We start from the raw sequence: 57,671 nt of genomic DNA on the forward strand, positions 1-57,671 counted from the left end.
ATGATAATAATGCCCATCAATGTACATTTGATTAATAATGAAGTCAGGCAGGTAAAGACCCTCTAGAAACGAGCGCGTGACTTCCCCGCCATGCGCTTCCTGATTCATAAAATTTCCCCATCGGCCAATCGCCTGCCCAAGAATGATACTTGGCGCCGCAATATCTGCCAGCTTCCAGAAGGAAATGTCCTTTACTCTCGCAAAAATCACGGCCGTCACCACTGAACCGATGAGCGCACCATGAATGGCGATGCCGCCCTGCCAGACCTTCACAATATCTCCCGGATGTTGTGAATAATAATCCCACTGAAAAATCACATAGTAAATACGCGCACAAATAATAGCAGCCGGAAGCGCCCACAGCAATAGATCCGCAAACGTCTCCTTCTCTAAGCCGAGCCGCTCCCCTTCTTTCGTTGCTATGTAGAACCCCAGTACGATGCCTGTCATAATAATCAGGCCGTACCAGTGAATTTGGAATGGACCGAAAGAGATAGCAATCGGATCCAATGGATAGCCTTCCATGTACTTCCTCCTTGATCACAATAATCCTTTACAAATAATCCGTGTTGCTGTCCGGTTCGCTTTTAATCACGTTCTCGAGCTTGTTAGTAAATTGCTGAGCTGTATTAATGCCGAACCGCTTTAAACGGTGATTCATCGCCGCTACTTCAATAATAACGGCTAAGTTCCGGCCTGGACGCACTGGCACGGTGACTTTGGTGACTTCTGTATCAATGATTTTAATCTTTTCATCTTCAATCCCTAAACGGTCATATTGCTTTTTCGAATTCCATAGCTCTAAATGAACATTTAACGTAATTTGTTTCGACCCGCGAATGGCTCCGGCTCCAAACAGTGTCATGACATTAATGATACCGAGACCGCGGATTTCAAGCAAATGCTCAATCAGCTCGGGTGCTGTTCCCACAAGCGTATCGTTTTCCTCCTGCCGGATTTCCACACAGTCGTCCGCGATCAAGCGGTGTCCCCTCTTTACAAGGTCAAGGGCCGCCTCACTTTTACCGACGCCGCTTTTGCCTGTAAGAAGAACTCCCACTCCATATACCTCTAACAACACCCCATGCACGGCGGTTGTCGGTGCCAGCATTTTTTCTAAATAGGCTGTTAATTTACTGAATAATCTTGTTGTAGTGAGATTGGAGCGCATGACCGGCACAGCATGACGCTCTGACGATTCGATTAGCTCCTCTGGTATATCTAAATCACGAGAGATCACAATGGCTGGTGTCTCATCATCACAGAGACGCTCCATTCTCTCTATCCTTTCCGCCTGCGGAAGCTTTTCAAAAAAACGCAGCTCTGTGCGGCCAAGCAGCTGGACGCGCTCTTTCGGATAGTAATCTAAAAACCCGGCAAGCTCCAATCCAGGACGATGCAGGTCACTTGTAGTAATGGGGCGATGGAGGCCGTCTTCCCCGCTGACCAGCTCTAAATCTAAATTTTTCAACACATCCGTTGTACGTACTTTCGCCATCTTTCGTTCCCCCTCTAAAGGCTGTATTTACTTATTGTATCACGTTTATCCTAGACCATTAAATGAAAGATGAAACATTTACAGAGGATCGATTCATCCCAGCAATAAACAAGGCATACTATGAAAAAAGAGCATCCTTAATAGCACCTTGACAATAGGTATTGTCTTCGTGCAGGCAAGGAGGCTCTTTTCATTGTGATTTTATTTGTTAATTCCCAGCTATATTGAAAAAAATCAAATCAGGAGATCCTCACATGGTAAAATATAGTTAAAAATATCGATATAAGCTCTTCAGCGAACTGGCAGGGTACTAAAGAATCAATATGAAATAAGGAGAGGTTGCTATGGCCACAGATACCGATACATTTCCCTTGCTTGAGACTAAAAGATTAGTATTAAGAAAAGTGACAAAAGAAGATGCGAACAGCCTGTTGAATTACCTGTCAGATGAAGAGGTAGTGAAATATTATGGGGTAGAACCTTTTAAGTCATTAAGCGATGCCTTGGATGAGATTTCATGGTACCAATCCATTCAAGACAACAAAACGGGGATTAGATGGGGAATTACTTTAAAAGAGCAAGGAACTGTTATTGGCAGCTGCGGTTTCCATAACATTGTTTCTCAGCATTTCCGTACTGAAATTGGCTTTGAATTGAGTAAAGAGCAGTGGGGAAAAGGTATAGCTGCTGAAGCAGTGGAAGCTATAATAGGTTACGGATTTGAACATATGAATTTCCAACGCATAGAGGCATTAATAGAGCCCCCTAATCTCTCTTCACAAAAGTTAGTGGAAAAGTTAGGCTTTATCAGGGAAGGGTTATTGAAAAATTACGAGTTTACATGTGGCAAGTTTGATGATTTATATATGTATTCTTTGTTGAAGCAAGACTTTGATGAAAGCAAAAATAGTTAAACGCAAACTTATAGGCAGCGTGGTATTATAAAGGTCAAAAAGCTTGAGGTTTAAAAAATCCCCTCAAGCTTTTTTGTGTGCTATTTAACCTGTGATTTTGAATTTTCTCCACAATATCCGAACGGCTTACTCTCAAACAGGGCACCCTTCTATGTTCGTCTTTTATCAAGAATAGTCAGCTGTAAAACAAGATTAAAAAGAGACATAATGACCGATATCAGCAAGGCCATGCCAAATCCGGAAATTTCAAAGGCTGATCCCATAATGCCGTCTGTAATCATCAATGTGAACGCGTTAATCACGAACAGGAAAAGCCCCAGTGTAATAAACGTAATTGGCAAGGTTAGCAATACAAGAATGGGGCGGACAATCGCATTTAAAATCGACAGGATCAGGCTGGCGATAAGAGCGGAGCCAAAGCTGTCCACCTCTAAGCCCGCGAAATAACCAGAAATGGCAATGAATAAAATGGCGTTAATAACAACACTTACAAGCCAAAACATGACTGGCCTATTCACCGTCCGCGGTTGAGGAAGGCGAATCGGTGCCATTTGGCTCTTTATCGTCGGTCGCTGGCAGCGTGATTTCTTGAACGGACACGGAGCCCGTTTTCGTTTCTGCCTCAATTACAATGTTATCAAGCGCCTGAACCTCGCTTTCGAAGCGGACCATCTTCTGCACCATTTCTTCCTTCTCTTCAACCTTTCTCATGCCCTCTTCCGGGAGCTGGAAATATCCAAGGTTCGTACGTAAGACGCCTTTCATAGACGTATCTTTCGGCACGTAAATCTCAATATTCCCTGTCACCGCCTGGGCTTTAACTGTGTGAGCTCCTCCTGCCTTTACGTCACACAGCACGTTGCCATTAAACGACTTAATGTCTGTGTAGCCAATAGCCCCTACGACATGTACGGCACCATTAAAGGAGCTTGCTTCTGCTTTTTGGCCCTCACAGTCGATGATATGGATCTGTCCGTTTCCTGTCTCTCCTTCAAATTCGGTGACCTTCGAACGCTTGATTTCAATTTTGCCATTCGCTGTTTTGACTTCTAGAGAATAGACGTCCATATCATGCATAGAGAAGGAGCCGTTAAACAGCTTGATTGCTGCTTCATGAAGAGCTTCTTCGGGTACATAAAGGACCGTATCTACTTTCATCAGCTTCAAGCCGACGGAGAAGGACAGCTTTTCATCCCGCGCATAGAAGACGCTATTCTTAATGAATGCTTCCCTCGCTTCATCTTCATCATCAGCCCCGTATAGCTTAACATGACATTCGGCTCGGACTCCTTTTTCCTTCCAGGGCTTAATGGTAAAGTTTCCGTTCGCCTCTTCTACTTTAATGCGTCGAGGCACAAAATCCTTTTCCTCAAACACATGGGAGATTTCAACCGTTTTTCCGAGTGGAAACTCAATATCCCTCACCCTCTGCATAGCCGATTGAACAAACTGAAACACTTTATCTCTTGATTGATAGGCATTGCTTTTAAATTCCCGGCTTTGCTTCTGTCCCGATGAGCTGAAGCGCTGGGCTAAGCCAATGAGCTCGTCCAGAAGGTTCTCTCTTCTTTCTTTTCGCGCGTTCTGTCCCGGTTCCTTCTCCAGTGCTTCGAGCAGTGTCAATGCCTCGTTTGCTGAAATCAACCCGGATTCTACCATTTCTAAAATTCGTTTCTTCTCTTCGTTCAAGGTTAGCACTCCATTCATTCAAGAATTGGCTTTCTGTCTATACTTACGAAGATTAATGGGAAAAGTTTCACGTTTTTCACTATTCACGCTGGCGATCACGTTCTAATATTCTCTTCAAATACCGTCCTGTATAGGATTCTTCCGTTTCTGCAATCACTTCCGGCGTACCAGAGGCCACGATCGTACCGCCTCTGTCCCCGCCTTCAGGACCAAGGTCCACAATGTAGTCGGCAGTTTTAATGACATCAAGGTTATGCTCGATCACTAGAACGGTGTCCCCGTTTTCCACCAGGCGCTGTAAAACGCTGAGCAGCCGGGAGATATCATCGGCATGCAGGCCAGTCGTCGGTTCATCCAAGATATAGAAGGAGCGGCCTGTAGAACGGCGATGAAGCTCAGAAGCAAGCTTTACGCGCTGGGCTTCCCCGCCGGACAGAGTGGTCGCCGGCTGGCCGAGCTTAATATAGCCAAGCCCCACGTCAGCAATCGTCTGCAGCTTGCGTTTAATTTTAGGAATATTTTCAAAGAACACAAGCGCATCCTCTACGGTCATATTCAGTACATCGGAAATGTTTTTGCCTTTATATTTTATCTCAAGTGTCTCCCGGTTATAGCGCTTGCCGTGACAAACTTCACACGGAACATATACATCCGGCAAAAAGTGCATCTCAATTCTAATAATGCCGTCACCTCTGCAGGCTTCGCAACGGCCGCCCTTGACGTTAAAGCTGAAGCGGCCTTTCTTATAGCCGCGCACCTTCGCCTCATTTGTTGCAGAAAACACTTCACGAATATCGTCAAATACTCCTGTGTACGTAGCTGGGTTGGAGCGAGGGGTACGACCAATTGGTGATTGGTCAATATCAATGACTTTATCTAAATACTCAATCCCCTTTACCTCTCTGTGCTTGCCCGGCTTCTGCTTCGCACGGTTCAGCTTTTGGGCGAGCGCTTTATGAAGGATATCGTTCACAAGCGTGCTTTTGCCTGAACCGGATACGCCCGTTACAGCAGTAAACGTACCAAGCGGAAATCTCGCTTTCACGTTTTTTAAGTTATTTTCCTTGGCTCCTATCACTTCTACCCAACGGTCGGTCGGCTCGCGGCGCTCCCTCGGCAGCGGAATAAATTTCTTCCCTGATAAATACTGGCCGGTCAGAGACTTCTCATCCTTCATGACTTCTTCAGGAGTGCCGGCAGAGATGACCTCGCCGCCATGAACCCCAGCACCTGGTCCAATATCAATTAAGTAGTCGGCTGCCATCATTGTATCTTCATCATGCTCGACAACAATAAGGGTATTCCCAATATCCCGCATGTTCTGCAGTGTTTTAATCAAACGGTCATTGTCTCGCTGATGAAGGCCAATAGACGGCTCGTCCAGAATATAGAGCACACCTGTAAGCCTTGAACCAATCTGTGTCGCCAGCCGAATCCGCTGAGCTTCTCCGCCTGAAAGCGTGCCGGCTGAGCGGCTGAGCGTCAGATAATCCAGTCCAACATCATTCAAAAAGCCAAGACGCTCCTGGATTTCTCTTAAAATAAGCGCAGCGATCTTTCTTTCTTTTTCAGTCAATTCCAGTTCAGCAAAGAATGTCTTCGCTTCTACAATGGAGAAGTCCGCCGTTTCGCTAATGTGAAGACCGTTTACCTTTACAGCGAGAGCTTCCTTCTTCAGACGGTGACCTCGGCACGTCGTACACTTCTGCTCTCCCATATATTTTTCCATCTGCTCACGTATGAAGTCAGAACTAGTCTCTTTATAGCGGCGCTCAACGTTGTTCAAGATGCCCTCAAAATAAATGTGGTTTTCACGGATTTGCCCAAAATCATTTTCATAGCGGAAATGAATCCGTTCTTTTCCTGAACCGTGCAGGATCTTGTCTAGCTGCTCCTTAGGCAAATCCTTTACCGGTACATCCATATCAATACCGTAATGGCGGCAGACCGATTCCAGCAGCTGCGGATAATATTGCGAGCTTGTCGGCTGCCAAGGGGCGATCGCGCCTTCTTTCAAGGTTAAATCAGGGTCCGGGATGACAAGCTCGACATCCACCTTTTGCTTATAGCCGATGCCATCACAGGTCGGGCAAGCGCCAAATGGGCTGTTAAAGGAGAACATGCGCGGTTCCAGCTCACCGATAGAAAAGCCGCAATGCGGGCAGGCATGATGCTCAGAAAATAGCAGCTCTTCCTTGCCGATGACATCAATGATGACATTCCCTTCACCAAGCTTTAGAGCGGCCTCGAGGGAATCAGCGAGTCTCGATTCCACGCCGTCCTTCACTACAATGCGGTCGATGACGACTTCGATCGAGTGCTTTTTGTTCTTCTCCAGCTCAATCTCTTCCTCGACTTCTCTCATTTCACCGTCTACGCGAACTCTTACGTATCCTTCGCGCTTAATATCCTCAAGCACCTTGACGTGTGCGCCTTTTTTTCCTGAAACCACAGGCGCCAGCACTTGAAGCTTCGTCCGCTCCTCGTACTCCATGATGCGGTCCACCATTTGCTCGATCGTCTGCGAAGTAATCTCAATGCCGTGAACCGGGCACGTCGGCCGGCCGATACGGGCAAATAACAAGCGGAGATAATCGTAAATTTCCGTGACGGTTCCAACGGTCGAGCGCGGGTTGCGGCTTGTTGTTTTCTGATCAATCGAAATGGCCGGTGACAGCCCCTCGATCGCGTCCACATCCGGTTTATCCATCTGACCGAGAAACTGGCGGGCATACGCCGACAGCGACTCTACATACCGGCGCTGGCCCTCTGCATAGATCGTGTCAAAAGCCAGTGAGGATTTCCCCGAGCCTGATAAGCCGGTAACCACCACCAGCTGATCACGCGGGATCGTTACATCTATATTCTTTAAATTATGTGCTCTTGCTCCTTTAATAACAATCTGATCTATTCCCATGTAACAGTCATCCTTCCGATTTCAACTCTAAAAGCGCATCGCGAAGCTCAGCAGCCCGTTCAAAATCAAGCGCTTTGGCCGCTTCCTTCATTTCGCTCTCCAGCTGTCCTATTAAGCGGGCTCTTTCTTCTGCTGTTATTTTCTTGCCTGCAGCAGCTGTACCATAGCCTTCTGCCTCCTCAGCCGTATACGTCGCCCGAATGACATTATGGATGTCTTTCTGGATGGTTTGAGGAGTGATGCCATGCTCTTCGTTATATGCCTGCTGCTTCTCCCGGCGCCGCTTCGTTTCCTCGATCGCATTCTTCATAGAATCCGTCATCCGGTCAGCATACATAATGACATAGCCGTTCGCATTTCGGGCTGCCCGTCCAATTGTCTGAATGAGCGAGCGCTCTGAACGCAGGAAGCCTTCCTTATCTGCATCTAAAATGGTGACAAGGGATACCTCTGGAATGTCCAGTCCTTCTCTTAATAAGTTAATTCCGACCAGCACATCATACTTGCCGAGACGGAGATCACGGATAATTTCAATGCGCTCGAGCGTTTTGATTTCTGAATGAAGATACTGTACTTTAATCCCCATTTCCTTCAAGTAATTCGTTAAATCCTCAGACATTTTCTTCGTCAGCGTCGTCACAAGCACACGCTCATTTCGGGCGGTGCGCTCATTGATTTCGTGAAGAAGATCATCAATCTGCCCCTCAATTGGACGCACATCAACAACCGGATCAAGCAGGCCGGTCGGCCGGATAATCTGCTCGGTCATATGCGGAGTATGATCGATTTCGTACGGACCAGGTGTGGCGGATACGTAGACAATCTGATTGATATGCTTCTCGAACTCCTCAAATTTTAAAGGCCGGTTATCTTTTGCGGATGGCAGGCGGAAGCCATGATCCACCAGCACCTGCTTACGCGCCTGGTCGCCGTTGTACATGCCTCGGATTTGCGGAATGGTCACATGCGACTCATCAATAACCATTAAAAAGTCATCGGGGAAATAATCAAGCAGAGTGTACGGCGTTGATCCTGGCGGACGCAAGGTTAAATGGCGCGAGTAGTTCTCAATGCCTGAACAAAAGCCCATTTCCCTCATCATTTCCAGGTCATAGCGTGTCCGCTGTTCAAGACGCTGGGCTTCGAGCAGCTTATCTTCTGCACGCAGTTCCTTCAGCCGCTCTTCCAGCTCCTGTTCGATATTCCCAATGGCGACGCGCATCTTCTCCTCGCGCGTAACGAAGTGGGAGGCCGGGAAGATGGCTACATGGTCACGGTCTCCGATGATTTCTCCCGTCAAGGCATCCACTTCCCGGATCCGGTCAATCTCATCCCCGAAAAACTCTACACGGAGACAATGCTCATCGCGGGACGCTGGAAAGATCTCCACTACATCTCCGCGTACACGGAAGGTTCCACGCTGGAACTCAATATCGTTCCGCTCATACTGTACATCAACGAGACGGCGAAGAAGATCATTCCGCTCAATCTCCATTCCGGTGCGCAGCGAAATTACAAGGTCGCGATATTCCTCCGGCGAACCTAAGCCGTAAATACAGGAAACACTCGCAATGATAATGACATCCTCTCTCTCAAACAATGCGGATGTAGCTGAGTGGCGAAGCTTATCAATCTCATCGTTAATGCTTGCGTCCTTCTCAATGAATGTATCTGTTTGAGGCACATACGCCTCCGGCTGGTAATAATCGTAGTAGCTGACGAAGTATTCAACCGCATTGTTTGGAAAGAATTCCTTAAACTCGCTGTACAGCTGGCCCGCCAGCGTCTTATTGTGGGCAATCACAAGCGTCGGCTTATTGACTTCCTTAATCACATTGGAAATGGTAAAGGTCTTGCCTGTACCTGTGGCTCCAAGGAGTGTCTGGTGCTTTTTGCCTTCTCGAATGCCGTTTACAAGCTCCTTAATTGCTTTCGGCTGGTCACCTTGCGGACTGTACTTAGATACAAGATTAAATTCATTGGTCATCTCTCAACCCCCCATCCTTCCGTTTCATATATTTCATCTATTTCTTCCATGCCGGTCAAAGGCCGATCATATGGTTCTTGTGCTTCAACAAGGTCGATAGTAATCATAATCCCCATTTTAGCATAATCAAAACCTTGCTTACCACTAATATGCGTACGTATGTTCTACAGCGCTTTCACCATAAAAAAGCCAGGCATACACCTGGCTTCAGCTGAGTGTTTACGCAAGCAGCACTCACTCCATATTTACTTCTTGATTAGCTCCATCACCGCATCGGGATCAAAGCCAAAAATCCAATCGCCATTGATGTTCGTTTGCGGCACGCCCATTTGGCCTGTCGTTTCGACTAGCCGCTGAGCCGCTTTGCGGTCCTGTTGTACGTTCACTTCTTTAAAAGGAATATCCTGTGCCTGCAAAAAAGCTTTCATCATTTCGCAATAAGGACATGTATTTGTTGAATAGACGGTTACTTCATTCATTTCTTTTCCTCCTTGTCACCTTGTTCAACGGGTCCACCTGCTTTCTCCCAGCCGTCAAAGCCGGTGAGCAGGTTCTCCACATTTTTAAACCCTTTGGCCTGCAGCAGGCTCGTTCCGATAGCTGAGCGGGCCCCTGTTTGGCAGTGGACAATAAGTTTCTTGTCCTTTGGAAGCTGACCTGCTTCCTCTTCTAAGTCTCCAAGCATGTGGTGATGAGCGGTCGGAATGTGTCCTTCGTCCCACTCCCTCTGCTGCCGGACATCAATCACGTATACGTCTTCCTTTGAATATTGCTCTTTTAACCGCTCAGCGTCAATGTTTCTGTACTTCTCCAGGGCATCTGCCTCTTTTAGCACAGACGGACTGACAAAGGCAGCGATCCGGTCCAAGCCGATGGACTGAAGGGAACGGCGAATGCTTTCTGTCTGCTCTTCGGCTGCTATAACAGCCAGTGTATGCTCATAATCGAGAAGCCAGCCAGCCCAGTTCGTAAAGATTCTTGTATACGGCAGATTGATGGTTCCCTTCAAATGCCCCGCCGCGAATTCCCGGCTGTCTCTCGTATCGATCACCGTTACGTCCGAACGGTTCATATATGCCCTCAAGTCCGTTAAGTGCTCCACATAAGGAATGGTTTCATTCGCCAGCACGTTCGGCCCTCCCTTGTTCACCTTTTTCATTACCGAGAAATAGGCCGGCGGTTCAGGCTGGTCCTTTAACAGCTCTTCATGAAAGCCTTCTTTACTCATTTCCTTTAGAGCCCAATTGTTTGCTTTTTCGTAGCCTACAGTAGAAATGGGTACAGCTCCGAGTGACTTGCCGCAAGCACTGCCGGCTCCATGTCCCGGCCAAACAATCAAATGATCTGGCAGCTGCTTAAATACCTGAATCGAATCATACATTTGCCCGGCACCGGTCTCTGCTGTCCCCTGCAGCTGAACCGCTTTTTCCAGCAAGTCCGGCCGGCCAACGTCCCCCACGAAAACAAAATCTCCTGTGAATATACCCATTGGTACCGCTGACCCGCTCCCACGATCGGTTAAAATGAAAGAAATGCTTTCCGGTGTGTGTCCCGGTGTATGCATGACTTTAAACTCCACTTTTCCGACCATGAACACATCGCCATCTTTAAGAAGGTTCACAGACAGCCCGTCCGTGAACTCATACTTCCACTCTTTGCCCCCCTCATCGGATAAGTATAACGCTGCTCCGTAATCGCTGGCCATCTGCCTGGCTCCTGAAACAAAATCCGCATGAATATGTGTTTCAGCCGCTGCCGTTAGACGAAACCCTTCTTTCCTTGCCGTTTCAATGTAAGGGGTCAAATCACGTGCAGGGTCGATCACAATCGCTTCCCCTGTTTTCTGGCAAGCAATCATATAAGAGTATTGAGATAACTGTTCATCCGCATACGAACGAAAAAACATATAACAGCCTCCATTTCTTGAAAAAATCCATTTATCCATCATTACCCTCTACCCTATTTAGAAGCCCATAAAAATCCCTTCCTCAATAGAACCCCAAAAAAAATGCCAGCTGCCTGTAATGGCGGCAGCCAGCATCTTACACGAAACCTTCCCTAGTACAGCCTTGCAGCAGCCAGGTGAGGCATTGCTTTATTTTTCTTTATATGCTTCTTTTCTCATCATGCGCCCAGCCAGCCAAAAGCCGAATGTTAAGGATGCCGCGTCGATGATAATAAGCGGCCACGTATGCGTATAGCCTTTATAAGCGGAAGCCGCAATGAGCGCTACTGCCAGCAAAAGGCCCATAAAATGATTCAGCGTCACTCTAGTAAAAAACACAACGAGAAAACCCGGCATGAAGATAGCTAATAAAATTTTGTCTACCATGATCTCACTCTCCGCAAGATTCTGTTTGTGCCTTTATCATACTGGAACCTTTTAGGATTAGAAAGACTTTTTTAAAAGAATTATTCATTCCCATATTTCTGGACGATCTTCTCAGTCATATAGTGAAGCTCGGTATACGGGATGAACTCTTCCGCAAGCATATCTGGCAGAATGTTTTCAATGAAATACTGAACACAATGCATATCCCGGAACTTAATAATCGTAGACAGTGCCTCCTGGTACACCTCTAAAAACAACGGCTCCGGGTTCCGTTTCAGAATCTCTCCAAATGATTCATACAGTAAATCCACTTTGTCCGCTACAGACAAAATCCGGCCCTCGAGCGTATCGTCTTTCCCTTCCTTAAAACGTTCCGTATAGATCTCCTGCAGCTCAGGCGGAAATTCCTGTTCCACAAACTTCTTCGCCATCTGCTCTTCTACTTGCGAGAACAAATCCTTCAGCTCTTCTGAAGCATATTTCACCGGCGTCTTAATGTCGCCCGTAAACAGCTCGGCATAGTCGTGGTTCAAGGCCTTTTCATACAGAGAGCGCCAATTCACCTCATTGCCAGCCATTTCTTCTATTGTCCCTAAGAATTGGGCAATCTTTGTCACTTTAAAGGAATGAGCCGCTACCGTATGCGGCTGGTATGTAAACTTACCCGGCATGCGAAACAAATGCTCTAAATCTGACAAACTTTTAAAGTAATTATGCACTCCCATGTACCCACTCTCCTTCAAATAATCATTTAAGCAGACAACACAGCTAATGAAAAACCAAGCATGTCTCTTTCAATATGGACATACCTTTATTGTAACTATACAAACGTGAAGTCGCTATTTATTTTCTCTAGAGGTGAACAAATGAATTGGTGGGAGCTGTTTGTTGCTTTAATTCTTGGTCTAGTGGAAGGGGCTACCGAGTTTGCGCCCGTTTCCTCTACCGGTCACATGATTATAGTGGATGATATCTTGTTGAAGTCAAAGGAATTATTCTCTGAGCCCGTGGCTAACACTTTCAAGGTTGTTATTCAGCTCGGTTCCATTCTCGCCGTTGTGGTCGTGTTTAAAGAGCGAATCCTTCAGCTGCTCGGCTTGAAAAAAGAAAACAGCGCTTCAGGTTCTTCTGGAACCCGACTGTCACTGCTTCATGTGTTGGTTGGGTTGATTCCGGCGATCATACTAGGCTTTTTATTCGAGGATTATATTGATGAACATCTATTCAGCGTGCATACTGTACTGATTGGATTAGTTACCGGTGCCTTTCTTATGCTGGCAGCTGACTGGCTGGCGCCTTCACATGTCAGAACAGAAACAGTCGATGATATTACTTTTTCTCAGGCCTTCCTTGTCGGCTTGTTTCAATGTATTGCCCTTTGGCCCGGCTTTTCACGCTCCGGTTCTACGATCTCCGGCGGGGTGCTACTCGGCATGAGCCACCGGGCAGCGGCTGACTTTACCTTTATTATGGCCATGCCGATTATGGCAGGGGCAAGTGCTTTATCACTTTTTAAAAACTGGGAGTACTTTACGATGGAGGCACTTCCCTTTTTCACCGTCGGTTTCATTAGCGCCTTTATCTTCGCGCTGCTGTCGATCCGCTTTTTCCTCGCCTTGATCAACCGAATTCAGTTAACACCATTTGCGATTTACCGGATCGTGCTGGCAGCTGTTATTTACTTTTTCTTTCTATAGCAAACGAAAGCCAGGCGTCCCAAGAAAGAGAACGCCTAGCTTCAGTTTGTAAACAAAAGGCGAAGAGAGAACGATTATTTGAAAGCATCTGCTTCTTTATATACGTGAAAAGCATAGGGCTATCCAAACTTTGTAAACTGATGTTGATTGGAATGGAAGGCGCGAAGACTCCTGCGGGATCAGCGGGACAGGTGAGACCCCGCACAAGCGAAGCTTGAGGAGGCTCACCGCCCGCCCCGCGGAAAGCGAAGCGCCTGGAGTGCAATCAACGGCCCTATTTTAAGATAAACAGGTGGCAGAGAAGTGTCTGCAGCCTAAAGCCAGGCGTTCTGTTAGCTAGGTGTCGTTTGTTCAGCAACTGTTAAGGAAAAGCCTTCGTAGCCTTTTTCGGCTACCTCATCACAAATTTGACGGTAAGGAGCATAGCCTCCTACGTATATTTGGAAACCGCGTGCCTTTCCTGGAATATTGGCTCCTGTGTACCAGGAATCTGTTTTCACATAAAGAGTCGCATCAGCGAGCTCTCTGCAGTGGCGGCTCCACTCATCCTCCGCTTTCCCCTCTGGTTCAATAACAGCTACGTTATTTTCACGTAAATGCTCCAGGCAGTCGGACACCCACTCTACATGCTGTTCAATAGCAGCAGGCATGTTCCCTAAAACAGAAGGACTTTCCGGCCCTGTCAGCATGAACATATTCGGGAATCCAGCTGTTGTTAATCCTAAATATGTTCTCGTCTGGGCTCCATTTTCCCACTTCTCTTTTAAAGACACACCGTCTCTTCCTTTGATGTCAATCTTAAACAAGGAACCTGTCATTCCATCAAAGCCTGTAGCGAACACAATCACATCCAATTCATATTCACCGTCCGCTGTACGGATACCGTTTTCAGTAATTTCCTGAATCGGCGCTTTTTTGACATCCACTAGGCTGACATTATCACGGTTATACGTCTCGAAATAATCGGTATCGATAATCGCACGCTTTGTTCCATAATAATGATCAGGCGTCAGCTTAGCAGCTGTCTCAGGATCCTTGACGATTTCCTGGATTTTTGAGCGGACAAAGTCAGCTACTAATTTGTTCCCTTCTTCATTTGTGATAAGGTCATTGTAAGCAAATAAAATGTGCCAGCCGCCTTTATCCCATGCCTCCTGCAAGACCTTCTGACGTTCCTCAGGCGTATCATCAAGGATAGAACGGTCTCTGTATTGTGCTCCTACGCCGATAGGAGTCTCTCTCATTTGCCGTCTGATCTCCTGATAGTTTTCTTTTGTTTGCCGGATGAACTCTGGATCATAAGGGCGGTTTTTCGCCGGCACGCTGAATTGCGGAGTCCGCTGAAAAACCGTCAAGTGGGCAGCCTCTTTAGCAATTACAGGAATCGATTGAATGCCGCTCGAACCAGTGCCGATGACGCCGACTCGCTTGCCGGTGAAATCTACCTTCTCATGCGGCCAGTGTCCGGTATGATACCAATCGCCTTTAAACTGATCGACCCCTTTGATATTTGGCAAGTTAGCAGTGGAAATGCAGCCCACGCCTGTAATAAAGTACTTGGCCGATACCAGCTCACCGCTATCTAGCTGTACCTGCCATCTATTCTGCTCTTCATCATAAGCAGCAGAATTTACACGGGTGTTAAACTGAATGTCCTTTCGCAAATCAAACTTATCAGCCACAAAATTGAGGTAGCGCAGGATTTCCGGCTGCTCAGGGTAACGGGAGGACCACGTCCATTCCTTATAAAGCTCTTCAGAGAAGGAGTAATTATAATAAATGCTCTCCGAATCACAACGTGCTCCTGGATAACGGTTCCAATACCATACGCCGCCGACACCGCCAGCTGCTTCCACTACTTTTGTTGAAAAGCCTGCCTCGCGCAGACGATACAGCATATAAAGTCCTGAAAACCCTGCTCCGATTACCACCGCATCTACCTCAGTGATTGGGTTGTTCTGTTGCTTAAGTGTCATTTAGTCAACTCCCTTTGTATTATTCTCTCTTTTTGGCTTAAGGATTTTTTACTTTGCTGTTTACTTTATCAAGGAACTTGGCAAAGCTTGAGATCGTGCCCTTAATTCGTTCAGGGAAGACAGCCATATTCGTAAAGTATCCATGAATCAAGCCTTTCTCGCATACCTCTTCCACTTCTACACCCGCTTCTCTTAAGCGTTTAGCATAAGCCATTCCTTCATCGCGAAGCACGTCATTCTCCGCCGTGATCACGAAGGCAGGAGGCAAATTGCTTAAGTCAGCAGCTAATAAAGGAGCAGCAAGCACATTCTTCTTATCTTCTTCATTATTAATATAGTAATCTCCAAACCAGATCATCAGGTCTTTATCTAAACCGTAGCCCTCCTTAAACTCCTCATACGATTTCGTGTTGAAATCGAGACTTGTTACTGGATAAATCAGCACTTGAGCCGAAATTTCAGGACCGTTCTGCTCTCTCGCTAATAACGACATAACAGCTGATAAGTTTCCGCCGGCACTGTCGCCGCCGACTACGATATTGGAAGCGTTTCCATTAATGGAGTCGGCATTCTCGCTTACCCATTGCAATGCCGCGTACGAATCCTTCACTGGTGTAGGAAACTTGTATTCAGGCGCCAATCGGTAATCCACTGAAACGACCACGCTATTTGTCTGGTTGGCGATCTCTCTGCAGCTCGCGTCGACTGTTTCTAAGTCACCAATTACCCAGCCGCCGCCATGATAGTAAACGAATATAGGAAAAGGACCTTGTCCTTCCGGAGTGTATACTCGAATACCGATCTCTTCATTCTCTCCAACAGGAATCTGCCGGTCTTCCACTTTAGCGAGCGGTGCCAGCTCTATCTCTACCGGAGGCATCTGTGCGAAAAGATCTCTGACTGCCTGCGGTTCCATGGATTGAAGCAAGGGTCCTTGGTAAAATGCCTCCAAATACGCTTTTGCTTGCGGATCTAAATTAGCCAACGAAACATCTTCCTTTCTTCAGTGGATAGTGTACACTTCAAGAACAGCAAATTCTTAAAATGCTTATTTAAAATATAAAATATTTAGTATAATTTGAATATTCCTAATTTTGGTGATATTATATCCCCTAAAAGGAGATGATATTGTGCCCTCTGCACACACTATCCGTGAGCATGTCCAAAAACTAACTGCTGCCCCAAGCCACGAAGACTTGTTATGCCAATCGCTTGAGGTATATATAAACCTCTTCCCTGTACTGGATGCGTACTTGCTGCGGTATTCTCCGATCGGCTATCTCGGCGAAGGGGTGATCTCTCTAAACCCAGCAGGCTTCGTACATATTCGAGAGCTGAGAGACGATATCCGTTCACTGCCGATTATTTATTCTGCTATCCGTGAGAAGAAAGCAAAGTACTGCGCAGGTGTGGAGTACTTGAAGCAAATCACCAGCAAGTATATACTTGCCCCTTCTGTCAATGCAATGGCTGTCGTTCCTATTGTTTTCGGTTCTTCAGTCATCGGCTATATTTGCAGCACCCAGTTTCCAGCAGACCCTGCTATCGATGAAGAGATGCTGCTTTCCCTTACCTTATTTGGCGAGCTGCTCGGAAAGCTGATTCACGACTCTAACAGCACAGCAGAGGCCCCCCTATTAAGTAAAAGAGAGCTCGAGGTGATGAAGAGAATCGCTTGGGGGGAAAGTACGAAAGAGATGGCCGCTTCGATGGAAATCAGCGAGCTTACTGTCAAGCAATATGTAAAGTCAGCTATAAAAAAGCTTGATGCCCAAAATCGGCCGCATGCTGTGGCCGAGCTGTTCCGTAAAGGAACGATCTCTTAATGAAAAGATACCTAAACAGGAAAAACCTGATTTGCAGATGCAAATCAGGCTTCTTTAACTGGTTCTAGACCTTCCGCTTCCAGACTTTCGAATATCGGAGCAGGCGCTGCCTGCTGCTTTGTCACTTCTACAGACTTAATATGGTAACCGTCCAATTCAACTACTTTGAAGATACAATCCCCATATTCTACTGCGGCTCCTTCCTGGACTTCCAGCTTCTCTGTCAAAATCCAGCCGCCGATCGTGTCAACATCCTCTTCATCGATATCTAAACCGAATAAATCGTTGACTTCGCTAAGCAATACTTTGCCGTCCAGCACCATCTGCTGATCGTTAATACGCTTAATCATCGGCACTTCGTCCTGGTCAAATTCATCACGGATTTCCCCGACGATTTCTTCAAGAATATCTTCCGTTGTCACAAGTCCGGCAGTACCTCCGTATTCATCAATTAAGATGGCCATTTGCGTACGCTCCTTCTGCATTTTCACCAGCAGGTCGTCAATGGCAACAGACTCAATAACTTGAATAACGGGACGGACGTAGTGATCAATCGTTAAATTCTTCTTCGTCTCATCCATGATATAGTCTGTCAATACTTCCTTCATATTTACAAGACCAATAATACGGTCCTTGTCGCCATCCGCAATAGGATAACGCGTATAATTCTCTTCTCTAACGATTTCGAGACATTCCTCTACCGTCTGAGATTTGTCAAACGCCACAATTTCCGTACGTGGCACCATGATCTCCTTAGCTAGACGGTCATCAAATTCAAAGATATTGTTCACATATTTATATTCTGACTGATTGATTTCTCCACTCTTTAAGCTTTCAGACAAGATCATTCGCAATTCTTCTTCAGTATGACCTACTTCACTTTCAGAAACTTGTTTAAACCCAAGTAAGCGAATAAGCAGTCTCGCTGATCCATTTAAGACTTTAATAAATGGATACATTAAGCGGTGAAAGATAATCAATGGTTTAGCAAACAACAAGGTGACCTGCTCTGCTTTTTGAATAGCAATTGTCTTCGGTGCCAATTCACCTACGACAACGTGCAAAAATGTAACAGCAAAGAAGGCAACTAAGAAGGATACAACACTAACAATCGGTCCAGTCATCCCAAGCTCCACAAATAACGGATGAAGCAGACGTTCTACCGTCGGCTCACCAAGCCAACCAAGCGCAAGAGCTGTAATCGTAATACCTAACTGACACGCGGACAAATACTCATCAAGATTTGTCACTACTTGCTTAGCTGCTTTTGTATTAGGGCGTCCCTCTGCTGCCAGCTGGTCAATCCTTGTAACGCGCACTTTCACGATTGCAAACTCAGCCGCTACGAAAAACGCTGTTAATGCAATCAGAATAGCAACCATGATTAAATTAAATATGTCGTCCAAATAAGATCCTTGTAGTGACCATTTGTACTACAAGGAATTACACCTCCGTTAATTAAGAATAGTTACTACTATTCAACCGACCTTTTTTCGCGCGCTGAGGCTTGATCCGGCCTGTTTGCGTACAAAAATCAGCTCGATTGTAGTCGTCCATAAGCCGAGTAACACTGCCTGCAAACATTACTATGTCTCTTTCTATTGCCTTCCCAACATCCTCACCTCACTTCTATATATACTTCTACTTTACGTGATTGCGTTTTTTCCGTCAATCCTTAGATCATGAAATTAGAACCATATAATGGAAGAAAACGAGCAAAACGGCGAAAATCGGCCTTTTTTAGAGGTGATAAAGCCGCACTTTTTTTAGTTTTTCACGGGGTGACTATTTCCCTTCTGCGGCAAACCGTTTGATTCTTTCTCCAATTTCATTGCGGACACGCTGAAATACTGCCCACTTTTCTTCCTCTGTTCCCTGTGCCTTCGCCGGGTCATCAAATCCCCAATGCTCCCGCTTCACCTGCGGTGGTGTCACTGGGCACTTATCCGCCGCATCACCACAAAGGGTGACAACTAGATCTGCATGATTTAAGATATGCGGATCAATCACATCTGATGTCTGTCTTGAAATATCAATACCCACTTCATTCATTGCTTTAACCGCTTTCGGGTTCAACCCATGCGCTTCAATGCCTGCGCTGCGCACTTCCCAATCGTCGCCTAAATGCTTCTTTGCCCAGCCCTCCGCCATCTGGCTGCGGCAAGAGTTGCCTGTACATAAGAAATAGATCGTTTTTTTCGCCATGTGCTGCATCTCCTTTGCTTCGTTAATGTTTTATTAATGAATGATAAGCAACCATACATACAGCCCAACGAGTGTAATAAACAAGGTTGGGATGGTTAAGATGATCCCCGTTTTAAAATACGTTCCCCATGAAATCTTCACGCCTTTTTGTGAAAGGACATGCAGCCACAATAAAGTAGCAAGAGAACCGATCGGTGTAATTTTCGGGCCTAAATCTGAACCGATAACGTTCGCGTAAATAAGGGCTTCTCTGATTACGCCGCTCGTATTCGTGTCCGCAATAGCCAGAGCGTCAATCATAACGGTCGGCATGTTGTTCATGACTGAAGAAAGAACCGCTGCGATAAAGCCCATGCCGACTGTTGCGGCAAACAGTCCTTGATCGGCGACAACTTGAATCGCACCCGATAGTACATCCGTTAAGCCCGCATTTCGCAAGCCGTACACAACGACGTACATACCGATGGAGAAAAAGACAATATTCCACGGTGCGCCTTTCAGCACGCTTTTCGTGTTAACCGCAGGGCTTCTTCTCGCCATCATCAAGAAGAAGATCGCCACGATACCGGCGATAATCGAAACCGGAATCCCTACAAATTCACTGGCAAAATACCCGACAAGCAGAACCGCGAGCACTGCCCAGGATAAGCGGAACATGCCTATATCCCGCACCGCTTCCACAGGCTTCTTCAGCTGTGCCGTATCATAATTCTTCGGAATGCTTTTGCGGAAAAAAAGATATAGCACCAGGATGCTGGCCGCTAAAGAGAAGAAGTTTGGCACGATCATGCGCGTTGCATATTCAACAAACCCGATACCGAAAAAGTCGGCTGATACGATATTCACAAGGTTGCTGACGACAAGCGGCAAGGACGTTGTATCCGCGATAAAACCGCTGGCCATAATAAACGGAAAAACCATCGCTTCCTTGAGATTCAATGCCCGCACCATCGCTAAAACAATCGGCGTTAAAATTAATGCAGCTCCATCATTGGCGAATAAAGCCGCCACGACCGCTCCTAAAATGGTCACGTAAACAAACATTAACACGCCGTTTCCTTTAGCGGCTCTGGCCATATGTAAAGCAGACCATTCAAAAAAGCCAATTTCATCAAGAATTAAAGAAATAATAATAATGGCAATAAACGCTAACGTGGCGTTCCAAACAATTTGTGTTACATCGATGACGTCTTGAAAGTCAACGACACCGGCTAATAAAGCAAGCACCGCTCCGCCACAGGCAGACCACCCAATATTTAATCCCTTCGGCTGCCAAATAACTAAAATGAGCGTTGCTAGAAAGATAACTACAGCTAATGCAGTTGCTGTCACAATAAAACCTCCGTTTACTTACAAATAATGCGCAAGCCTTTTGACTGAAGCTCCTCCAAATGCTTCTCCTGGCCCGGCAAATAATGAAGAAGCTGCTGAACAAGCTCATAATGCTGACTCTCTTCATTGATAGAATAATGAATCCACTGCCCTCTCCGTGTTTCCTTTACAAGACCTCCATCTCTCAGCTTGCGAACATGCTGGCTGACGGCTGGCTGGCTGATTTCGAAAATCTCTACAAACTCACACACACAGCACTCATTCGCCTGCAGCAGCTTCATCATCGTCAATCGAGTCTTATCTCCAAGCAGCTTCAATACGTGAGCCGCTGATTCGATCTCAACAGTTGATTGTTTATTCACCTCATACGCACCTCCTGTCCCGTCCATTATCATATAACAATTTACTTATATAAGCAATTCATTATTTAAATAAAAAGAGCACTGACTTCGCTCGTCAGTACTCTTTGCGTGATTATGACATTATTGATTTTGATCTTCATCATTCTGATTCTCATCAGTCGGAAGCTCATTCTCTAATACTTCATTATCGTCGATGATATCTCCGTTTTCTTCGCCTTCACCAGGAGTCATCTCTTCCTCTTCATTCAAGGCGTCGTCTTCTCCAGGAATCATGTCCTCTTCCTCATTATTCATATCGCCTTCGCCATCAGGAAGAACCCCGCCGTCGTCTCCCATTCCGTCCTCACCTTCAGGAAGAACATCCGTGTCCTCATTTGTGTCATCTATATTGCCGTCATCATCCACATTGCCATTATCCGGCGTTTGCTCCATATTCTCATCCTCTACTTCTGGCTCATCATTATTACAAGCCATCAGTACCGCACTGGACAGGAAGAGAGCCGGCAAAATACGCAGCCATTTGTTCATCATTGACTTTTCCTCCTTTCCCAATATTCTCTTCTTTATCGCCTTATCAGCTTGTACCACTTATTTATTTTTTATGCATTGCTTTCGCACTCTGTAAACAATATGTCATGTGAGGCCTTATCATCATCCATCGCGCTCCCATCCTTCTGAAAAGGGATTCGCCGTATTGATTATGTACGAAAGAAAGCCCGCCAGCAGACAAAAGCTTGTCCTTGCTGACGGGCTTCTTCGTTTAAAAAAACAGGATTAGTTTTCTCCTAAAATATACTCGCTTTCCTCTTCGACGAACAATAGGCCAAGCTCATGATGCTCTCCGGCATACAGCGACCCTTGAACAAAACGGTTCTGTCCATTTACATCGACTACTTCAAGCTTGCAGTAGGCCGCATTCTTTTGAAGCGCCTCATAGAACTGGTTTTCACTTCTGACGGCAATGCCGTTTACCTTATGGACAATCTCCCCGATTTTCAAATCCAGCTTTCTTGCCGGCGTGTTCGGCAAAATACCAATAATCATGAGACCCATCGGCTGCTTTGTAAAGAAATACGGATGGTTGCTCTCATAGGAATAATGGCGCCAAGAGATCCAGATTCGGCCCAAAATGACAAGCACAGCACTCGCCACCGCAAGAAGGGGCAGCCAGTAAGCTGCCACCGCCAGCACGAGCGAAGCAATACCTAACGTGATGACGCTCTTACCAGTCGCTTTCACAGCGAGCTCCGGCAGCGTGCTCTTAATAAGCTGAGCAAAGCCCACTAAAAAAGGAAACCAAATAAGCGCATATGCTTCCGCTCCGATGGAAACCACCGGCCACCACGAAGCAAAAGAAGGCAGGTCTCCTGCTGGCAGAACCATAAAGACGGGCACAAGCCAGAGACGCTGTGCAAGCTGCATACCTACCTTTAAGCCGCGCGGGCTCTTTGTCAGGCGAGGAGAAGTCCCTTGCCACCCCTGCTTAATCATCAGCAGTCCCTCTGTTATCACGAGAAGAGCCATTAATAAGACAACAGTCACCAGCATGCCTTCAAAGGAAAGAGCCTGATCTGGAATAAAGGAATAGCCAAGCGTCTCCGCTGCGTAAAACAGTAAAACCGCCGCACCGACTGTCCAGGCTGGTGACAGCAGACGGAAGCCAACCAGGCTGAAGATGACCGTGACTGCCGCAATCATATTCAGCAGCTCAATCGGCAGCGTGAGGCCGAGAACAAGCGTGACGACAGACAGAAGCAAACCGATTAATAAACTCGAAGGCAAAATGTAGCGGATTTCTTGGTAAATATCATATACGCGTGTTTGAAAATCTTTCCGCTCTCTCGAAACCCGGAACATTCCAGCTATAAAAGCGAGCAAAAAAGAAAAATAAAAAAGCGGATGAATAAATAATTTCCCTAACCCTGCTAAAAATTCTACTAACCATTCTTGTAACACGGCGTTCCCCACCTTACTATTGCTTACCTTTCAGTCAACATTGTACCAAAAAAAGAGGAAACGCGTGAGTATGTATTGCAAAAGAAGCCGAACATTTACGAAAAGGATGTCGAAAATGGGGCGTTTTCGACATCCTTTCTTCTGTCATTGCTCTTTTATGACATATTTAACGCTCCAGGCTCTTCATGTAAGCGATCGCTGCCTGCAGCTGCAGATCATTCTTTTCCTTCCCCATTTCCTCCATCCACCGTTCCTCCAGACGGCTGGCTGTTTCTTTATCGAGAAGACCTGTTTCCTTTAGTCCCTCTTTGATTTGCAGAGCGCGGACGGCCTTTTCAGTTTCTTCGCTAAAGTATCCGTCCGTGCGTCCCGGTGCATAGCCGAGGCCTTCGAGCATCATTTGCGCGCTCTTCACCCGGTCGTCGTTCATCTCTCTTTTAAGCGGCTCATCTACCTGCAGCGGGTGGGCATAGAAGTAATCCGGCTGCTTAACTTCAATGTCCGGCATAATGCCTTTTCCGTGAATCCAATTGCCTTCTGGTGTTAGCCACTTATGAGTAGTCAGCTTCAGGTTGCTGCCGTCCCCGAGCGGCACTGGCTGCTGGACGGTTCCCTTTCCGAAGCTTCTTTGTCCGATCACCTTGTAGCCTTCTGCTTCCTTCAATGCTCCCGCTAAGATCTCTGAAGCCGAAGCGCTTCCTTCATCGACCAGGACGGAAATCGGATAAGGCTTCACCTTTTCTTTCTCAGAGAAGTACGGCACCTTCCGTCCATCCTTTTCTTCAATTTGCAAATACGGCTTATTTTCTGTGACCAGCTCTTTTAAAATGTTCTCCACACTCGTCAGGAAGCCTCCAGGATTGCCGCGCACATCAATAATTAGTCCGTCTATGTCCTTTTTCTCCAGCTTCTTCAGCTCTTCTTTGAAATCTTTCGCGGTGTCCTCTGAGAAGGAAGTGATTTCAAGCACGCCAATCTGTCGATTCCCCGCTTCCTCGACTTCAGCGAATACTGTTTCAATCGGAATGGTGTCGCGCTTTACTTTAACATCCAGCGGCTTCGTCAGCCCTGAACGCATCACACTGAGCGTGACCGTCGTTCCTTTTTTGCCCCGGATTTTCTGCGTCGCTTCGTAGATCGTCAGCCCATCAACCGATTCACCATCTATGCTGACGATTTGGTCTTTCGGCTTAAGGCCTGCCTTCTCTGCCGGTGAATCCTTAAATGGCGCAACAATCGTCAGCTTGCCATCTGCCACTGTAATCTCTGTTCCAATTCCTTCAAATGAAGAATCAAGTGAGTCATCAAATTGCTTGGCTGTTTCAGCATCCATATAAGCGGAATAAGGATCCTCAAGCGAGCCTACCATGCCGTCAATCGCACCTTCCACCAGCTCTGCTTGGTCCACCTTTTCAACATAGCGTTCTGTAATCACCTGGTAAGCCGTCTGCACTTTATGAAGCTCATCCGGCAGCACAGCTTGTCCATGCGACTGGCCGCCTCTCTGAAGCTCAGCGGATTCTCCATCGTCCCCTAATATGGACATTCCTCCGTACATGCCTCCCGCTCCCATAGCGAAGCAAGAAGCTGCCAATACAGCTGCCCATCTTCTCTTCACCATTCTCCTCCTCCTATCTGAAGACCAAAAAAGCTGCCGGCAGGCCTTCACTCCGACAGCCCTCCTCCTCTACCCTATGAGGAAAACGGACAAGTTATGAACAAAAAAAGCCAGCGCCCCGGCGTATTCAAACATCCGGGGGCTGGCTTTGCTGTACTCTTCAATTAGCTTCAACGGCAGATTCGGAAAGCGCCGCATGAATCTGCCGGATAATATCCGCAGACTCCTCAATTCCTACCGAAATACGAACGAGCCGCTCATTAATATTCAGTTTCGCTTTCTCTTCATCCGTTAGGGAGCGATGAGAAGTGCCCAGCGGATAAGATACCGTTGTTTCGACACCGGCCAAAGACGGAACAATTTTAATCCAGCCGAGAGAGGAGAAGAAACGGCTCATGTTTGTCCCTTCCTCCAGTTCAACGGTAACCATGGCGCCGCGTCCTTGCTCAGAGACATACTCAGGGTAGTAGACACGTTTCACCTGACTGTGCTCTTCTAGAAAGCCGGCCAGCTCCTCTGCATTGTCTATTTGTCTTTCCATGCGAACAGCTAATGTTTTCAACCCCCGGCAGGCCAGCCATGATTCAAACGGACTTAAGTTCAGCCCCAGGTTGCTCACCTTGCTGCGCGCTTTTTGAATCAGCTCCGTACGACCTGTGACGACACCGGCAGAAACATCGCTGTGGCCGCCAATATATTTTGTCGCGCTATGAACGACTAAATCTACCCCCTGCGTGTAAGGCTTCAGCAAATAAGGCGTCGCAAACGTATTATCCACCATTGTAGACAGCCCATGCTTCTTCGCTATTTCAGTCACAGTGTCGATATCTTCTACACGAAGAAAAGGGTTCGTAACTGATTCCGTGTAAATCAATTTCGTGTTTGGCTGAATCGCTTTCTCAACAGCTGTGTGATTGCGGAAATTTACAAAGGTCGTTTCAATGCCAAACGTCTTTAGCTCTTCCTTGATAAGGTGATAGGTGCCGCCATACAAGTCGCTCGCAGCCACTAAGTGATCGCCGCTCTCTGCTACCGATAAAATGCCGGCTAAAATCGCACCAAGTCCTGAGGAAGCAGCTACGCCATCTGGTGCTTCTTCTAAAGTAGCCACGCTCTGCGCCAGCTCATCTGAATTAGGATGGCCGTTTCTTGTATACAAATAAGGGGTCTTTCCTTCAAAGTATCCTTCCATTTCTTCCAAGCTATCAAATGAAAAGACAGATGTTTGATAGATGGGTGTCGATTTGCTCTTAAACGGACGGGATTCCTGTAAATGATTATGTACAGCTTTCGTTCTAAATGATGGTCCTCTCATGTTCTCCACTCCTTCTTTCCTTTCATCTTACCATACACGAACGCCAAAAGGCCGAGCTCCTTTTAAAGAGATCGGCCTTCGCTTCATTTCATCTCGTTCACAAGATCCTTCATCATCTGCTCGTCCATTGGGCCGATAATCTTTTGATGGATCGTTCCATCTGTATTCACAATATAAGAGGTAGGGATCGTTACAATGTCATACCGTTCTCCAGCTGTTCCGCTCTCATCCAGAGGGATGGGGAACGTGAGCCCGTACTGCTTCACAAAATCAGCAACGGCTTTCTTTCCATTGTCCTGGCTCATTAAATTCACGGCTAAAATTTCTACATTGCTTTCTTCTGCCTGTTCTTCATAGAAGGACTGCATATGCGGCATTTCCGCCTTGCACGGGGGGCACCATGTCGCCCAGAAATTCAAAATCACTTTCTTTCCCCTGTAATCAGAGAGCAAGACCTCTTTTCCATCCAACGTCTGAAGCTTAAAATCTGGTGCCTTCTCACCTACCCCAAGCCCGACAGCCGCTCCTGAAGCAATCTGCTCGTCCGTTACCTTTAGGCCTGGATTCTCAATCTCCGTAATTTCCTGTCTATCCTTCATGATATTAATAATGGCAATGCCGGCAAGCAAAACAAGGACCAGCACGCCGAACCATTTCTTAGCCAACGTGTTTCCTCCTTCCGATGAAAGTAAAAAAGCAAGCCACACTCACATATAGCAGGCTGCTAGGCGAGAACAGCTCATCCGCTAATGACATAAATAAAAGCTGCCAGAGTGTCAGCAGCCAAACCGTCCGGCCGGCTTCCCTTCTCGGAATAGCCAGCAGTGCCACTCCTCCCGCAAACTGAAGAAATGCCAGAACACCGGCTTGTCCGGTTAGCAAAGAATCAGCCATACCGAACACGATCAGGACGAGCATCCACACCCAAGCTGCCAGCATATACTTTTCGCGGGGACAGCGCCAGGCAAGATACATAAGCGCCAGTGCCGCACCCAGCCAAACGCCTTTCCAGCCGCCATTGAAGTACAGCAGAGAGAGCGGCGTCTGTTTGACAATGGAAAAATTAAATAGAAGAATGCTCAGCTTCCATGTAAAAATAAACACAAACACAGCATTCCCATACACATCCAGCATCAGCCTCTCCTTTTTCAGCCAAAGGATGAGGGCCGCTAACAAAAACGCAATCACCATGGCAATTTGGGAGGCTGGCACCGTTAAGGAACCAATTGTCCACCAATTCATATCATCAATATTCCTTCTTTAGCAAAAATAGTCGTAAAAACAGCAAGTTTTGCGTATACCCATTGCTCCCTCCATTATAACAAGTCTTCTTCCGTCATGGGAGAAGAAGCGCAGCGCTGCACAAACAAAACAGGCTGCCCATACAGGCAGCCTGCCGTTCCTCTCCCATCATCTAATTAGTAGCCCCCGCCAATATAGGCACAGCCTACGATGATTAAGAGGATGAACAAGACTACAATTAGCGCAAAGCCGCTTCCGTATCCGCCACCGCTCATACTTTGCACCCCCTCTTAGTACCGCTTACAATTACAGGTTATTCGAAAAGAGAGATATTGCGTGGGCCATCGCCCAAGTGCCAATCTTTAACCTGCGGCTGGCATGAAACAGAAAAGCTGCTTTCAGAAGCCAAACAGCCTTCCGAAAACAGCTTTCGTTTCATTAAAAGTTAATATATTTAGCTGGATCTACTGCATTCTCTTTCGATTGCGTCCATGGCCCTTCATGAATTTCAAAGTGCAAATGCTGGCCATACGAACGGCCGGTGTTGCCCATGTAACCAATGACTTGGCCTTTTGATACCTCGCCGCTCTGTACGACGCGTTCAGACATATGAGCGTAAACGGTCGTGTATACTTTTCCATTAATAGAATGCGAGATGAAAATGGCATTTCCATAGCTGGAAGAATAATAGGAACGGCTGACAACCCCGTCAGCTGCAGCTACAATCGGCACGCTGACGCTGTTCGCGATATCGATTCCCTTATGGTTGCCTAGGCTTCTATGACCGAAGCCTGAAGATAAATGCCCTTCCGCAGGGCGCATGAACATCCCTGATGAAACAGCTGGAGTGTCTGACGAGCGGCTCGCTGAAGCCACCTTTGTTTCCTCCTTAGCTGGAGCTTCAGCAGCGGCTGAAGCTTGAGCTTGGCTTTCCTTTTCACGTGCCGCTGCCTGCTCGCGCTCTTTCTGCGCTTGTTCACGAGCAAGTCGTTCACGCTCTTTTCTCGCTTCTTCTTCCTTTTTAATGCGTTCTTTCTCTGAAGCAATCGCCTGCTGAATAGATGATTTTTGTGAAGCGAGCAGCTGCTGCTCTTCCTCTAGACCTAGCTTCTGATTATGCGCCTTATCTTCCTCTGTAGCAAGCTGCTGCATAACCTCGTTTTTCTCTGCTTTTTTCTTATTCAGGCCTTCCTTCATCTTCTCCAGGTCTGCCAGCATGCTTTCAAGACTGGATAGTTTCTCTTTTAATTTCTTTTCCGAGGCTTCTAGCTCTGCTTTATCTTTCTCCTGCTGCTCTAAGATCTCTTTGTCTGCATTGACAAGTGTTGTGACGGCATTAGCCCGGCTGATGAAGTCACTGAAGCTCTTAGCGCCAAGCAATACATCAATATAGCTGGCGGAGCCACCGTTCTCTTGAATGGTGCGGGCCCGTTCTGCTAATACTACATTCCGCTCTTCGATCCGCTTTTCCAGCTCTGCAATTTTCTTCTTAAGCTCTTCGATTTCCGCTTTTGTATCAGCAATTTCCTTCTGCTTCTCACGGATTTGCTTTTCTGTCTTTGTAATAGACTGATCAAGCTTTTTAATCTCAGCTGATATCCTTTCCTGCTGGTTTCTCAGCTCAGTAATGGTCTGTTTCTTTTCTTCAATCTTGTCTTTGATCGTCGAGTGTTCACTTTCAATCTTATATTGACGGTTTTCAAGATCGGATAACTTCGAGGCAGAAGCTCCGTCTGCCCCTCCGAAGACACTGCCGAACCCTAGTGACATAGCTAAAGCGGTTGTCACACCTATACGTTTCTTCAAAATCCAGTACTCCTCTCTTCTCCCCAAAAATTCTTTTGATCTATTAAAATTACACTTTCAAAAATCTGCGAACAGCCATAAAGCTTCCCCAAATGCCGATGAAGGCCCCAATCAGCAGCATAATACCGCTCACTTGCCAGATGAATGGGAAATAAGAAAGCGGCTGGATAAAGTGGCCTTGTGTATGCCCTTTAATGAAGTCCTCTACGTAGGAATAGCCAACCGCTACAGCGGCAATCGGCAGGATGGAACCGATTAAGCCCAGCCACATCCCTTCCAGTAAAAACGGCCAGCGGATAAACCAGTTGGTCGCCCCTACCAATCTCATAATCTCGATTTCTTTGCGGCGTGCAAAGATAGTCATTCGAATCGTGTTAGAGATCAGAAACATCGCGGCAAATAGAAGAAGAAGGCTAAGAACAAACCCGATGTTCCGGCTCATTTCCAGAAGATTAAATAGCCGGTCCACTTTCTGTTCACCGTACACAGCCTGTTCTACATGGTCTAACTGCTGGATCTTCTTCGCTGCTTTTGCCGTATCTTCCGGCTGCTTCGTTTTCACTACATACACGTCATAGAGCGGGTTGTTCTGCTTAAATAACCCGAAATCTTCCCCAAGATCTTTAATTAAGTTCTGAAGCTCCTGCTCTTTCGATGAATATGTAACACTATCTACCTCAGGAAGACCCTTCAGCTGTTCCTCCAGCGCCTGCTGCTCGGCATCCGTCGTTTCCAGTGCAATTAACACCCGTACTTCTACATCGTTTTCAATGTCCGTTGCCACTTTATTCAAGTTAAGCAATACCGTCAGGAAGACTCCGACAAGCAAAAGAGTCACTGTGACGGCTGATACAGCGGCGAATGACATCCACGCATTACGGCCAAGGTTCTTGAAGCTCTCTCGAAAATGGCGGCGAAATGTACTAGGCTTCATATCCGTAATCCCCCCGCTGCTCATCCCGGACAATTCTTCCATCCTCGATCGCAATCACCCGGCGGCGGATCGTATTGACGATGTCCCTGTTATGCGTAGCCATAACGATGGTTGTGCCTTGTACGTTAATCTTCTCAAATATATTAACGATGTCCCATGCTGTGTCCGGGTCAAGGTTGCCTGTCGGTTCATCTGCAATGACAACCTTTGGCTTATTTACGATGGAACGAGCAATTGAGACGCGCTGCTGTTCACCGCCTGATAACTCAGAAGGCAGCATCTTAGCCTTGTCTTTTAACCCGACAAGCTGCAGCACTTCCGTTACACGCTTTTTGATAATAGCTGGTTTTTCTTCAATGGCCTCCAGCGCAAAAGCAACATTCTCATAAGCCGTCAAGGACGGCAGAAGCTTGAAATCCTGAAAGACAACGCCTACCTGCCGGCGAAGCTTCGGAACCTGGCTATCCTTCAGCTTTGATAAGTCTGTTCCGTTAACGATGACCCGTCCGCTTGTCGGCTTCTCTTCTCTATACATCATCTTTATGAAAGTCGACTTACCGGCACCGCTCGGACCGACGACATAAACGAATTCACCTTGCTGAATAGAAACGTCAATGCCTTGCAAAGCCGTTACCCCATTCGGGTATTTCTTCGTCACGCCTTTCATATTTATCATGTAATCACCTATCGTTTTTTGTCATTTATGCAAGAAAGAGAGGTTTTTACGACACCTCTCTCAAATCCAGATTTATTATATCATCGAATAAATCTTTGTTAAGGCATATTTATATTACAGTTTCTTTTCCTTTTGTAACATATATCGACTAATTTCAACATTCCTTGAGGAAAGGAGGTGAAAGAGAGGAAGAAACCGGTGTTTTAACCATTGAAAAGAATGAAATATTTTGTAATAGGAAGCAAGCGAAAAATCGCCACAATTTATCCAAAAAAAGAATGCAGCCCTATGACTGCATTCTTTGCTGTTGCATTTGCTTATTTTTTAGCAGCAAGCCACTCTGCTACTGCATCGGCTTCTTCACCTTGAACGATGTTCGGAGGCATGTTGCCTTTACCGTTCTCAATGATGTTCAGGATTTCATCTTTGCTGTACTTGCTTCCTACTGTTTCAAGTGCAGGACCAGCACCGCCTTCAAGATTTCCTCCGTGGCAGCTCACACAGCTTTGCTGATATACTTCTTCACCTTGAGCAGCATTGGCTGTTTCTTCTGTTCCTTCGCCACCGCCGCCATTGTTGCCGCCTTCTTCTCCAGCGTCTTCACCACCGCCGCCGCATGCAGCAAGGGCCATAGACGAGCCAAGCAGAAGGGCCATTAACGATTTCTTGAATTCCATAATCTCTCCTCCTAGAAAAAAATGTGCACACAGGTTGATTATAACAAATTCTTGTTGCCGTTCATCCATTCTTCCGTGAAGAATCTTCTGACAAATTGGTGACACCAAGAAAAGTCCATCAGGCATTCACCTCTCCCGCCGCACGGCTGGCGGGATTGTGTATGTAATGCTCTGGTACGCACTTTTTATTGTTATAATAACCAGTTCCTTTTCATTTAAACGCAAATCCAGCAATTATTTTAGCTAGCTTCTAAACGGCAGATGAATGCAGGCTAGGAAAAGAGAGAAAATAAAGAGGAGTGACAGGCAAAAAAACAGCCGCTGCCTGAATCATGAAAGCAGCGGGCAACTATTCTCTTCTTTGTATACCTGCTTTCGGAAGATTGGTCTGCACCGTTTGCAGCAGCTGGTTGGATACTTCCTTTGCCTGGACGAGCGAAAGTGCACAAGCGGCAAATAACAAGCCGCCGAGAAGGTTACCCGTAAGCACCGGCAGCTCATTCCATAGCCACCAGTCTGCTACACTAACATCGGCGCCAAGCAGCATCCCCGCCGGAATGGCGTACATGTTGACAACGGCATGCTCGAAGCTTTGCGAAAAGAAAATGATCATTAAAAAGCCGGTTGAAATCACCTTGCCGCCTTTTGAGCGAGAAAGCATAATGAATACAATGCCCAGTGTGACGAGAAAGTTACATACGATAGCTTTCATCAGAACGACGAATACCCCTGGTGCTCCTAATTCAGCGTAAGCAGTGGTTTTCGCTTCTGCTGCTGAAGCCATACTGTGAGCAGCTGCTTCATTAAAATGAGCAGCCCAGCCGGCATAAGCTAAAGCGTACAGAATACCCCCGGTCAAGTGCCCGAAAATCACCCATCCCCAGCGGGCAAGCATTCCTTTATATACAGCCTTTTTCTCCATAACCGCCATTGGGAGAAAAGCAAAACTTCCAGTGACTAATTCCAATTTAAGAATGAATAGTAAAGACAGGCAAGCGACAATTATGAATAGGATCGCTAGACCCAGCTGCGGCTCTCCTTTTGCCATGGAGGCTAGCGTGACGCCAAAGCCGAGAAGCACTGCCGCTGCTGCTCCTTTTACTGTCAAATGAAGAATGGAAGACTGGGCCTTTCTCTCACCCGCTTGAATCATGACGTCGACTATGTACTCAGGTTTTATATATGCCATTGTTTCCACCCTTTCGCCTGAATGTGTTCTTATTCATTCCATCAGGATTGAATATAGATATGATTATAAAAGGGAAGGAACGGCGCCTCTACAAACGGGTGAGGTAACCTTACATACTTTTCAAGAAGGAATGTGAGATTTCTCTCTTTTCTCTCTCTTAGCTGCTCTTTCGCCGCTACATATTCTCACATGCTTGAGAGCGGTACAGTTACCTATCAGGCAGCACTTTCTTTATTCTTTCTACAAGAACCCGATAGACGGCCGGATGGCTTCCTAAGCTTTCACATAGCACGACTCCTTTAGCTGCCGACAGTGAACAGATGGCCCGCTTCATCTTATTTATTAATACACCATTAAACAGCAAATAAGGAACGACGAGAACGGCGTCTACTTCCTCTTCTTCCAGAGTTTCTGCGAGTACCTGATCAAACCTCGGTTCTGCTGCTGCCAAGAAGCCGCTCTTTACATAATGGCCGCTCATATGTGACCGAAACAGCTGAACAACCTCTCGAAATGCTTCTTTCGCTTCTACATCACTCGTGCCGCGGCCCACTAACAAGATCGCCGGCCGCTTTGCTTTCAGAGGTCTTTTCTCGTTCACCCGTTCAATTAAAAGAGCAATGAGCCGCTCATGTACACCAAACGGTTCACCGAGAGAGACAACGACAAAGGGAAACATTGACTTCAAGACATTCAGCCTTTCAGGAATGTCCTGCTTTACATGCCCTGCAGCGAATAAAAAAAGAGGAACGACGGCTATTTCTGTCGCTCCTCTCTCAACACAGCGGCAAAACCCTTCTTCTATCGTCGGTTTTGCTAGCTCTAAAAAGCCAATTTCTTGAATAGGCACCGACATGAAGCGCTTGGCCTTTTCCACGAATGCGACGGCTTCCTGATACCCGTCCTTTGAGCGGCTGCCATGACATACGTATAAGATTCCCTTCATACGCGCCCACCTGATGTCGTTAGCCATTCTATTTCTTCTGAAAGCCGCTCTGGAAACCAGGCAAACTTTTCTCTTAGTCGTACGACTTCCCCTACGACAATGATGCTTGGATTGGCCACTTGTTCCCTCTTTGCGATCTCCGCCATCGTATGCAGCGTGCCCGTAACGGTTCTTTGCTTATCTGTAGTACCAGAATGAATAACTGCCGCTGGCGTGTCAGCCGCCTTTCCATGATGCATGAGAGCTTCGCAAATGTCCTCAAGATGGGCCATCCCCATGTAGATAATGAGTGTATCCACCGCATGGGCTAAGCTCCTCCAGTCCACCTCTTTCCTATTATCCTTCGAGCGGTGCCCCGTTACGACAGCGAACGAGCTGCTTTTCTCCCTATGAGTAACAGGGATGCCCGCATAAGCCGGAGCGGCGATTCCCGATGTGATACCTGGAATAATTTCATACGGGATGCCCCTTTCAGCAAGTACCACCGCTTCTTCCGCTCCCCTGCCAAATACAAGGGGGTCCCCTCCCTTCAAGCGGGTCACCGTCTTTCCCTGCTTCGCAAACTTAATTAATAGCTGCTGAATCGTTGTCTGGTTCATCACGTGGCAGCTCGGATACTTCCCGCAAAAAACTAACGTGGCCTCTGGTTTTGCTTCTTTCAGCAGCCGTTTATTGACGAGCCGGTCGTATAAAATCACATCTGCCTGCTGGATACACTTTAGCGCCTTTACAGTAATTAAATCCGGGTCACCAGGACCAGCTCCAACTAAATAGACTCTTCCCATTGCCCTCACTCCTCGCTCTTAGCCGTATTTCTATGCTGGCGGCCTGCTCCGCCTATTCCTTAGAGATCCTCAAGCAGAAGATACACATCGCCGTTCTCGACCTCCACTTGAAAGGTCTGTACACAGCCGCCTCCCGCTTCTTCGACCTTTCCGCTGCATATATCAACCTTCCAGTCATGCATAGGGCAGAACACGCGATTGCCGCTCACTATTCCCTCGGAGAGCACGCCTCCCTTGTGCGGACAGCGATTTTCAACCGCTCGAATGTTTCCGTCCGCCAAATGAAAGAGCGCAATTTCATAATTTCCTGCATGTACCCTTTTTCCGATTCCTTTTGGCACTTCATTCACCGTTGCTACTTTAATTCGCTGCAGTGTGTTCTCCATCTTATTTTCCTCCCGAATAATTTATTTAGACAGCACAGGAATGCTCACATGTTCATACAGCTCTTTTCGGAGCGCCGGACTTTCAACCACTTCCTTCCAGGGCTCCTTTGCCACAGACAGCGCTTCATCCAATCGCTCATTCAATTGAGCTCTTGCGGCTTGATCCTCTACTACGACTGCTCTAATGGTCTCCAGCTTCATCCGTTCCAGCCATTTAGAGGTTCTCTCTAAGTAATGGGCAGTTTCACGGTAGAATTGGATATACGCACCGGCTATCTCGAGCACTTCTTCACTCGTCTTTACCTTACACAGCAAATCGGCTGCTCTTAAATGCGTTCCACCATTTCCTCCCGCGTACAGCTCCCATGCCCCCTCTACTCCCACAATGCCCAAGTCTTTAATGCCCGACTCTGCACAGTTTCGAGGACAGGCGGATACCGCCATCTTTACTTTATGAGGAGTGCTAATTCGCTCAAGCTTTTTCTCTAAGGCAATGCCCAGGCTGATAGAATCCTGTGTACCGAAGCGGCAGAACTGTTCTCCTACGCATGTTTTTACGGTACGAAGTGTTTTTCCGTATGCATAGCCGGAAGGCATATCAAGATCCGCCCATACATTTGGGAGGTCTTCCTTCTTAATCCCAAACAAATCAATTCGCTGGCCTCCCGTCACTTTCACTAGCGGCACATCATACTTTTCAGCTACATCTGCAATCTTTCGCAGCTGAGCCGGATCTGTGACGCCGCCATACATTCTCGGGACAACCGAGTAAGTGCCGTCCTTTTGAATGTTGGCATGAAGGCGCTCATTTACAAAACGGGACTCTTTCTCATCCTCATATGTAACTGGATGAACCATATTTAAATAATAATTCAAAGCTGGCCGGCACGTAGAACAGCCCTCCTCTGTCTTCCAGTCAAGTACATTCATCACCTCACGTGTATAGGATAAATTCAGATCACGAATCGCTTCGACCACCTCGTCCCTGGATAAAGAGGTACAGCCGCATACCGGTTCATGCTCAGGAAGCTGTGCACTTTCACCGACCGTATGCTCAATCAGTTGGGCGACTAAGGGTTTGCATCCTCCGCACGAACGGGATGCACTCGTGCACGCTTTCACCTCGTCCACACTAGTCAGTCCTTGAGATGTAATCGCCTCAACAATCGCTCCTTTTGTTACGCCGTTACACCCGCATATAAGTTCATCCTTTGACATAGAAGCGACAAGGCTTTCTTCCTCCCTGCTTGCATGTAAATACTCAGATACGTCTGCGCCTTGATTAATCAGGCCTAGCAGTTGATTCCCTTCCGTTGTATCACCAAACAAGACGGCCCCGGTAATCTTTCCTTCTGTAATTAATACTTTTTTGTACGTACCTTCCCAGTCGTTAAAGGCTTTTATTGACTTTGTTTCTTCTTCCTCTATAATGCTGCCCGCCGAGAAAACATCCACGCCGGATACCTTCAGCTTAGTGAAGAGAACAGAGCCCTCATAAGGTTCACTTTCCAGGCCACAAACGGTTCTCGCCAGCACTTTCCCCTGCTCATACAAGGGAGCCACTAGTCCATACACCATCCCCCTGTGCTCTGCACACTCTCCAACTGCATATACATTCGTAATCTCAGTTTTCATATAATCATCTACCACAATCCCCCGGTTCACGGGAATGCCGCTTTCCGCTGCTACCTGGACATTCGGCTTCACCCCAACCGCCATAACGACTAAATCCGCTGGTATTTCGTCCCCATCCGCAAAGCGCAAACCCTCTACACGCCCGTCGCCAAGAATTTCAGCGGTTTGCTTTTCTAATAGAAAATTCATCCCTTGCTTTTCAAGCTCTGCCTTCAGCATATTCGCAGCTGTTCGATCGAGCTGCCTTTCCATTAAGAAGTCACCCAAGTGAACAACATCTACATCCATCCCTAAATTCAACAGGCCTCTAGCCGCTTCAAGCCCTAATAGCCCACCTCCAATCACGGCTGCTTTTTTGTACTTCAAGGAATAATCCATCATTTGCTCACAATCTTTTATATCCCTGAAAGCTGTCACCCCTTCTTTGTCTGCTCCTTTAATAGGAAGGATAAATGGCACAGAGCCTGTAGCGAAAATCAAATGATCATAGGGTATTTCCCTGCCGCTATCTGAATAGACGACCTGCCGACCAGGATCCACCTTTATGATCGTCTCTCCTGTATATAAAGTAATATTGTTATCTCTGTACCAGCTCCAGTCATTTAGAGTAATATCACTAATTGATGTATCTCCCTGCAGCACCTTCGACAGCTGGATACGGTCATAATTCGGATGAGGCTCGCTTCCAAATATGGTGATGTCAAAACGACCTCGGTCTATCCTTACTATTTCATCTATACAGCGCACACCAGCCATGCCGTTCCCAATTAACACTAGTTTTTCTCGTCCCATTTGCATGCCCTCCAATCGGTTATTTGCAAAAGTTGAATATGTTTCGAATTATAGAGAGAACCCGTCTGTTGCACCACAATCATGTTAATTAACCTTACAGCATTTTTCGGAGGCTTCTCTTTCCTCTTTTTATTTTCTTGTCAGATTTCCTTACATACTATTTCTTCCTTCCGTTCTCTTTGTGATATCCTTTATTTATAAACAATCAGTATATGAGATGAATGAGAATATAAAAAATTTGACGGGGTGAAGAAAATGAAGACGAAAGATCCTGCAAAAGATACCTCTTATAAATCCAAGAAAGTCATTTCTATCGGCATTGTACGGGAATTAACTGGTTTGTCAGAAAGACAGATTCGCTATTATGAAGAGAGAAAGCTTGTATTTCCTGAGCGCTCTAAAGGAGGCACACGAAAGTACTCCTTCGATGATATTGAATCCTTAATGGACATTGCCAATAAAATAGAGGATGGGGTACAAACCTATGAGATCCGGCAGGAAATGAAAAAAGAGAAGCAGCAGGACTACCGATCCATCCGAAACAAAATGCTGCGCGGCCAGTTAAATGCACGCTTTGGTGTTCAAAAAGGCATATAAGGTACGCTTCACCTATCCTAGTGAAGCCACCGATATATTAATATATTAGATTAATATATCGGTATACCGACGAAAGGCGTTTTCCTGTATACTATATATAAGTTAAATTTACTAGCAGGATGGTGAGCCTTTCATGCCAATACCAACAGATCACTCAAAGCCCATTCGAAAAACCGCTAAAGAAAGTGCATTCAGTCAGCTTCAGCAATGGATTATTGACGGCACCTTACTGCCGGGCGAGAAACTAAATGACAAAGAGCTGGCGGAAGCTCTAGGGGTAAGCAGAACTCCGGTCCGCGAATCATTGCAGCTCCTTGAATCCCAAGGATTTGTCAAAATGTATCCGGGCAGATCGACCGAGGTGACGGAAGTAGAGAAAGAGGCAATCAATGACCTTCTTCCTCCTTTGGCAGCACTGCAGGCATTATCGGCTGAATTAGCTATCCCTCATCTGACAGATGATGTTCTTGCATTACTGGAGCATAAAAACCAGCAGTTTGCTGAGGCCATCCGCACGGAAGATGACTTTTCCGCTCTAAAGATCGATGAGGAATTCCACCAAATTATCGTCGATACAGCCAATAACCCGTATATCTCAAACCTCCTTTCTTCCTTACAGGCTCATGTACGGAGGTTATTCTTCCACAATTCAATCGTGTTAACTGAGCAATCTATCGAAGAGCATCGTACCATTATCGGTGCACTGAAGCAGGGAGATGTCGAAGCCGTTTCTTCAGTCATGAAGACGAACTGGCTCCGTGCCATCGAAGAGTTTCGTTCACTGGATGCTTAACTTAACAACAAAAAAGCCGGCTCCTTTTTGAAGGAGCCGGCTTTTTTGGATCTAAATATATGCTTTTTATGACGATACTTCTTCTGCCGCTGGCAAATGCTGTATGCGGGCAATCACACCAGTGATTAAGATAACAGCTAATACCGGCAGCAGCCAGCCTAACCCTTGTCCATACAGAGGCAGGTATTGTTCGTAGAACGATATAACCGGCTGCATCCAAGAGAAATATTCCATACCGAACGTATCACAAAATGTTTTCAGGCCGTCGATGACACTTACCATAAACGCTGTGATCGTTGCTGCCACATACACAAGGCGTACATGGTTAAACATCGGTGACAGGAAGGTAAGAAGCATAAGCGTGATAGCCAGCGGATACAGAAGCATCAATACCGGCACAGAATACATAATGATGTTAGATAGGCCAAAGTTGGCAATCGTAAAGGAAAACAATGAGAAGAAAACAACGAATGCCTTATAGCTCACCTTCGGCACAATAGTATGGAAGTACTCTCCGCATGCTGTGATTAAGCCGATACTTGTTGTTAAGCAAGCAAGGATAATGATAATGGCTAATACCACCGACCCGAAGCTTCCAAAATAATAGGATGCTGCACTGCTAAGAACCGGACCGCCTGTATCAAAAAGGCCGACTGATTCGACACTTGTTGCGCCTAGATAAGCAATGCCGACATAAATAAGGGCAAGAAAGGCAGTAGCCACTAAGCCTGATTTCATCGTCGCAGACAGGATTTCACGTCTAGACGTAACACCCAGCGCACGAACTGCATTAATTACAATGATGCCAAATACCAATGAAGCAAGGGCATCCATAGTGTTGTAGCCTTCTAAGAACCCTTTTACAAACGCACCGTCCGTATAGGCGTCTTGAGATGCCTGTGGAGTTCCCATTGGATTTACGACAACCATTACTAATAGAGCAACTAAAAGGATAATGATCCCCGGTGATAAAATCTTACCGACACGATCGACGATCTTTGTTGGATTTAAGCATAACCACATTGTTATACCGAAGAAAATCAATGTGAAAATAAGTAATCCTACTTGTTGAGAACCGCCTACGAAAGGCGCAATCCCTATATCATAGGCGACTGTTCCTGTACGAGGAGTCGCAAAGAATGGGCCAATCGTTAAGTAAAGCAGCGATGTAAAGATCACTGCGTAAGTCGGATGGATCCGGCTCGCGAGTTCTTGTAAGTTCGCACTTCCTGAAAAGCCCATAGCCAAAATCCCCAGAAACGGCAAGCCCACTCCTGTGATCAGAAAGCCAATGGCTGCCGGCCAAAGGTTCGTTCCCGCATACTGGCCAAGCTGAGCTGGGAAGATTAAGTTCCCCGCCCCGAAAAACAAAGCAAATAACATAACGCCTATGACAAAATAGGACGAAAAGGACAGTTTAGTTTTCATAGTTATTCTCCTTAATCATATAAAGTCTATTGCATACTAACATTCCTTAGATCTGTATGCAATATATCAATAAAGTTATATTACTCGTATTTGTCGAATCTTGCAATATATTATCGTAAAATATTTTGAAGATTTAAAAATAACTTCTTGAAGAGCTTCCACTTTCCTGATTTTTGCCCAATCACAAACCAAAAGAGGAATGAATTGGCACACCTTTCCCTCGCATCTTTCAGACAAAAAAAGACCCTTTGCCAAGCAGCTCTCAGCAAAGGGCATGTGTTTGTTATTCTTACAGACGAGAACGCAAGTAAGCATTAATGAATGGTGTAATCTCTCCGTCCATAACCGCCTGTACATTTCCTGTTTCTTCATTTGTCCGATGATCTTTGACCATGGAATAAGGATGGAAGACATAGGAGCGAATTTGGCTTCCCCAGCCAATTTCTTTTTGCTCGCCGCGGATTTCCGCCAGCTCCGCCTCCTGCTCTTCAATCTTTTTCTGGTATAATTTTGCTTTCAGCATTTTCATGGCCTGTTCACGGTTTTTAATTTGGGACCGTTCGGATTGACATGTCACGACCGTATTCGTTGGCAAGTGGGTAATCCGCACGGCAGAATCCGTTGTATTGATATGCTGCCCGCCGGCGCCGCTGGCACGATACGTATCGATCTTTAAATCCTCTGTACGAATCTCAATTTCGATATCCTCGTTAAACTCCGGCATCACCTCGCACGATACGAACGAGGTATGACGGCGGCCTGACGAGTCAAACGGTGAAATACGCACAAGCCGATGAACACCTTTTTCCGCTTTCAGGTAGCCATAAGCGTTATGTCCTTTGAACAGAAGCGTCACACTTTTTAAGCCAGCTTCATCCCCAGGCAGGTAATCAAGTGTTTCCACCTTGAATCCTTGCTTCTCCCCCCAGCGTGTATACATGCGAAGAAGCATAGAACCGAAATCCTGAGACTCGGTTCCGCCAGCACCAGGATGAAGTTCAAGAATCGCATTGTTCTTATCATACGGCTCACTCAGCAAGAGCTGAAGCTCGAACTTCTCAATCCGCTCACGAAAACCGTCTATCTCGCCTTCCAGCTCGCTTTGCAGCTCTGCATCGTTTTCTTCCTTGGCTAGTTCATGAGTCAGCTCCAGGTTTTCCTGTGTTTCTACAAGATCCTTATACTCGTTGACAATTTCCTTCAGCGCATTAGATTCGTTGATCACCGCTTGAGCTGCCTGCTGATCATCCCAGAAGTTCGGATGAAGCATTTCATTTTCAAAAGAGGCAATGCGTTCCTCCTTCACTTCTAAGTCAAAGAGACCCCCTGAAGTCCGCTAATTTCTTAGCTGTTTTATCTAGCTCGTTTCTGATTTCAAATAGTTCCATATGAACACCTCTTCTTTTATATTCCTAACATTATTAGTCAATGATTCACCGTCTTAGCCCTTAGGTCAAATAACCTTCCTCCATGAAGTGAAAGAGCCACTTCCTGGCGGAAGAACATTTGCCGATCGGAGCAGAACAGGCGCTTTCGCTTTTCTCTTGTCCAGCTGCAGCGCCTTGCTCCTCGGGTCAAATAACCTTCCTCCATGAAGCGAAAGAGCCACTTCCTGGCGGAAGAACATTTGCCGATCGGAGCAGAACAGGCGCTTTCGCTTTTCTCTTGTCCAGCTGCGCCTCCTTGGGGCTCGAGGTCATATGTCTGTCCGGCTGTGCGGCAAACGGCGCCGCTTCGCCAGACGGACATATGCTTGTCGCCCCACAACAGTCGGCTTCGCTTTTCTTCTTGTCCAGCTGCAGTGCCTTGCTCCTCGGGTCAAATAACCTTCTTCCATGAAGCCAAAGAGCGGCTTCTTGGCGGAAGAACATTTGCCGGTCGGAGCAGAACAGGCGCTTTCGCTTTTCTCTTGTCCAGCTGCAGCGCCTTGCTCCTCGGGTCAAATAACCTTCCTCCATGAAGCCAAAGAGCGGCTTCTTGGCGGAAGAACATTTGCCGGTCGGAGCAGAACAGGCGCTTTCGCTTTTCTCTTGTCCAGCTGCAGCGCCTTGCTCCTCGGGTCAAATAACCTTCCTCCATGAAGCCAAAGAGCGGCTTCTTGGCGGAAGAACATTTGCCGGTCGGAGCAGAACAGGCGCTTTCGCTTTTCTTATGCCCCGCAGCAGTTTTTGTATTTTTTGCCGCTGCCGCATGGGCATGGGGCGTTGCGTCCGACTTCCGGGGCTTTTCGGACTGGTTTTTTCTTTGCTTTGCCGCCCTCGTCTTCTTTCGGGTTCACGGCCTGACCTTTGGCTACCTCTTGGCGTTCAAGGTTGTTTTGGATCGCTGCTTTCATCACATACTTCGCTGCTTCTTCGTTAATGCCCGCTACCATGTCCTCAAACATCGCAAAGCCTTCCCTCTGATACTCGCGCAGAGGATCAGTTTGGCCGTAAGCGCGCAGGTGAATCCCTTGGCGAAGCTGATCCATCGCGTCGATATGATTGATCCATTTCGAGTCAACCGCACGCAGAAGAATCACCTTTTCAAACTCCCGCATTTGCTCGTCGCCCATTTGTTCCTCTCTCTCGTCATAGCGCGCTTTCACTTTCGCAAAGATGATATCGACCATTTCATCGGCCTCTTTGCCTTCTAGGTCCGCTTCTGTCAGCTCGCCTTCACTTAGCAGGTTCGTGTTCACGTAGTCAATCAGCCCTTGCAGGTTCCGCGCTTCCCCTTCTTCTGCAGGACCGGAATGAAGCTGAACCACTTCACGGATGACCGTCATGATCATACCTTCTAAAATGTCGCGCAAGTTCTCTGATTCAAGTACTTCATCCCGCTGTTTATAAATAATTTCACGCTGCTGGCGAAGAACGTCATCGTATTGAAGCAACCGCTTACGAGCATCGAAGTTATTGCCTTCCACTCGTCTTTGGGCAGATTCTACCGCTTTAGACACCATTTTACTTTGGATCGGCTGAGTATCATCCATGCCGAGCTTCGTCATCATGGCTTTCATATTATCCGAGCCGAAGCGGCGCATAAGCTCATCTTCTAAAGAGAGATAGAATTGCGTCACCCCTGGATCTCCTTGACGTCCTGAACGTCCGCGCAGCTGATTATCAATCCGGCGCGATTCATGACGCTCGGTTCCGATAACCGCCAGTCCGCCAAGCTCTTTTACTCCTTCACCGAGCTTAATGTCCGTTCCGCGCCCCGCCATGTTTGTCGCGATCGTTACCGCTCCCGGCTGTCCGGCTTCAGTAATGATCTCGGCTTCACGGCCATGGTTTTTCGCATTTAAGACATTATGTGGAACACCACGCTTTGTCAGCATACTTGAAATAAGCTCAGATGTTTCAATCGCTACCGTACCGACAAGCACCGGCTGGTTTGCTTTATGGCGCTGATAGATATCCTCTACCACCGCGCGGAATTTCCCTTCCATTGAAGCATAAATCAGGTCAGCCCGGTCATCACGGGCGATCGGACGGTTCGTCGGAATACTGATAACCCGCATGTTATAGATGTTGCGGAATTCTTCTTCCTCCGTTTTCGCTGTACCGGTCATTCCGGACAGCTTCTCATACATCCGGAAGTAGTTCTGGAAGGTAATTGTCGCCATTGTCATGCTTTCATTCTGAATCGGCACGCCTTCTTTTGCCTCGATTGCCTGATGCAGACCATCACTGTAGCGCCGGCCCTTCATAAGTCGGCCTGTAAATTGGTCAACAATTACGACCTCTTCATCCTGAACAACGTAGTCGACATCCCGGTGCATGGAGACATGCGCTTTTAAGGACTGGCCAATATGGTGGTTAAGCGCTACGTGCTTCAAGTCAAACAAGTTCTCGATCTTGAAGTACTTTTCCGCTTTATTCATGCCTTCTTCCGTGAGAAGCACGCTTTTTGTTTTCTCATCATACGTGTAATCTTGGTCGACTTTCAGCAGACGAACAAAGCTGTTCGCATGGATGTACAGCTGAGTGGACTTCTGCGCTTGACCCGAGATGATCAGCGGTGTACGCGCTTCATCAATCAAGATGGAGTCTACTTCATCAATGACGGCATAGTGAAGCGGGCGCTGCACTTTATGCTCCTTGTAAAGCACCATGTTATCACGTAAATAATCAAAGCCGAATTCGTTATTCGTTCCGTAAGTAATATCGGCGTTATACGCTTCCTTCTTCTCTTCTTTTGAAAGACTGTTCGAATTCAGGCCAACAGTGAGACCAAGAAACTTATACAGCTCTCCCATTTCCTCCGCATCTCGGGAAGCGAGGTATTCATTGACGGTGATAACATGAACGCCTTTTCCGGATATGGCATTTAAGTAGACCGGCATCGTCGCTGTTAACGTTTTACCTTCACCGGTTTTCATTTCGGAGATGTTTCCCTCATGAAGGGCGATCCCCCCCATGAGCTGCACACGGTACGGGTAAAGGCCGAGCACCCGCCGCGCCCCTTCACGCACAACGGCAAATGCTTCTGATAATAAATCATCAAGCGATTCTCCGTTTTCGTACCGTTTTTTAAACTCCTCCGTTTTTGCCCGGAGGTCGTCATCGGACAGAGCTTCCATCTGATCCGCAAGCGCTTCAATCTTCTGTGCTTCCTTCTGCAGGCGCTTGATTTGCCGTTTATTTTCATCAAAAAACTTTGCTAATATCCCCATTTTAGTCGCTCCTTTTAGTTGCAACAAATTATCCGCGAGCATTAAAATCTAATAAAATCCCTATCTTATATTACCACTATCACTTTGCTGAAACAACTAAACGGCATGAGCCTAAAAACGCGAAAAACGCCTATATTAAGGCGTTTCGTCGCATGTATCTTTACTTCTGATTACTGTGAATTACCACTGACTACCTTCTCCATGTCCTTCACACGCTTTGACAGACCAGAAGCAGATACGTCAAGCCGCGAAGCAAGCTCGCTGTTTGAATAACTAGAAGCAACTGCTCCTCGTGACTGCAGCAATGAGTAAACCGCCGCCACGTAAACCTCAGGCTTGCGGATCGTTGGGTTTTCCTGCTGGCAATATTGATGCAGAAGAGCGATCGCTTCCTGCTGCTTATCTGCCTCTACCTCTTCTTCCTTCAGAAACGCAGCTAATGCTTCTGCTGTTTTTTCCTGTGATTCCTTCTCCCACACGATGTCTTCCGCACCGGCAGCCGGTTCTTCACTTACCACTTCTGCTTCTTCTAGAATTTCCTCCGGCTGTTCTTCCGTTTGTCCCTCCAGCTGTTCACGGTCTGTTTCTTCTTGCTCTTCTCCTTGATGAATGGCGAAAATGCCTTCAAGAATAGATAGCCAGTTCTCTGCCAGGAAGGCTTGTGAATCCGAAGCACCGGACTGCTCATATTGCTCAGCCAGCCATTTTGCTGCTTCCGGAGCGATATGCCGTTCGAAATGGAAGTCAATCATAAAGAAGATATACTCTTCTTCAAACGGCAGCAGACCGCCAACTACGAACACTTCATCGACCGGCACTTGCCGGCGGGCACGTATAGCAATCTTCTCGCCGCTTAATATATCTTCAATTTCATAAATGTTCTCACGCACTGCTTTTACCGTACCTGCTGCAAATTTCACATTTGGCCATGTAAGGAAAATATCTCTTGTGCGTTCCCTGCTTATCGTCTGTGCACGACGAGCCACGAACTCTTCAAGAACCGTACGGCCGTTTTTGACAGGCTGCGTTAAAATGAACCAGATTTCAAAAGCCACTAAGTATACTTCTGAATTCTTTCGTAATACCTCATGCGTATGTAAAAGCGATTGATATTGCTTTCTCATTTCGTGGGAGTAATTCTCCATCGCAAAGTCAATTAGTTCCCGCTGCAAATTCTCCAGCTCTTCCTGCATGACTCTGTGAATGGCTGACCCTTCTACTTTGCCGCAGCATTTTTTATACTTCTTCCCACTTCCACAAGGACATGGGTCGTTGCGTCCAATTGACATGAATCTCTTCCTCCTCTAGGTGGTCAAACTCTTTTCACATCTTTCTATCATACCATGAATTGACCAAGTGGAACAGTCTGCAATAAAGCAGGCCCCTTTTTTAGGATGGCCTGCCTGATCCGTTCCTTTTCTAGATTAGAGAACTTGTCCTTCTTCGTTTTGCGTATTGACTTGTTCTTCAAGTTCATTTAAGCGCTGCTCCAAATCATCGAGCCGCTCGTCAATGGCCCCTTCCTCCGTAACTGTTTCTTCATTCGCTACCGGAGCAGCTGAAACTGGCTCTTGTGCTGTGCCTTCTTCAGGTGCCGGCGCTGGTTCCTCTACTATATCTTCTTCAGGCACTGGTGCCGGCTCTTCCGCTACACCCTCCTCAGGCGCTGGCGTCGGTTCTTCTGTTACATCCTCTTCAGGTGCTGGTGCCGGTTCTTCATAAGAAACGGTTTGAAGCAATGTTTGTACTTCTACTTGAAGGACCGTGGCCGTATATTCTCGTTCCTGAACTTCTTCTTCAGGCACCCCCTTGGAAGCTAAGCTGTCTAGCTGGTTGTTTACCGCGTATAAGTGCTCTTCCAAACTCTTGAATTTTTCTGTGTAAGCCTTGTTCTGTTCTAAGTTGATGGTCTCTTCCGATGCTTCCCCATCTTCCTTCATTTCGGGTGATTCTAAATTTAACGCATCCACTTCTTGCTGGTATATTCTAAGCTTCTCGCCGATTTTATATAATTGTTTATCGACAGAGCGCAATTGCTGCATGTGTTCTTTTGTGATATTCTCCGTATTCATTGTTTGTGCCCATTCCTGTTCCTCAGCCGGCTGCACCCCTTCTTGAGCATGTCCGTATATAGGAGCGGAAAAAATAGTCCCTGCGGCTAGAGTCATTGCTAATACAGATGAAGCTTTTCTCTTTTTTGTCACGTCCTGCTTCCTCCTTTAATGTAATGAGCTCGCTGAAACGGAGGCAATAGCGAAGATTACCAACCCGCCCAACATGTTTGTATGCTACCCGTTTAAAGCAGTAATAGAACGTAGCGCAAGGGCCTAATCTCAAAAAAGGAAAAACCTAACCATATATTTCCTTTTTATTCCTTTTACATCCATCGCGGCCATAAAGCTTTTTACTATTTTCGTGGTTCTTTCCTTCTTTTCTTTCCCTTAGGCCCCTCTTCATCCGCATAGCCTTGCGGATCACACATCATTTAGTTCACAGTTAGCAAGCAAGCCAGTCGATGAGACTACGTTCAGGCAAAAGTAACAGGTTCTATAAAAAACAAAAAATCCCGCTGCCGGCCGGCAGCGGGATCCTTTATTCTTTATGTGGTTTCGATTAAACCGTACTTTCCATCTTTACGTTTGTACACAATGTTTGTATTATTGCTTTCAGCATCTGTGTAAATGAAGAAGTTGTGGCCGAGAAGGTTCATTTGCAGAATAGCTTCTTCTGAATCCATTGGTTTCAAGCTAAACTGCTTTGTTCTTACGACAGTCAGCTCATCCGTATCTTCTTCTACCTCCGTAGCGGCAGTTTCACTTTGTGTGATCGCGAAATAATCGCGCGGGTCGCCTTTCTCACGGAACTTACGGTTCACTTTTGTCTTATGCTTACGGATTTGTCGCTCTAGCTTATCCACAATAAGATCGATACCCGCATACATATCTTCATTTCGTTCCTCTGCCCGAAGAACGAGATCCTTCATTGGAATAGTGACTTCGACTTTCGCATTTTTATCGGAATAAACCTTCAGGTTCACATGAACAGTAGCATTCGGAGACTCGGTAAAGTACCGCTCCAACTTACTGATCTTCTTCTCGACGTATTCACGAATCGCCGGAGTTACTTCAATGTTCTCGCCACGGATGTTGTAGTCCAACATGTAAACTCCTCCTTTACATATAACTATGAGTATATATTTCTCTTTCCCTATAAAAACTCCTGCCTAACCTGTTAAAAACATTTGTCGGAATTTCAACAAAGGTAGAAAAATCTGTCTAAGAAAGGAGCAAGAACAAGTTAATTTTTCTTATCGTAGAATACGCCATCCACCTGAAGAGCGCTGTATGGGTTGGTGTATTTATTCGCGGACTGCTTTTTCCTCCTTAATTGCTGCATATCCCTTTGGATGTCCGCCTTCAGCTTAAACAACTTGTCATCAATGATCTTCTGCCGGGCCATCATCTCCCGGCCAAACTGACGCTCCTCTTCTGTAAAAGGCGGCGCTAAGCTCTTCAACAGCGCCTCTCTTCTATCGAGCAGTTCACTGATTGCCTCCACCATTTGATCACGGTCGGACACTGGATTCATAAGCAGCTCATACAGCTTCTCTGTTACATCATAGCACGCCTTTACGTTAGGCATTACACTTGACCGCCCGTACCCGCATGCTGAAGCTGCCGGTTCTTCTGAATAACTTCCTTCCAAGTATCACGAAATTCCGTCACGAACCCTTCCACTTCTTCCAGAATAGCTGCGTCATTCTTTATATTCGCTTCGATGAGACGACGGTTTAAGTAGTCATACAACGATAGAAGACTCTCAGAAACGGCTACCTCCATATTCAAGGTCACCATCAGTTCCTGGATAATCGCCTGTGCCTTTTGGATATTCGTATTCTTTGCTTCTATGTCCTTAGAGGCGATCGCTTTCTTCGCCTGATTAATAAACTTCAAACAGCCGTTATACAGCATGAGCGTCAGCTCCCCTGGAGAAGCAGTCGTTACAGCATTATTTGTATATGTCTGGTAAGGGTTTTTCATTCCCATGAAAAACACTCCTTTCACGTCATGATTATAGAGCCTTATTGAAATTGATTCATTAACATAGCCATTTGCTCGTTGGAGCGTTGAACCGCCTTCTCCATGGCGGTGAATTGGCGCCAATAGCGGTCTTCAATGGTGATCAGCTTTTCCTGAAAACGGTCGATCTGATCCTCAATGTTCTCAAGCGTGCGCCCGAGCGTGAAAGTGTTATTAACACTGGACGCTTTTCCTGCCCGTTTCTCCACCGCACTTCTCGTGTCTGAAATTGTTTCTCTTAGGCGACGGGCAATCCCCTGTTCCGCTTCGGTCTCCCCGTCCGCTGTGAACAGTTCATACAGCGCCGTCGGGTTTTCTGCGATAGCTTCCTTCAGCTTCTTCTCATCAATAACCAGCTTGCCTCGGTCTAAGTAATTGCTGGATGTGCTGATGCCGAAATCTGTCAAATGTGTATTCCCGGCTGCCGTCGTTACCGTTTCATACAGCACAGACCGCATTTGATTCAGGCCGCTCGACAATAAAGAATCCCCTCGGAGCGTACCGCTGCGGGCTTTCTCCTCCCATAGCTCAATCTCCTTTTCAGAAAGGGCCTCACGCTCTTCCTTTGTAAGCGGCTGGTAGTCCCGGTAGCGCTTTTCATTGAGTTCACCGTTAATTTTCTCAATCACTTCGTTATATTTATCAACGAATCCCTTAATCGTCTCGAAGACTTTATCAGTATCTGCTGAAGCGGAAATGTTCACTGAGGTATTGGGATCTGCCTTCTTCAGCGTATACTCCACGCCATTGATACTGAATGTGTTAGACGCGCGCTCAATCTCCAAGCCATTGAGCACTGCTTTTGCGTTTTGGCCCGCTGTATTGTAAGCACCTGCCTCTGTGTTATCAGCAGACAAATTCAGCTTGGTAAAAAAGGCTCCGTCTAGTACGATCTCTGCTCCACCCGCTACGTCTCCTGAATTCTTCGCCATGACAGATGCTTTTCCAGAAGCATTATCGAAAAACATGGAAACACCTGTCTGGTTGTTAATCTTGACGATTAACCCGTCTAGCGTTTCCTCGTCAGCATTAAAGGTAATCTCCTTAGGCTCCCCAAGCGTACCATCCTTCTCGATGGCGCTTACTTTCATCGTCTGCTCGCCTGTGAGACTGAATAGTTCTTTAATCGTCTTCTTTGGATCAACATTCGTTCCCACACCTGCACTGCTTGCCATCGTCGCCGATGAAGCCAGCTGTTTGACCTGAATCGTACCGGTGAAATCTCCGGTCGAGCTTAAATTCCGCACAGAAACTACGCTGTCATCCGACACGCTGATTTTTTTCTGTATGTAGTTCGCCTGCTTCATAACTCCGTCAAAGATCATATTGTCGAACTCAAATAAGGTTTTGTTCATGTCGCGGTAATCGTCACGCTGCCACTCCAAAAATTGCTTCTTCTGCTCTAATTTATTGACCGGCATCCGTTCAGCGGTCATTAAATCCTTTACCATCTGATCAATGTCCATGCCGCTTGCTAGTCCACCAATACGCATCTGCTTTCTCCTTTACTCTTACTCTTTATAAATAATAATCCTTGCCCCGGATCTTTCATTTGATTGCTTGCTTATTTGCTGTCTCACTCGTTATATCGGAACAAATGATTTGTTATTAATAGGCATTTAAAAAGTTCAGTATGTTTAAAGCCAGCCAACATAAAAACGCCGAAAAGCCAGTGCTCTCTGGCTTTTCGGCGTATAGGGTTAAGAATGCTTCTTAGCTTGGGCGCGCTTCCGCACGAACGCAAGCGTTTGTTCAATAATTACTGATTGGTCATGGTCAAGCGTTGCGACGTGATAGCTGTTATCGAGCTCGATGATTTCTTTTTTCAGCGAAGAGATCTTCTGAAAAATCTCGCGGGAGTTATCCGGTGGAACGACATGATCCACTTTCGAAACAAAAATCAGCGCATCACTTGTCACCTCGCTAAGATGTGCTTTTACCGTCCTCATCAGAGCCGTAATCTCGCCAATGGATCGAACGGGCGTTTTCTCATAAGCGAGCTCCTGCACACCTTCCGCTTGAATATCAGAACCGATCGCATCTAAGAAACGGGGCTCAGTCGCTCCTTCCATGGCGCTCATATCTGGTATATCGATCGCCGCATTAATCGGAACAATTCCTTTAATATCTTTATACTTCTGTGCCATGTACAGCGTCAGCGTGCCGCCCATCGAAAGCCCAGTGACAAACACTTCCTCACACCGCTCCTTGAGCCACTCGTAACCTTCTTCAACTGAAGCGATCCACTCCTGATACGTGCTTTGCTCCATATCCTCGTAATGAGTGCCGTGTCCTTTGAGCCGGGGGCCGCAGACGGTGTAGCCGGCATCCGCGTACGCTTCACCAAGCGGCCGCATACTTTGAGTAGATCCAGTGAATCCATGGATCACAAGAATTCCCGTTTTACCGCCTTCAAAATAAAACGGTTCTGCTTCCTTCAAGACAGGGTAGCGCTCCTTCATATTACCTCCTCCTATTCTGGATGACCAATTTTTACCTCTGGAATTTATTCTACATCCTTCTCTTTCATTCCTTTTACCCTATCCATACAAAAAGCAAGGCTAAAAACTTCTTTTATTTCTATTATTCTCTCCAATTAAGGTGCAATCTTTTGATCTGTATTCTCCGGCTCCTGATGGCCAAGCCTTTCTACTAAATGGCTGTGCTCGCCAAAAATATAATAATCCATCGTTTTCTTTGGAATGTTATTGAACGCTTCGCGGCGCACAAAGTAGAAGACGGCCCCAATGGCAAGCCATACGATTAAAGCCATCCAAGACGGTACACCCATAAAGGCGGGAGAACCTGGAATGGCAAGCAAGGCAACGAACGTTAGGCTGCTGATGACACCTAGCAGGCTGCACAGCTTGCCTATCGGTGAGACGGCTCCTTCAATCGCCTCCTCTTTCCCCGACCACTTAAACATGCGGTAAGCAGCATAGCATGTATAGAAGTAGGCCACAGCTACACCGATAGAAGCCATATCAACAATCCACAGCAGTACCTGCCTGCCAAACCACGGAGCCACTAAACAGACAACCATCGTGAAAATAATTCCTGCATATGGCGTTTTGTGCTTAGCGTGTAATTTCCCAAAGACCTCCGGCAAAATGCGGGCTCGGCTCATCGCAAACAACAAGCGGCTTGCTGATACAAAAAATCCATTCAATCCTGTAAAAATCCCCATACAAATAGCTAGAGCCAGTACAAGCAATCCTACGTTGCCGAACGCTCCCGACACGACATCACCTGTTCCCCACATAGACTGCATAGCGACCAGATCCTGCCACGGCATCGCGACTGCAGTAAAAAGAATATTCACCGCGTAAATAATTGTCGCAACCACCAGTGCCCACACAATTAATGAAAATGCTTTCTTAGCAGGGAAATCAAATTCTTCCGCCGACTGCGGGACGTTATCAAACCCAACAAAAGCAAACGGAGCAATCGCCACGATCGTTAAAATAGCTGATAAAGCCGGAACTTCCGGATTGAAAGCTGGCTGTAAATGAGAGAGGGAAGAGTCAGGATGCATAAACATACCAAGCCCAAGAGCTGCCACTCCTAGCACGAGTACAACACAGAAGATAAACTGTAGACGTCCCGAGAAAGACGCTCCGCGAATGTTCAACCAGGCAAACAAGAGCAAAGCGGCTGTCGCAATCATTACCTCTGTCGCATAGACATCCCAGCCTGCTATGCTGTACATCCGCCCTTGCATGGCCGCTTGAGGAATCGTAAATTTGAGTAAAAGCGCCAGAGCAGATGCATTCAGCGCAACAATACTCATATATCCGAGTGCTAGAAACCACCCGCAAACGTAAGCATGCGTTCTTCCAAAACCAAGGTACGCATAAGCAAATTCCCCGCCTGACACCGGAAAATGCCGAATTAAAAACCCGTAACTAACAGCGATAAGAATCATTAAGAGGCCGCCAATACCAAAACCCATGATCGCACCAAGCGGTCCGGGACCAGCCATCCAATCTGCCGGCAAGACAAAGCTTCCCCACCCAATGGCAGATCCTAACGCAATCGCCCAAATCCAATGCGGCTTCATCGTCTTATCTAACTGTGTCCTTTCCTCCATACAACAACCTCCTTATTAAATAGTCTATAGCCTGGCAAAACAATATAAAGAATATTCTGAAATATTTACCGACTAGCATATACAAGCTTTTTTCTTATCCCTACTATATTACAACTGCGCCTTTTACACCAATTTGATATTTCAATAGATATTATTTAATTGCTAGATAAGTTCAAACTCTTCTGTAGTTATGTACAAATAAAAAATACAGAGGGAAGGTTCTAAGCTCGCTTACACAAGCTTAAGAACCTTCCCTTGATCTATATTAAAACGGGAAATCCCGGTATTTCGTCTGCTTCGATACCCACTTTGTGACCGTGAATTCTTCGACTACCCAAGGGTAGCCAAACCGGCCCATACCGCTTTCCTTGTTGCCGCCAAACGGAACAACAGGGCTGTCGTTTACGGTCTGGTCATTAATATGGGTCATGCCGCTGTCTATTCGAAGCGCCAGTTCTTCCCCTCGATCCAAGTCTTCTGTGAAAATGGCTGAGCTTAAGCCATATTGCGTATCGTTCGCCATGTCAATGGCTTCCTCATTGGTTTCCGCTTTAATAAGTGAAGCAATCGGCGCGAATAATTCTGTTTGAGCAAGCGCACTGGAATTATCCACTTCGCTGAATACATATGGAGTCAGGATGTTGCCTTCCACTTTCCCTTCAAGCGCGACGTTCGTGCCGGCTTGCTTCGCTTTTTCAATGATGTCGAGTGCTTTATTCAGCTGGTTTTTATTCATAAGCGGTCCAATAACCGTCTTCGGATCGCTCGGATCGCCAGCCGGCAGCTCCTTCACCCGCTGAATAAACTTCTCTTTAAACTCGCCATACACATCCTTATGAATAATTAAACGGTTAATGATCATGCAGATTTGCCCTTGATGAATGAACTTTCCAAAGACCGCTGCATCAACGGCGCGGTCCACATCTGCATCAGAAAGCACGATAAATGGGTTGTTACCGCCCAGCTCAAGAGCCACGCGCTTAAAGTTCTCGCCGGCAATCCGGCCAATGAGCTTGCCGACAGGTGTGGAACCGGTGAAAGCGATCAAACGCGGAATTGGATTTTCAAGCATTTCATTGCCGATTTCTTCAAGATCCGTTAAGACCATATTAAAGACGCCTTTTGGCAGTCCTGCCTCTTCAAGGGCCTTCGTTATGATGACGCCTCCGGTTAAGCCTGTCTGCAGGTCCGGCTTATGAACGACTGCGTTCCCAAGCGCTAAAGCCGGCGCAATCGAACGCATAGACAGGTTCATCGGGAAGTTAAACGGAGAAATAGAAGAAATCACGCCAAGCGGCAAGCGGTGTACGCGATTCACCTTTCCTTCAATGTTATCCTCTACTTCTTTTATTTCATGAAGCTCGCCGGCATACTTGACTGCCTGCTCAAGCAGCCCGATCGTCAGCCCGAGCTCTACGTCCGCTTTGACGGCGCTTCCGCCTGTTTCACGGGAGATCGTTTTTTGAATATCCTCTTTGTTCTCCTTCAAGTAGTCTGCTGCTTTCTGCAGGACAGCCTGGCGCTCTTCAGCAGAGGTTTGTCCCCACTGTTTCTGCGCCTGCTTTGCTGTTTCAAATGCTTCCTTCAGCTGATCTCTTGTAGCAAGCTTCACGGTGGCGATGACTGATTCATCATACGGATTAATAATCTGGCCTGTGCGGTCGCTGTTTCCTTCCGTCCACTCACCGTTTAGGAAGCTTTTATTGTATTGTTCAAATGTTGGCATGTATGTCCCTCCTTGTTGCTGTTCAATGCCTCTACTACTTGATTCACCTAAAGAGACGAGATTAAACATAGGATGGAGCCCTTCCGCTAAAAAACCGTCCATTTTTCCCTTGTTGGAAAGAATTCATACTTATTTTTAGAAAAAAGTTAAAAATCTCCTTGATTTTGAAAGCGCTTTCTTGTATACTGAATTTAGGTTGGACAGCAACACTGGCTGTCACGGTATACGGCGAAGGTGGGGCCGGTATCACCTTCTACATATCACTGCCTATAGCTCTTTAACTGTCACTTTTGAGTGTGTCAAGCTTTGTCTTGACACACTCTCTTTTTTTTAAAAATGAACGTGCGTTTATGCAGTCAGATAGAATATACTAAATAGAAAGCACTTTATATAAAAGGAGTGGAACGTATGCTGATCGTAACGACTGAAGCCATTAGCGGCTATACCATTACAGAGGTGAAGGGCCCAGTATTCGGTTTAACTGTCAGGGCGCGGGGCATCGGAAAAGACATTGTGGCTTCTTTAAAGGGACTAGTTGGCGGGGAGATTAACCAATATACAGAAATGCTTGAGGATGCCCGAAAACAGGCGATGGACCGCATGGTAGAGAATGCGCACGCCATGGGTGCGAATGCGATCGTCATGATGCGCTTTGACTCCGGAGAGATTGGCCAGAACATGAGTGAAATTGTTGCTTACGGGACCGCTGTCGTTGCAGAGCCAGCTGAGATGAAATGATTGAATGGATCGTTGCCTTCTATGGGATTCAAGTGATTGTCATTGTGATTCTGCTGATCGGCTCATGGCTTATTTGGGATCGGCGATTCAAGCTGAGACACGGACAGCAGGTTCCGGAAGGCTTCTCCCGTACGAAAGAACGGTTTATTGATCCGACGACAGGCAAAAAGATGGTCGTGTATATGAACCGGGAAACGGGTGAGCGGTTTTACAAGGAGGAATAGATAACCCCTCCTTCTTTTATTATTCTCGGTTTTTTCAAATTTATGTCGATTTATGAAGGATATTTACTGATAATACTGAATACTTAAACAACGGTTAAAATACATAAGAAAGGATGAGCCGATGTCTCTCCAAATGACTATTCAAGCCGTGCGGGTGCCTATTTCTACTCCGACCTTGTGGCCGCACACAGCAACCAACAGCTACCTTATCGGAAACGCAGAAGAAAGTGTACTAGTAGATGCAGGGTATGACCATCCCTCCACACGAGCGGAATTGGAAAAAGCCGTGCAAGAACACGGACTGGCCAGGCCGTCATCCATCATTTTCACCCATCACCACCCGGATCACGTGCCCGGTGTCCGGCAGCTGACGGATTGGCAACTGGCCTTCTATTGCCACGAACGTGACAAGCGAGCGATTAGCGGAGCTCTTCATCCTCAGGATGAACTCCGAACACTAGCGGATGAGGAAACGATCCAAGTCGGTGGTGCGGACATTCGCATCTTACATACACCAGGTCATACAGCGGGCCACTTAAGCTTATACATCCCTTCAGAAAAGATCCTGATCGCTGGAGATAATATCCTGTCAGAAGGCACGACCTGGATTGGACCGCCAGACGGAAATATGCGCGACTATCTTCGAAGCCTTGAACGCCTAAAGCAGCTGGACCTTGAGAAGCTCGGCCCTGGGCACGGGACATGGGTGACCGACCCGTATGAACGTATTGACTTCGTTATCACCCGCCGCCTGCATCGGGAAGAACAAATTCAGCAAATGCTGTCGGAGCATGGCCAGCTGACCGCTTATGATTTAACGAAGTATATGTACGAGGGCTATATTCATCCGAGCGTGTTTGGTGTCGCCCAGAAAACGACAGAGGCCCATTTAGTAAAATTAATGGAAGATGGAGCCGTTGTCCAGCAAGGATCCGCCTATTCACTGCAGTCTATTTGCGAGCACAATATCTAAAAAATACGACCGGTTTTGACACCATTCAGCAAAAATATGTTTAATCTGCCTCCCGAACGTAAACACTTATAACATCAAACGAACGAGGGAGGTGTTCAACAGTGAAAGCTTTAGATTCTATCGCACTGATTTTATTGATTGTTGGCGGATTAAACTGGCTGCTAGTCGGTCTATTCCAATTTGACCTTGTTGCTTCTATTTTCGGTGGTCAGGAGTCATGGCTGTCTAGACTCGTTTATATTCTTGTTGGATTGTCTGCCCTGTATTCCCTTAAGTTCTTAGCGATCCTGAACAACGATCGTGCAAGAGATGTAACAGAAGGACACTAATGCGTTTTATATATAACAAAAGCTTCGCCGACATTATGATACACGCGCCGACGAAGCTTTTTTACATTTGTTTGCCTATCGGTAAAACCGAGCATACTCGCAGGCAAAAAAGACGCTGAGCCCAAGGAGCCTGCGTCTCATAGCGCGCTTTTCAGTTATGTGTATACCTTTAGTTATTCTGCTGCCCTTAAAGCCGTTTCTCTCAAGACGAGCACTTCTTCCATATCTTGAGGCGGTACACCGTAAAGCTCCTCTGAGCAATAGGCGTGAACTTCCCGGTAGACGATGGCCATGACATCCATTGCCCACTTTTCACATTTGAGCGCCGGAGCCCAATAGTAAAGCTTCATTTCATTCACGTCTTTTGTCACCGGATGAATGCGTGTATATTGAAGGCTATCGATGCCTTTAAAGCCTGCTTTCTCATAAAAGCGAATCCGCTTGCCCGTATCCGGATCCTCCGAAGAAGCCGGCTCTACTTCAAGGATAATCGGCTTGCCCTTCTGTTTGAGCCGGTTGATCACTTTGCTTCCGACACCCTTGCTTCGGTTTGCGCTATGTACCAATATAAAGTCAACAAACACAAACTCCTCTGTTTCAAAAGAAACCAGCACGTAATCAGGCCCCTCTTCCACCTTATACCGCGGTGCTTGGCCGGTTAAAAGCCTGTCAAAATGCGCCTTCGATTTCATTTCATTTGCCGGAAAGTACTTTCTTAATGCTGTGTACCAAGTGCTCATCTGATTCAACCACTCCTTAGGATATTTTGTCAGCTACCTCCCTTACATACCTTTAAATTCCGATAAATAAACTTTCTTTTCTAAAAAAAGTTTATATTCTTAAAAATGAGGGTATTTAAGCCTTGCTTTATTATTTTGTTATTTTTTATTATTTGAAGTGAAGGATGGGGAGAAGGATATGGAACGTGTACAAAACAACAATAAAGTAACAGCTTTGCTTGGTTGGAGTCTGCCGGCAATTGAGGCTATCGATAAGCTCGATCGGCCTTTTGTAGTAGTCGGACCTCCTGAATTTGAATCATTCGCCAAAGAGAACGAAATTTCATTTGTAGGCTGGCAGTTTCAGCGCCTCAACGAAACATCCGTTGAGCTGTATGAGCAGCTGAAAGCATTAGGTGTGGAACTGGCCGTGCCGTTGTATGAAGAAACGGTCGAATGGGCCGGCGCCTTAAACGCCCGCTTTCGCGACGATCCACGCGTCTTTAACCGCTCGCTTCTTCTTAGAGACAAAGGGTTAATGAAGCGAAAGGCGCAAATGGCCGGCATGAGAGTCGGCGTCTTCGAGGAAGCGTATAACAAAGAGGATATCCACCGCTTCCTGAAAC

The 57,671-nt window shown here is 46.6% G+C and carries 57 protein-coding genes (2 of these 57 cut by a window edge); 10 read left to right on the forward strand and 47 right to left on the reverse strand.

The genetic code is table 11. The annotated features are described in order from the left end of the window. A protein-coding gene (gene lgt / locus QY97_RS02270; RefSeq protein WP_039230820.1) for a prolipoprotein diacylglyceryl transferase crosses the window boundary here: on the reverse strand, positions 1-525 show its 5' portion. The gene continues 291 nt to the left of window position 1, outside the view; only the first 525 of its 816 coding nucleotides appear in the window; its start codon is at positions 523-525; its stop codon lies beyond the left edge, outside the window. 28 nt (positions 526-553) lie between these two features. Beyond that, positions 554-1,498: an HPr(Ser) kinase/phosphatase gene (hprK, locus tag QY97_RS02275; RefSeq protein WP_039230823.1), complete on the reverse strand. Its 945-nt coding sequence runs from the start codon at positions 1,496-1,498 to the stop codon at positions 554-556. A 344-nt stretch (positions 1,499-1,842) separates the two neighbouring features. Here hprK and QY97_RS02280 point away from each other — a divergent pair, with 344 nt between their 5' ends. Next, positions 1,843-2,412 carry a GNAT family N-acetyltransferase gene (locus tag QY97_RS02280; protein WP_039230826.1) on the forward strand — a complete coding sequence of 190 codons (570 nt, stop codon included), beginning with the start codon at positions 1,843-1,845 and terminating at the stop codon, positions 2,410-2,412. A gap of 149 nt (positions 2,413-2,561) precedes the next feature. Here QY97_RS02280 and QY97_RS02285 read toward each other — a convergent pair whose 3' ends face one another. The 8 genes from QY97_RS02285 to QY97_RS02320 all read right to left on the reverse strand — a co-directional run bounded on the left by QY97_RS02285 (position 2,562) and on the right by QY97_RS02320 (position 12,062). Continuing rightward, positions 2,562-2,915, reverse strand: a complete 354-nt coding sequence (locus QY97_RS02285; protein WP_039230829.1) for a phage holin family protein — start codon at positions 2,913-2,915, stop codon at positions 2,562-2,564. 7 nt (positions 2,916-2,922) lie between these two features. Further along, on the reverse strand, positions 2,923-4,101 hold the full coding sequence (locus tag QY97_RS02290; RefSeq protein WP_039230832.1) for a DUF4097 family beta strand repeat-containing protein: 1,179 nt from the start codon (positions 4,099-4,101) through the stop codon (positions 2,923-2,925). A gap of 79 nt (positions 4,102-4,180) precedes the next feature. Further along, positions 4,181-7,018 (reverse strand): excinuclease ABC subunit UvrA, encoded by a 2,838-nt coding sequence (gene uvrA / locus QY97_RS02295; RefSeq protein WP_039230835.1) that lies wholly within the window; start codon positions 7,016-7,018, stop codon positions 4,181-4,183. 7 nt (positions 7,019-7,025) lie between these two features. Then, positions 7,026-9,005 carry an excinuclease ABC subunit UvrB gene (uvrB, locus tag QY97_RS02300; RefSeq protein ID WP_039230838.1) on the reverse strand — a complete coding sequence of 660 codons (1,980 nt, stop codon included), beginning with the start codon at positions 9,003-9,005 and terminating at the stop codon, positions 7,026-7,028. 245 nt (positions 9,006-9,250) lie between these two features. Further along, complete coding sequence (locus QY97_RS02305; protein ID WP_039230841.1) at positions 9,251-9,484, reverse strand: glutaredoxin family protein; 234 nt, start codon at positions 9,482-9,484, stop codon at positions 9,251-9,253. Further along, entirely contained in the window at positions 9,481-10,911 is a 1,431-nt protein-coding gene (locus QY97_RS02310; RefSeq protein ID WP_039230844.1) for an MBL fold metallo-hydrolase, read from the reverse strand. Before QY97_RS02310 ends, QY97_RS02305 begins: the two co-directional genes overlap by 4 nt. Positions 10,912-11,100: 189 nt before the next feature. Next, the gene (locus QY97_RS02315) at positions 11,101-11,337 is read right to left on the reverse strand and encodes a DUF2198 family protein (RefSeq protein WP_039230846.1); all 237 of its coding nucleotides are present in this window, start codon (positions 11,335-11,337) and stop codon (positions 11,101-11,103) included. Between the two features lie 80 nt (positions 11,338-11,417). Beyond that, the gene (locus QY97_RS02320) at positions 11,418-12,062 is read right to left on the reverse strand and encodes a YfbR-like 5'-deoxynucleotidase (RefSeq protein ID WP_039230849.1); all 645 of its coding nucleotides are present in this window, start codon (positions 12,060-12,062) and stop codon (positions 11,418-11,420) included. A gap of 141 nt (positions 12,063-12,203) precedes the next feature. Here QY97_RS02320 and QY97_RS02325 point away from each other — a divergent pair, with 141 nt between their 5' ends. After that, positions 12,204-13,034 carry an undecaprenyl-diphosphate phosphatase gene (locus QY97_RS02325; RefSeq protein ID WP_039230852.1) on the forward strand — a complete coding sequence of 277 codons (831 nt, stop codon included), beginning with the start codon at positions 12,204-12,206 and terminating at the stop codon, positions 13,032-13,034. Positions 13,035-13,366: 332 nt separating this feature from the next. Here QY97_RS02325 and QY97_RS02330 read toward each other — a convergent pair whose 3' ends face one another. Both QY97_RS02330 and QY97_RS02335 read right to left on the reverse strand, forming a co-directional pair. Next, positions 13,367-15,010 carry a flavin-containing monooxygenase gene (locus QY97_RS02330; protein ID WP_046128659.1) on the reverse strand — a complete coding sequence of 548 codons (1,644 nt, stop codon included), beginning with the start codon at positions 15,008-15,010 and terminating at the stop codon, positions 13,367-13,369. Between the two features lie 37 nt (positions 15,011-15,047). Then, entirely contained in the window at positions 15,048-15,995 is a 948-nt protein-coding gene (locus QY97_RS02335; protein ID WP_039230855.1) for an alpha/beta hydrolase, read from the reverse strand. 145 nt (positions 15,996-16,140) lie between these two features. On the opposite strand from QY97_RS02335, the gene QY97_RS02340 reads away from it, so the two are divergent. Continuing rightward, positions 16,141-16,836 carry a LuxR C-terminal-related transcriptional regulator gene (locus tag QY97_RS02340; RefSeq protein ID WP_039230858.1) on the forward strand — a complete coding sequence of 232 codons (696 nt, stop codon included), beginning with the start codon at positions 16,141-16,143 and terminating at the stop codon, positions 16,834-16,836. A gap of 44 nt (positions 16,837-16,880) precedes the next feature. On the opposite strand, the gene QY97_RS02345 is transcribed toward QY97_RS02340, so the two are convergent. The 20 genes from QY97_RS02345 to nirB form a co-directional block, all read right to left on the reverse strand. Further along, positions 16,881-18,218: a hemolysin family protein gene (locus QY97_RS02345; protein WP_039230860.1), complete on the reverse strand. Its 1,338-nt coding sequence runs from the start codon at positions 18,216-18,218 to the stop codon at positions 16,881-16,883. A 403-nt stretch (positions 18,219-18,621) separates the two neighbouring features. Then, complete coding sequence (gene arsC / locus QY97_RS02350; RefSeq protein ID WP_039230865.1) at positions 18,622-19,041, reverse strand: arsenate reductase (thioredoxin); 420 nt, start codon at positions 19,039-19,041, stop codon at positions 18,622-18,624. Positions 19,042-19,074: 33 nt separating this feature from the next. Continuing rightward, on the reverse strand, positions 19,075-20,373 hold the full coding sequence (locus QY97_RS02355; protein WP_039230867.1) for an arsenic transporter: 1,299 nt from the start codon (positions 20,371-20,373) through the stop codon (positions 19,075-19,077). Between the two features lie 14 nt (positions 20,374-20,387). Then, the gene (locus QY97_RS02360; RefSeq protein WP_232506217.1) at positions 20,388-20,735 is read right to left on the reverse strand and encodes an ArsR/SmtB family transcription factor; all 348 of its coding nucleotides are present in this window, start codon (positions 20,733-20,735) and stop codon (positions 20,388-20,390) included. A 120-nt stretch (positions 20,736-20,855) separates the two neighbouring features. Then, positions 20,856-21,266, reverse strand: a complete 411-nt coding sequence (locus QY97_RS02365; RefSeq protein WP_039230870.1) for a hypothetical protein — start codon at positions 21,264-21,266, stop codon at positions 20,856-20,858. A gap of 243 nt (positions 21,267-21,509) precedes the next feature. After that, positions 21,510-22,691 (reverse strand): PDZ domain-containing protein, encoded by a 1,182-nt coding sequence (locus QY97_RS02370; RefSeq protein WP_039230873.1) that lies wholly within the window; start codon positions 22,689-22,691, stop codon positions 21,510-21,512. A gap of 166 nt (positions 22,692-22,857) precedes the next feature. Beyond that, on the reverse strand, positions 22,858-24,309 hold the full coding sequence (locus tag QY97_RS02375) for a S41 family peptidase (RefSeq protein WP_039231015.1): 1,452 nt from the start codon (positions 24,307-24,309) through the stop codon (positions 22,858-22,860). Positions 24,310-24,469: 160 nt separating this feature from the next. Then, positions 24,470-25,624 (reverse strand): trans-sulfuration enzyme family protein, encoded by a 1,155-nt coding sequence (locus QY97_RS02380; RefSeq protein ID WP_039230877.1) that lies wholly within the window; start codon positions 25,622-25,624, stop codon positions 24,470-24,472. An 83-nt stretch (positions 25,625-25,707) separates the two neighbouring features. Next, entirely contained in the window at positions 25,708-26,289 is a 582-nt protein-coding gene (locus QY97_RS02385) for a redoxin domain-containing protein (RefSeq protein WP_039230879.1), read from the reverse strand. Continuing rightward, positions 26,282-26,866, reverse strand: a complete 585-nt coding sequence (locus QY97_RS19440) for a hypothetical protein (protein WP_052717117.1) — start codon at positions 26,864-26,866, stop codon at positions 26,282-26,284. Before QY97_RS19440 ends, QY97_RS02385 begins: the two co-directional genes overlap by 8 nt. Before the next feature lie 176 nt (positions 26,867-27,042). Further along, positions 27,043-27,141, reverse strand: coding sequence for a YjcZ family sporulation protein (locus QY97_RS19770; protein ID WP_082090084.1), 99 nt, complete (start codon positions 27,139-27,141; stop codon positions 27,043-27,045). 163 nt (positions 27,142-27,304) lie between these two features. Further along, the gene (locus QY97_RS02395; protein WP_039230881.1) at positions 27,305-28,672 is read right to left on the reverse strand and encodes a murein hydrolase activator EnvC family protein; all 1,368 of its coding nucleotides are present in this window, start codon (positions 28,670-28,672) and stop codon (positions 27,305-27,307) included. A 49-nt stretch (positions 28,673-28,721) separates the two neighbouring features. Further along, on the reverse strand, positions 28,722-29,606 hold the full coding sequence (ftsX, locus tag QY97_RS02400; protein WP_039230883.1) for a permease-like cell division protein FtsX: 885 nt from the start codon (positions 29,604-29,606) through the stop codon (positions 28,722-28,724). After that, positions 29,596-30,282 carry a cell division ATP-binding protein FtsE gene (gene ftsE / locus QY97_RS02405; RefSeq protein WP_039230887.1) on the reverse strand — a complete coding sequence of 229 codons (687 nt, stop codon included), beginning with the start codon at positions 30,280-30,282 and terminating at the stop codon, positions 29,596-29,598. The genes ftsX and ftsE overlap by 11 nt, the downstream gene beginning before the upstream one ends. Before the next feature lie 317 nt (positions 30,283-30,599). Then, positions 30,600-30,959, reverse strand: coding sequence for a cytochrome c551 (gene cccB / locus QY97_RS02410; RefSeq protein ID WP_039230890.1), 360 nt, complete (start codon positions 30,957-30,959; stop codon positions 30,600-30,602). A 349-nt stretch (positions 30,960-31,308) separates the two neighbouring features. Continuing rightward, the gene (locus QY97_RS02415; protein ID WP_039230893.1) at positions 31,309-32,148 is read right to left on the reverse strand and encodes a formate/nitrite transporter family protein; all 840 of its coding nucleotides are present in this window, start codon (positions 32,146-32,148) and stop codon (positions 31,309-31,311) included. Positions 32,149-32,356: 208 nt separating this feature from the next. Further along, positions 32,357-33,094: a sirohydrochlorin chelatase gene (locus QY97_RS02420; protein WP_039230896.1), complete on the reverse strand. Its 738-nt coding sequence runs from the start codon at positions 33,092-33,094 to the stop codon at positions 32,357-32,359. Then, complete coding sequence (gene cobA / locus QY97_RS02425) at positions 33,091-33,879, reverse strand: uroporphyrinogen-III C-methyltransferase (protein ID WP_039230900.1); 789 nt, start codon at positions 33,877-33,879, stop codon at positions 33,091-33,093. The genes QY97_RS02420 and cobA overlap by 4 nt, the downstream gene beginning before the upstream one ends. Before the next feature lie 59 nt (positions 33,880-33,938). Continuing rightward, positions 33,939-34,265 carry a nitrite reductase small subunit NirD gene (gene nirD / locus QY97_RS02430; RefSeq protein ID WP_039230903.1) on the reverse strand — a complete coding sequence of 109 codons (327 nt, stop codon included), beginning with the start codon at positions 34,263-34,265 and terminating at the stop codon, positions 33,939-33,941. A gap of 21 nt (positions 34,266-34,286) precedes the next feature. After that, positions 34,287-36,692, reverse strand: coding sequence for a nitrite reductase large subunit NirB (gene nirB, locus QY97_RS02435; protein WP_039230906.1), 2,406 nt, complete (start codon positions 36,690-36,692; stop codon positions 34,287-34,289). 255 nt (positions 36,693-36,947) lie between these two features. Between nirB and QY97_RS02440 the strand changes: the two genes are divergently transcribed. Both QY97_RS02440 and QY97_RS02445 read left to right on the forward strand, forming a co-directional pair. After that, a complete protein-coding gene (locus QY97_RS02440) occupies positions 36,948-37,289 on the forward strand; it encodes a MerR family transcriptional regulator (protein ID WP_039230909.1) in 342 nt (113 codons plus the stop codon). A 133-nt stretch (positions 37,290-37,422) separates the two neighbouring features. Further along, positions 37,423-38,082 carry a GntR family transcriptional regulator gene (locus tag QY97_RS02445; RefSeq protein ID WP_039230912.1) on the forward strand — a complete coding sequence of 220 codons (660 nt, stop codon included), beginning with the start codon at positions 37,423-37,425 and terminating at the stop codon, positions 38,080-38,082. 66 nt (positions 38,083-38,148) lie between these two features. On the opposite strand, the gene brnQ is transcribed toward QY97_RS02445, so the two are convergent. The 14 genes from brnQ to QY97_RS02515 form a co-directional block, all read right to left on the reverse strand. After that, complete coding sequence (brnQ, locus tag QY97_RS02450) at positions 38,149-39,510, reverse strand: branched-chain amino acid transport system II carrier protein (RefSeq protein ID WP_039230914.1); 1,362 nt, start codon at positions 39,508-39,510, stop codon at positions 38,149-38,151. A 289-nt stretch (positions 39,511-39,799) separates the two neighbouring features. Further along, positions 39,800-40,898, reverse strand: a protein-coding gene (gene prfB / locus QY97_RS02455; RefSeq protein ID WP_099098523.1) for a peptide chain release factor 2 whose coding sequence is annotated in 2 segments (ribosomal slippage) — positions 39,800-40,825 and positions 40,827-40,898 — 1,098 coding nt in all. Because the reading frame shifts where the segments join, the coding sequence is not laid out codon by codon here. A 37-nt stretch (positions 40,899-40,935) separates the two neighbouring features. Next, positions 40,936-41,259, reverse strand: a complete 324-nt coding sequence (locus QY97_RS02460; RefSeq protein WP_039230917.1) for a hypothetical protein — start codon at positions 41,257-41,259, stop codon at positions 40,936-40,938. A 69-nt stretch (positions 41,260-41,328) separates the two neighbouring features. Continuing rightward, positions 41,329-41,574, reverse strand: a complete 246-nt coding sequence (locus QY97_RS02465; protein WP_046128660.1) for a hypothetical protein — start codon at positions 41,572-41,574, stop codon at positions 41,329-41,331. An 85-nt stretch (positions 41,575-41,659) separates the two neighbouring features. Then, complete coding sequence (gene secA, locus QY97_RS02470) at positions 41,660-44,167, reverse strand: preprotein translocase subunit SecA (RefSeq protein ID WP_039230921.1); 2,508 nt, start codon at positions 44,165-44,167, stop codon at positions 41,660-41,662. Between the two features lie 170 nt (positions 44,168-44,337). Continuing rightward, positions 44,338-45,456 (reverse strand): SEC-C metal-binding domain-containing protein, encoded by a 1,119-nt coding sequence (locus QY97_RS02475; RefSeq protein ID WP_039230924.1) that lies wholly within the window; start codon positions 45,454-45,456, stop codon positions 44,338-44,340. Between the two features lie 135 nt (positions 45,457-45,591). Further along, positions 45,592-46,371 (reverse strand): hypothetical protein, encoded by a 780-nt coding sequence (locus QY97_RS02480; protein WP_039230927.1) that lies wholly within the window; start codon positions 46,369-46,371, stop codon positions 45,592-45,594. A 395-nt stretch (positions 46,372-46,766) separates the two neighbouring features. Then, positions 46,767-47,327, reverse strand: coding sequence for a ribosome hibernation-promoting factor, HPF/YfiA family (hpf, locus tag QY97_RS02485; protein ID WP_039230930.1), 561 nt, complete (start codon positions 47,325-47,327; stop codon positions 46,767-46,769). A gap of 137 nt (positions 47,328-47,464) precedes the next feature. After that, positions 47,465-47,809 (reverse strand): flagellar protein FliT, encoded by a 345-nt coding sequence (locus tag QY97_RS02490; RefSeq protein WP_039230933.1) that lies wholly within the window; start codon positions 47,807-47,809, stop codon positions 47,465-47,467. After that, a complete protein-coding gene (gene fliS / locus QY97_RS02495; RefSeq protein WP_039230936.1) occupies positions 47,809-48,213 on the reverse strand; it encodes a flagellar export chaperone FliS in 405 nt (134 codons plus the stop codon). Before fliS ends, QY97_RS02490 begins: the two co-directional genes overlap by 1 nt. Positions 48,214-48,248: 35 nt before the next feature. Further along, positions 48,249-49,739 carry a flagellar hook-associated protein 2 gene (locus QY97_RS02500; protein WP_039230937.1) on the reverse strand — a complete coding sequence of 497 codons (1,491 nt, stop codon included), beginning with the start codon at positions 49,737-49,739 and terminating at the stop codon, positions 48,249-48,251. A 207-nt stretch (positions 49,740-49,946) separates the two neighbouring features. Next, positions 49,947-50,708, reverse strand: a complete 762-nt coding sequence (locus QY97_RS02505) for an alpha/beta hydrolase (RefSeq protein ID WP_039230939.1) — start codon at positions 50,706-50,708, stop codon at positions 49,947-49,949. Between the two features lie 134 nt (positions 50,709-50,842). Continuing rightward, entirely contained in the window at positions 50,843-52,336 is a 1,494-nt protein-coding gene (locus QY97_RS02510) for an APC family permease (RefSeq protein ID WP_039230941.1), read from the reverse strand. Between the two features lie 265 nt (positions 52,337-52,601). After that, on the reverse strand, positions 52,602-54,062 hold the full coding sequence (locus tag QY97_RS02515; RefSeq protein ID WP_039230943.1) for an aldehyde dehydrogenase family protein: 1,461 nt from the start codon (positions 54,060-54,062) through the stop codon (positions 52,602-52,604). Positions 54,063-54,470: 408 nt separating this feature from the next. Between QY97_RS02515 and QY97_RS02520 the strand changes: the two genes are divergently transcribed. From QY97_RS02520 to QY97_RS02535, 4 genes are all read left to right on the forward strand, one after another. Beyond that, positions 54,471-54,800, forward strand: a complete 330-nt coding sequence (locus QY97_RS02520; protein WP_039230945.1) for a YbjQ family protein — start codon at positions 54,471-54,473, stop codon at positions 54,798-54,800. Beyond that, on the forward strand, positions 54,797-55,024 hold the full coding sequence (locus QY97_RS02525; protein ID WP_039230947.1) for a hypothetical protein: 228 nt from the start codon (positions 54,797-54,799) through the stop codon (positions 55,022-55,024). The genes QY97_RS02520 and QY97_RS02525 overlap by 4 nt, the downstream gene beginning before the upstream one ends. A gap of 121 nt (positions 55,025-55,145) precedes the next feature. Beyond that, the gene (locus QY97_RS02530) at positions 55,146-55,997 is read left to right on the forward strand and encodes an MBL fold metallo-hydrolase (RefSeq protein ID WP_039230948.1); all 852 of its coding nucleotides are present in this window, start codon (positions 55,146-55,148) and stop codon (positions 55,995-55,997) included. A 101-nt stretch (positions 55,998-56,098) separates the two neighbouring features. Then, positions 56,099-56,326 carry a DUF378 domain-containing protein gene (locus QY97_RS02535; RefSeq protein ID WP_039230950.1) on the forward strand — a complete coding sequence of 76 codons (228 nt, stop codon included), beginning with the start codon at positions 56,099-56,101 and terminating at the stop codon, positions 56,324-56,326. A 173-nt stretch (positions 56,327-56,499) separates the two neighbouring features. Here the strand turns inward: QY97_RS02535 and QY97_RS02540 are convergent, their stop codons facing one another. Beyond that, positions 56,500-57,066, reverse strand: coding sequence for an N-acetyltransferase (locus QY97_RS02540; protein WP_039230952.1), 567 nt, complete (start codon positions 57,064-57,066; stop codon positions 56,500-56,502). Between the two features lie 178 nt (positions 57,067-57,244). Between QY97_RS02540 and QY97_RS02545 the strand changes: the two genes are divergently transcribed. Continuing rightward, positions 57,245-57,671, forward strand: partial view of an ATP-grasp domain-containing protein gene (locus QY97_RS02545; RefSeq protein ID WP_039230955.1) — the 5' end (the start) only. 800 nt of this gene lie beyond the right edge of the window; the window shows 427 of its 1,227 coding nt (coding positions 1-427); the start codon lies at positions 57,245-57,247; its stop codon lies off the right edge, out of view.

The organism is Bacillus thermotolerans (genome assembly GCF_000812025.2).
Lineage (GTDB): Bacteria > Bacillota > Bacilli > Bacillales > Domibacillaceae > Quasibacillus > Quasibacillus thermotolerans.

Coding starts and splice junctions, on each gene's coding strand:
- hprK (WP_039230823.1), bottom strand. CDS start 1,498: ATGGCGAAAGTACGTACAACGGATGTGTTGAAAAATTTAGATTTAGAG.
- QY97_RS02280 (WP_039230826.1), top strand. CDS start 1,843: ATGGCCACAGATACCGATACATTTCCCTTGCTTGAGACTAAAAGATTA.
- QY97_RS02285 (WP_039230829.1), bottom strand. CDS start 2,915: ATGTTTTGGCTTGTAAGTGTTGTTATTAACGCCATTTTATTCATTGCC.
- uvrA (WP_039230835.1), bottom strand. CDS start 7,018: ATGGGAATAGATCAGATTGTTATTAAAGGAGCAAGAGCACATAATTTA.
- uvrB (WP_039230838.1), bottom strand. CDS start 9,005: ATGACCAATGAATTTAATCTTGTATCTAAGTACAGTCCGCAAGGTGAC.
- QY97_RS02305 (WP_039230841.1), bottom strand. CDS start 9,484: ATGAATGAAGTAACCGTCTATTCAACAAATACATGTCCTTATTGCGAA.
- QY97_RS02310 (WP_039230844.1), bottom strand. CDS start 10,911: ATGTTTTTTCGTTCGTATGCGGATGAACAGTTATCTCAATACTCTTAT.
- QY97_RS02315 (WP_039230846.1), bottom strand. CDS start 11,337: ATGGTAGACAAAATTTTATTAGCTATCTTCATGCCGGGTTTTCTCGTT.
- QY97_RS02320 (WP_039230849.1), bottom strand. CDS start 12,062: ATGGGAGTGCATAATTACTTTAAAAGTTTGTCAGATTTAGAGCATTTG.
- QY97_RS02325 (WP_039230852.1), top strand. CDS start 12,204: ATGAATTGGTGGGAGCTGTTTGTTGCTTTAATTCTTGGTCTAGTGGAA.
- QY97_RS02330 (WP_046128659.1), bottom strand. CDS start 15,010: ATGACACTTAAGCAACAGAACAACCCAATCACTGAGGTAGATGCGGTG.
- QY97_RS02345 (WP_039230860.1), bottom strand. CDS start 18,218: ATGGTTGCTATTCTGATTGCATTAACAGCGTTTTTCGTAGCGGCTGAG.
- arsC (WP_039230865.1), bottom strand. CDS start 19,041: ATGGCGAAAAAAACGATCTATTTCTTATGTACAGGCAACTCTTGCCGC.
- QY97_RS02365 (WP_039230870.1), bottom strand. CDS start 21,266: ATGATGAACAAATGGCTGCGTATTTTGCCGGCTCTCTTCCTGTCCAGT.
- QY97_RS02380 (WP_039230877.1), bottom strand. CDS start 25,624: ATGAGAGGACCATCATTTAGAACGAAAGCTGTACATAATCATTTACAG.
- QY97_RS19440 (WP_052717117.1), bottom strand. CDS start 26,866: ATGAATTGGTGGACAATTGGTTCCTTAACGGTGCCAGCCTCCCAAATT.
- QY97_RS19770 (WP_082090084.1), bottom strand. CDS start 27,141: ATGAGCGGTGGCGGATACGGAAGCGGCTTTGCGCTAATTGTAGTCTTG.
- ftsX (WP_039230883.1), bottom strand. CDS start 29,606: ATGAAGCCTAGTACATTTCGCCGCCATTTTCGAGAGAGCTTCAAGAAC.
- ftsE (WP_039230887.1), bottom strand. CDS start 30,282: ATGATAAATATGAAAGGCGTGACGAAGAAATACCCGAATGGGGTAACG.
- cccB (WP_039230890.1), bottom strand. CDS start 30,959: ATGGAATTCAAGAAATCGTTAATGGCCCTTCTGCTTGGCTCGTCTATG.
- QY97_RS02415 (WP_039230893.1), bottom strand. CDS start 32,148: ATGGCATATATAAAACCTGAGTACATAGTCGACGTCATGATTCAAGCG.
- QY97_RS02420 (WP_039230896.1), bottom strand. CDS start 33,094: ATGAAGGGAATCTTATACGTATGTCATGGCAGCCGCTCAAAGGACGGG.
- cobA (WP_039230900.1), bottom strand. CDS start 33,879: ATGGGAAGAGTCTATTTAGTTGGAGCTGGTCCTGGTGACCCGGATTTA.
- nirD (WP_039230903.1), bottom strand. CDS start 34,265: ATGGAGAACACACTGCAGCGAATTAAAGTAGCAACGGTGAATGAAGTG.
- nirB (WP_039230906.1), bottom strand. CDS start 36,692: ATGGGACGAGAAAAACTAGTGTTAATTGGGAACGGCATGGCTGGTGTG.
- QY97_RS02440 (WP_039230909.1), top strand. CDS start 36,948: ATGAAGACGAAAGATCCTGCAAAAGATACCTCTTATAAATCCAAGAAA.
- QY97_RS02445 (WP_039230912.1), top strand. CDS start 37,423: ATGCCAATACCAACAGATCACTCAAAGCCCATTCGAAAAACCGCTAAA.
- brnQ (WP_039230914.1), bottom strand. CDS start 39,510: ATGAAAACTAAACTGTCCTTTTCGTCCTATTTTGTCATAGGCGTTATG.
- QY97_RS02460 (WP_039230917.1), bottom strand. CDS start 41,259: ATGTCCGTCTGGCGAAGCGGCGCCGTTTGCCGCACAGCCGGACAGACA.
- secA (WP_039230921.1), bottom strand. CDS start 44,167: ATGGGGATATTAGCAAAGTTTTTTGATGAAAATAAACGGCAAATCAAG.
- QY97_RS02475 (WP_039230924.1), bottom strand. CDS start 45,456: ATGTCAATTGGACGCAACGACCCATGTCCTTGTGGAAGTGGGAAGAAG.
- hpf (WP_039230930.1), bottom strand. CDS start 47,327: ATGTTGGACTACAACATCCGTGGCGAGAACATTGAAGTAACTCCGGCG.
- QY97_RS02490 (WP_039230933.1), bottom strand. CDS start 47,809: ATGCCTAACGTAAAGGCGTGCTATGATGTAACAGAGAAGCTGTATGAG.
- fliS (WP_039230936.1), bottom strand. CDS start 48,213: ATGGGAATGAAAAACCCTTACCAGACATATACAAATAATGCTGTAACG.
- QY97_RS02500 (WP_039230937.1), bottom strand. CDS start 49,739: ATGCGTATTGGTGGACTAGCAAGCGGCATGGACATTGATCAGATGGTA.
- QY97_RS02505 (WP_039230939.1), bottom strand. CDS start 50,708: ATGAAGGAGCGCTACCCTGTCTTGAAGGAAGCAGAACCGTTTTATTTT.
- QY97_RS02510 (WP_039230941.1), bottom strand. CDS start 52,336: ATGGAGGAAAGGACACAGTTAGATAAGACGATGAAGCCGCATTGGATT.
- QY97_RS02515 (WP_039230943.1), bottom strand. CDS start 54,062: ATGCCAACATTTGAACAATACAATAAAAGCTTCCTAAACGGTGAGTGG.
- QY97_RS02520 (WP_039230945.1), top strand. CDS start 54,471: ATGCTGATCGTAACGACTGAAGCCATTAGCGGCTATACCATTACAGAG.
- QY97_RS02525 (WP_039230947.1), top strand. CDS start 54,797: ATGATTGAATGGATCGTTGCCTTCTATGGGATTCAAGTGATTGTCATT.
- QY97_RS02530 (WP_039230948.1), top strand. CDS start 55,146: ATGTCTCTCCAAATGACTATTCAAGCCGTGCGGGTGCCTATTTCTACT.
- QY97_RS02540 (WP_039230952.1), bottom strand. CDS start 57,066: ATGAGCACTTGGTACACAGCATTAAGAAAGTACTTTCCGGCAAATGAA.